Origin of the sequence: Anaeromyxobacter sp. SG17 (assembly GCF_022690695.1) — a bacterium.
GTDB lineage: Bacteria > Myxococcota > Myxococcia > Myxococcales > Anaeromyxobacteraceae > Anaeromyxobacter > Anaeromyxobacter soli.
Genome location: NZ_JALCYX010000006.1, coordinates 56,237 through 113,321, shown reverse-complemented (window position 1 = coordinate 113,321; position 57,085 = coordinate 56,237). Strand labels below are relative to the sequence as shown.

The following is a 57,085-nucleotide window of genomic DNA, read 5'->3' as shown; positions in this document are numbered from 1 at the left end:
CCTGTCCCCGCGCGACCAGCACGCGGTCCGGGACCCAGGTGCGCTTCAGCCCCGCCGGCGAGTCGAGCGCCACCAGGCGTCCGTCCACCATCAGCCCGATGCGCCGGCAGTACTCCGCCTCGTCGAGGTAGTGGGTGGTGACGAACACCGTGGTCCCGCCCGAGGACAGCTGGCGGATGAGCCGCCAGAACGCGCGGCGCGCCACCGGGTCCACGCCGGCGGTGGGCTCGTCGAGGAACACCACCTCGGGCCGGTGGAGGATGGCGCCGGCGAGCGCCAGCCGCTGGCGCATGCCCCCGGGCAGCGAGCCGGTGATCGCCGCGTCCTGCCCGGCGAGCCCGGTGAGCTCGAGCAGCTCTCCGGCGCGCACGCGGAGCGCCTTGCCGGAGAGGCCGTAGGCGCCGCCGAAGAAGAGCAGGTTCTCCATCACCGGAAGGTCCAGGTAGAGGGAGAACTTCTGCGACATGTAGCCGATGGACGCCTTCACGGAGTCCGGATCGGCGGCCACGTCGTGCCCGGCGACCCGCGCCGTGCCGCTCGTCGGGGCGAGCAGGCCGTTCAGCATGCGGATGGTGGTGGACTTCCCGGCGCCGTTCGCGCCCAGGTAGCCGAAGATCTCGCCGCGCTCCACCTCGAAGCTCACCGCGTCCACCGCGGTGAAGGCCCCGAAGCGGCGGGTGAGCCCTCGCGCCTCGATGACGGGCGCGCCGGGACCGGGCGCGCTCATGCCTCCTCCTCCCGGATCCGCGACAGGAACAGGTCCTCGAAGTCCGGCGTCACGGGCGCCAGCGTGGCGCCGAGCGGCGCGAGCGCCCGCGCGAGCTCGGCGGAGGCGCCGCGGGCCACCACGATGCGGAGCCGCTCGCCGGCCGGCGAGGCCGCGCGCACGGCCGGCGTCCGGGCCAGCTCCGCCTCCACCCGGTCGCGCTCCCCTCCGCGCACCTCGTACGCCTCGTCGCGGAAGCCGGCGATGAGCGCGGGCGGCGCGCCCTCGAGCAGGAGCCGCCCGCGGTTCATGAGCCCCACCCGCCCGCAGCGCTCGGCCTCGTCCATGTACGGCGTCGAGACGAGCACCGTCATGCCGCCGTGCACGAACTCGTGCAGGAGCGCCCACAGCTCCCGGCGCGAGACCGGGTCCACGCCGTTCGTCGGCTCGTCGAGGAGCAGCACCTCCGGCTCGTGGAGCAGGGCGCACGCGAGGGCGAGCTTCTTGTACATGCCGCCGGAGAGCGCGTCGGCGCGTCGGTCGAGGAACGGCGCGAGGCGCGTGATCTCCAGGAGCCGCTCGGCGCGGCGGCGGTACACCTCGCGCGGCAGCACGAAGACGCGCGAGAAGAAGCGGAGGTTCTCGCCCACCGAGAGATCGCGGTACAGGCTGAACTGCTGCGGCATGAGCCCGACCCGCTCCCGCACCGCGTGGTCGTCCGCCGCGAGCCCGAGCACCCGCGCCTCGCCGCCGTCGAGGCGGATGAGCCCGGCGAGCGCACGGATGGCGGTGGTCTTGCCGGCGCCGTCGGGCCCGACGAGGCCGTAGAGCTCCCCGCGGCCGACCTCGAAGGAGAGCCCGTCGAGCGCCGTCACCTCGCCGAAGCGGCGCGAGAGGCCGCGCGCCGAGAGCGCCGGTCCCGCGCCCGCCTCCGGGGCGGCCTCGCCGCGCGCGGCGTGGAGCTCCTGCACCTAGCGCCTCCCCTCGCCGATCGTGACCTGCACGGGCATCCCCGCGCGCAGCTTGCCGTCGCGGTTCTTCACCGTCACCTCCACCGGGTAGACGAGCCGGTCGCGGTCGGTGCGGGTCTGGATGTTGCGCGGCGTGAACTCGGCCTCGAGCGCCACCGTGCGGACCGTGCCCTCGAACCGCTCGTCCGGGAACGCGTCCGCGACGACCGTGGCCTTCGCGCCGGGCTTCACGGCCCCCACCTCCGCGTTGGGCAGGTAGAAGGTCGCCTTCACCTCGGTCAGATCCACGAGCCGGACCAGGGTCGCGCCGGGCGAGACGAGCTCCCCTGCCTCGTGCGGGAGCGTCGCCACCTCCGCGTCGCGCGGCGCGCGCACCTCGCACTCGCCGACGAGCAGCCTCGCGCGCTCCACCGACGCCTCGGCCGCGCGCATCTGCGCCACCGCGGAATCGGCCTGCGCGCTCGCCGAGCGGATCCCGACCTCGGCGGCGCGGACCTGGGCGGCGCTCGCGATCGCCTGCGCCCTCGCCGCCGTGGTCTGGTGCTCGAGCCCGGCCGCGGAGGCCTGCGTCTGGTCGATGCTCGAGGCGGGCACGTCCTGCGGGAGCGCCTCGAGCCGCTTCGCCTGCCGGGCCGCCGCGTCGCGCTGCGCCGCGAGCGCGGACGCCTGCGCCCGCGCCGCCTCCTCGGAGGCGCCCGCCGCCGTGCGCGCGCGCTGCGATGCCTGGATCTGCGCGCCCGCCGCGACCGCCTGCGCCTTCGCCGCCGCGAGCCGCGCCTCCGCCTCGGCGAGCTGCGCGGCCGGGTCGGCGCAGTCGAGCCGGACGAGCAGGTCACCGGCCTTCACGCGATCGCCCTCCCGGATGCGGAGCTCGAGGATGCGCGCCCCGACGCGCGAGGAGAGGTCGACGTCCGTCCCCTCGATCTCCCCCGACCCGCCGGAGGGCGCGGCGAGCGCCCGCGCCTGCGTCCAGAGGCGCAGCGCGATGAGGCTCGCGAGGACGACCGTGAGCACGACGAGGATGACGACGACTCGACGCATCGGTGGGCTCTCCTGTCCCGCCGCCGGGCGGGGCGCTGTCCAGAGCGCAAGGCGCGTGCCGCGCGGGTCCCCGTCCCCCGCCGCCCCGGAAGCCCCTGTTTCCGCGAGGAGACCTCGCTCTATCGTAAGGAAATCCGACAGGCCCGTTCGGATTGGTTCACAGCTCGTTCGGGGCTGCACGCACGCAAGTGCGCGCTGGCGCAGCGCGCGCCGATGGGCACCGGGCTTGCTCTACCGCCGCTGCCCGGCGAGCGCGCCGAGGGAGGAACGGGATGATCGAGACCGTGCTGATGGTGTGGATGGTGACCGGAGCGGCAGGGGCGACGGCGGCGTCGACCGGGACGCCGACCTCGACCTCGGGGCCGGCGCCCACCTCGACCTCGACTCCGACCCCGGCCCCGACGCCGGGCTCGACCCAGCCCGCCCCCGCCACGCTGTCCCTCTCCGCCGCCCTCGCCGAGCTCGACGCGCAGAACCTCACCCTCGCCCAGGCCCGCGCCCGCGCGGACGAGGCCTCGGGCGTCGCGCGGCAGGCCGCCGCCCCGCTCCTCCCCACCCTCTCCGCGGGCGCGACCTACACGCGGAACAGCGACGACGCGATCGTCTCTCTCGGCGCGCTGCTCCCGCTGCAGCCGGGCCAGAAGCCGCCCGCGCCGATCGCGATCCAGCCGCTCGAGCAGCTCGTCGTCTCCGGCGCGGCGCGCGTGCCCATCCTCGTGCCGAACGCCTGGTTCGAGCTCTCCGCCGCGCGCAGCGGCGCGCGGGCGGCGGCGCTCTCGGCCGACGCGGCGCGGAGCGACGTGCGCGCCGGCTTCGCGCAGGCGGCGCACGCGGCCATCGCGGCGGAGGAGGCGGTCACCGCCTCCGAGCACGCGGCCGCGAGCGCGGCCGAGCTCGCGCGGAGCGCCGATCGGCGGGTCACCGCGGGCACCGCGGCGCCGCTCGACGCGCTGCGGGCTCGCACCGAGCAGGTCCGGCGGGAGAGCGATCTCGTGCGCGCGCGGGCCGAGCTCGAGCGGGCGCGCCTCGCGCTCGGGATCCTCCTCGGCCGCGAGACGCCGGTGCGGATCGAGGTCCCCGCCTCGCCGGCGGACGCGTCGACGGAGGAGCGCGACGGCCTCGTCGCGGCGGCGCTCGCCGGCCGCCCGGAGCTCGCCTCGCGGCGCGCCCGGGTGGACGCGGCCGACGCGCAGGTGCGCGGCGCCTGGGCGCGGCTCGCGCCGCAGCTCTCCGCGGGCGCCTCGATCTTCCGCTCGGACGTCGCGTACCCCACCGGCGAGAAGGACGGCTGGCGCGCCACGGTGGACCTCTCCTGGCCGCTCTACGACGGCGGCCTCCGCTACGGGAAGCGCCGCGAGGCCGAGGCGCAGCGCGCCGGCGCGGAGGCGGCGGCCGAGGCGGAGCGGCTCGGGGTGGTGCAGCAGGTGGAGGACGCGCACCGGGATCTCGGCGTCGCCGTCGAGCGGCTCCGGCTCGCGGGGACGCAGCGCGGCCTCGCCGCGGACGCGGCCGCGTCCGCGCGGCGCAGCTACGAGGCGGGCGTGGCCTCGAGCCTCGACGTCATCGACGCCAACGATCGCGAGTACGCGGCGGACATCCAGCTCGCCGACGCGCGCGCGCGCGCCGCCCAGGCGCGCATCGCCCTCGACCGGGCCGCGGGCCGGGCGCCCTGAGGAGAATCATGCGGCGGCGCACGGGCGAACGTATCCTTCCGGGCCGGAACGAGCCCATGCCCACTCCCCCCGGCCACCGCGAGATCCAGCACGAGGAGGTCTCCCGGCTGTTCGGGAAGATGGCCGGAGGCAGGCTCGCGGCGCTCCCGCCGATCGTGGTGCTGGCGCTCTGGCTCGCCTGGGTGGAGCCCGCCGCCTGGCGCCGCGTCGCGCTCCTCGTCGCGGTCGTCGGGATGTGCGTGTTCTTCGTCGCCGAGTGGGTGCGCTTCCGGCGGGTGGGGTTCCGGCCGGGCGCGATCCCGCGGAACCTCGTCGTCGCGACGTTCTGGCAGATGGCGATCACCGCCGTCACGGGCGGGCTCGCGAGCCCGTTCCTCTACATCGCCGTGCCGCTCGGGATGATCGCCGGCGTCTTCCTGCCCTGGCGCATGAGCTTCCTCCTCTCCGGCGTGCAGATCGCGGCGGTGTTCACCCTCGCCGCGCTCGGGGCGACGGGCGCGCCGGCCGAGCTGAACCTCCACGTCTTCGGCGGCGGCGCGCGGGTCGGACCGCCGGCCTACCTCTACACGCACGCCGCGATGCTCTCGCTCGTGTTCCTGTTCTCGAGCGGCGCGGGCCGCGCGCTGCGCTGGTCCTTCGACCGGATGATCCTGCGCGCGCTCTCGGCGCAGCAGGCCTCGCTCGAGGCGCACGCGCAGCGCGCCGAGGAGCTGACCGCGCTCTCGGCGGAGATCGCCCACGAGCTCAAGAACCCGCTCGCCAGCGTGAAGGGCCTCGCGGGCCTGCTGGCGCCCGGGGTGCACGAGGGGAAGGCCTCCGAGCGGCTGCAGGTGCTCCGGCGCGAGGTCGATCGCATGCAGGCGATCCTCGACGAGTTCCTGAACTTCTCTCGGCCGCTCGTCCCGCTCGCGCTCGGCGACGCGGACCTGGGCGCGCTGTGCCGCGAGGTCGCGGCGCTGCACGAGGGGATGGCGCGCGAGCGGGACGTCGCGGTCACCGTGCGCGCCGAGGGCGTCTCCGCCCGCTGCGATCCCCGCAAGGTGAAGCAGATCCTCATGAACCTCGTGCAGAACGCGCTCGACGCGAGCCCGGCGCGCGCGGCGGTCGAGCTCGACGTCGCGCGCGGCGCGGACGGCGCGGCGCGCGTGCGGGTGCTCGACCGCGGCCGCGGCGTCGATCCGGCGGTACAGGACTCGCTCTTCTCGCCAGGCGCGACGACGAAGCCGCGCGGCTCCGGGCTGGGGCTCACCATCGCGCGCGCCCTCGCCCGGCAGCACGGGGGCGACCTCGTCCTCGCCCCGCGGCCCGGGGGCGGCACGATCGCCGAGCTCGTCCTGCCGCCCGCGGCAGGGAGCGGGGGGTACGCGGCATGAGCCCGCTCGCGCGCGTCCTCGTCGTCGACGACGATCCCGGCGTCCGCTACACGCTGCGCGAGATCCTGGAGAGCGAGGGGCTCGCGGTGGACGAGGCGGCGGACGGCGCCGCCGCGCTCGCGCGGCTCGAGACCACGCCGGCCGACCTCGTCGTGACGGACCTGCGCATGCCGGGCATGGACGGCATGGAGCTCCTGCGCCGGGTCGCCGGACGGCCGGGCGCGCCGCGCGTCGTGCTCGTCACGGCGCACGGCTCGGAGCGGCAGGCCGTCGAGGCGATGAAGGCGGGGGCCTACGACTACTTCAAGAAGCCGTTCGAGACGGACGAGCTGCTCGCGGTGGTGCGGCGGGCGCTCGAGGCGGTCCGGCTCACGCACGACAACGAGCGGCTGCAGGGCGAGCTCGTGCTCTCGCGCTCCATGGTGTTCGCCTCGGAGGCGATGCGGCGGCTCGCCGTGCTCGTCGCGCGGGTGGCGCCGCGCGACGTGACCGTGCTCATCACGGGCGAGAGCGGCACGGGCAAGGAGCGGGTCGCCGAGGCGATCGTGCGCGCCTCGCGCCGCGCCGACCGGCCCTTCGTCCGCTTCAACTGCGCGGCGCTCACGCCGGAGCTCGCGGAGGCCGAGCTGTTCGGGCACGCGAAGGGCGCCTTCACCGGCGCGGTGCGCGCGCGGCCCGGCCTCTTCGGCGAGGCGGACGGCGGGACCATCCTGCTCGACGAGGTGGGCGAGCTCGCGCCCTCGGCGCAGGGGAAGCTCCTCCGGGTCCTGCAGGAGGGCGAGGTGCGCCCGGTCGGCGAGGAGCGGACGCGGAAGGTGGACGTGCGCGTGCTCGCGGCGACGCACCGCGATCTGCCGGAGCTCGTGCGGACGGGGAGGTTCCGCGAGGACCTCTACTACCGGCTCGACGTGGTCCAGCTCCGCGTCCCGCCCCTGCGCGACCGGCCCGAGGACATCCCGGTCCTCGCGCGCCACTTCCTCCAGCGCTTCGCGGAGCGCTTCGGGCTCGCCTCGCTGGCGGTGCCGGACGCGCTCGTGGACCGGCTCGCCGCCCACGCCTGGCCGGGGAACGTGCGCGAGCTCGAGAACGCGATCGAGGGGCTCGTCGCGCTCTCCCCGCCCGAGGGGCTCGACCTCTCGCTCCTGCCCGGCGGCGCGGTCCCGGCCGGCGACGTCGGCGCGGCGCCCTCGCTCAAGCAGCGCGTCGAGGCGTTCGAGCGCGGGCTCGTCGTCGAGGCCCTGCGCGCGGCGGAGGGGAACCGCAGCGAGGCGGCGCGCCGGCTCGGCATGTCGCGCGTCACGCTGCACGACAAGCTGCGCAAGTACGGGCTCGCCGGGGGAGGCGAGGAGCCGGGCGGGCGCTGAGCCCGGCGCCCCTCGGGCGCGCGGCCGCTCCCCGACGCGCATACACCCGCGGTGCATCGCCACGCGCCGCCGTCGGGGCCTCCCCGTCTTGCCTCCCCGCGCAGGCGCTCCTCGCCGGCGCGGGCGAGCCATCGTTCAGGCGATGGTCGCGTTCGCGCTCGCCCTGCAGCTCGTCGCCGCGAGCCCCTCCTTTGCCCCGCAGCCCTCGCTCGACGCCGGCGCGTTCCAGGGGCGGGAGCTCGCCGCGGCCGGCCTCGGCGTGCTCGCGGGCGACGCGCTCGTGGTGGGGCTCGGCTACGCCACGCTCCAGCTCTTCGCGAACGACACCTTCTCGCCCACCGCCGGCAACTTCCGCACCGCCGCCTTCGCGCTGGCGGGCGCCGCGCTCCTCCTGCCGCCGCTCGGCGCGACCGTGGCCGCGCGGCTGGCGCGCGTGAGCCCCGCCGCGGGCGGCTTCTGGAAGGCCTTGCTCCTCGCGAACCTGGGCCACGCCGCCGCGCTCGGCGCGGGGTACCTCGCCGCGCCGCGCTTCTGGGTGGTGATCCCGGTGCAGCTCGCCGGCGTCGCCGCCGGGAGCTCGGTGGGGCTCCACTGGGGCCCGCGGGCGCGGCCCGTCGTCCGGCAGGATCCGGGCGGCCGGGCGACGCCTCCGGGCCCCGCGCGGCCGGCGGCGGACGTGGTCGCGGAGGCGCAGCCGCTCTACCCGATGTGCCTGGATCGCTGATCGCCGGCGATGACGGTGAGGGGGGATCCGGCGCCGTGGGTGCGCCCGGCGCCCCCCGCGCGGCCGCGAGGCGGAGCTCGGGCTTCTGGGTTATCTTCCGCCCGCCCCGCACCCGGAGGAGCCCATGGCGAACGGCCTGTTCCGCATCCCCGAGCCCCGCAACGAGCCCGTCCTCTCCTATGCGCCCGGCACGCCGGAGCGCGCCGCGCTCAAGTCCCAGCTCGCCGAGCTCTCGGCGCACGAGATCGAGATCCCGCTCGTCATCGGCGGACGCGAGGTCCGCACCGGCCGGTTCGCCGAGGCCCGCGTGCCGCACCGGCACGGGCAGCGGCTCGCGCGCTGGCACCAGGCCGGTCCGGCCGAGGTCCAGGCCGCGATCGAGGCGGCGATGCAGGCGCGCAAGGCCTGGGCGGCGATGGACCCGCACGACCGCGCGGCGATCTTCCTCAAGGCGGCGGACCTCCTCGCCGGCCCGTGGCGGCAGGTGCTGAACGCCGCCACCATGCTCGGCCAGTCGAAGACGCCCTTCCAGGCCGAGATCGACTCCGCCTGCGAGATCATCGACTTCTGGCGCTGGAACCCGCACTTCATGCAGCGGATCCTCGAGGATCAGCCGCACTCGCCGCCCGGCCAGTGGAACCGGCTCGAGTACCGGCCGCTCGAGGGGTTCGTCTTCGCGGTCACCCCCTTCAACTTCACCTCGATCGCCGCGAACCTGCCGACGGCGCCCGCGATCATGGGCAACACCGTGGTGTGGAAGCCGGCGTCCTCGGCCGTCTACTCCGCCTGGCACATCCTGAAGCTCCTCGAGGCGGCCGGCCTGCCGCCGGGGGTCGTCAACTTCGTCCCGGGCAGCGGGCGCGCCGTCGGCGACCCCGCCCTCGCGAGCCCGGACTTCGCGGGCCTCCACTTCACCGGCTCGACCGGCGTCTTCCACGGCATGTGGCGCACGATCGGCGAGCACCTCGAGCGCTACCGCGGCTACCCCCGCATCGTCGGCGAGACGGGCGGCAAGGACTTCGTGTTCGTGCACCCGTCGGCGGACGTGGACGCCGCCGCCGTCGCGCTCGTGCGCGGCGCGTTCGAGTACCAGGGTCAGAAGTGCTCCGCCGCCTCCCGCGCCTACGTGCCCGAGAGCCTCTGGCCGCAGCTCCGCGAGAAGCTCCTCGGCATGACCGCCGCCATCAAGATGGGCGAGACCGAGGACTTCACCACGTTCATGGGCGCGGTCATCGACCAGCCCGCGTTCGATCGGATCAAGAAGTACATCGAGATCGCCCGCGCCTCCTCGCAGGCGAAGCTCCTCTTCGGCGGCCGCTGCGACGACTCGAAGGGCTTCTTCATCGAGCCCACCGTCATCGAGACGGTGAACCCCCGCTTCCAGCTCATGGAGGAGGAGATCTTCGGGCCGGTGCTGACGATCTTCGTCTACGCCGACATCCGGCTCGACGAGGCGCTCGAGCTGTGCGGCTCGACCTCGCCGTACGCGCTCACCGGGGCGGTCTTCGCGCGCGACCGGGAGGCGATCCTCGACATGGGCAAGCGGCTCGTCGACGCGGCGGGCAACTTCTACGTGAACGACAAGCCCACCGGCGCGGTGGTCGGCCAGCAGCCGTTCGGCGGCGCGCGCGCGTCCGGCACGAACGACAAGGCGGGCTCCATGGCGAACCTCATGCGCTGGGTCTCGCTGCGCGCCATCAAGGAGACCTTCGACCCGCCGACGCGCTTCGAGTACCCGTACATGCGCGAGAAGTGAGCCGGGCGCGGACCTTCTCGATGGAGCGCCCGATGCCCTGGAGCGTGCGCGTCGCCACGGCGGCCGTCGCGCTCGTCGTCCTCGTGCTCGTCACCGGCGCCGTGCTCGTCCTGCGAGCCCCGGAGCCCCGCCTTGCGCAGGTCGGTCAGCTCGGGCTCTACGCGGCGCTCTTCGCGGCGCTCCTCGCCGGGATCCTGACGCGCCGGCGCATCGCGTGGCTGTGGGGCCGGTTCCTCGGGTTCTTCCTGTTCGCCGTCGCGCTCGTGGGCGTCGTCGCGAACGCCTCGCGGATGCGGGCGTCCGAGGTGGCGGCGCTCGCCCTCGGCTTCGCCGGCCCGATGCTCGCGGTGAGCCTCGCGTTCGGGCGCCGGAGCGCCCAGGCCTGGTTCGGGCTCCTGTGCCCGAGCTGCGGCACGCCCTCCTCGCGCGGCGATCTCCTGCTGCGCAAGGTCCGGTGCCCGCGCTGCGGGGAGAGGTTCTAGGCGCGAGGCTTCCGCAGCGCGCACGCGGCGACGCCGCGAGGGAGAACGCTCACGCGCCGCCGCCGCCCTTCGCCCGCGCCTGGTGGCGGCGCGCCTTCGCGACGTTGCCGCAGTCCTTCATGGAGCACCACCGCCGCGTCCGCGCGCGGGTCTGGTCGAGGAAGAGCCAGCTGCACTCCTGGCTCTCGTGGAGGCCGCACACCCGCACGCGCTCGAGCTCGCCCGAGGTGAGGAGCTCGATCGCGGACTCGACGATGGGCCACAGCGGCGCCTCGAGCGCGGCGCTCGCGTCGTCCCACCCGAGCGCGTAGCCCTCGCCCTGCCGCGTGAGCCGCCGGTGCGCGAGCGCGCTCGAGAGCGCGGCGGAGAGGTGCGCGACGTCGGAGGGCGCGGGCTCCCGTCCCTCGGCGCGCGCGAGGAAGATCCGGAAGAGCGCCTCGCGCAGCGCGATCGCCTGGCGGAGCACGCCCTCCGCGTCACCGGGCCGGCGCCGCGCCTCGTCGAGGAGCCGGCTCGCGAGCCGCTCGTCCACCGCCGACGTCGCGCGCGCGAACGCGAGGAGGTCAGCGTAGCTCGCGAGCCTCTCCCGGGGCTTCACGTCGCGCGAGCTCACGGTGTTCGTGAAGTCGAGGCACAGCCGGCCGCCCGAGAGGTCGAATACCCGCGAGGGGGTCGTTTCCAGGGTCGCCACATAACCATCATAACGGCACTTGACAGGTTATGCGGGCGGCGGCAGATCTAACCTGCACACCGCATCATGCCGGTTAGACGGAGGACGTCATGGCTGCTCGCTCGATGAAGCTGTTCCTCTCCCCGCCCGCGACCCCGCGGGACACCTGGCGCGACCGCTGGCGCCTCGTGCGCGACCTGCTCGGCGGCGCGCTGGTGCTCGCGGTCTGGCTGTCGCTCTGGAGCTGGGTGGCGGTGGGCGTGGTGGGCCCGCTCTCGCGAGCCAACACCGCGCTCGAGCGCGACCGCGCGGCCGAGGTGCTGTGACGCCCGGTCAGGCGGCGGCCGCGTCGGGCGCCGCCGGGAGCCGCACCCGCATCGTCGTGCCCACGCCCGGCGAGCTCTCGGGGACGATCGTCCCCCCGTGGGCCTCGGCGATGCGCCGCGCGAGCGCCAGCCCCATCCCGACGCCGCCGGTGCCGCGGGCGCGGCTCCGGTCGGTGCGGAAGAACGGGGTGAACACCCGCGGGAGGTCCTCGGCGTCGATGCCGATGCCGCGGTCGCGGACCTCGATCTCGACCCCGCCGCCGCGGGCGGCGGCGGCGAGGGTGACGGGCGCCGGCGGCTCCGAGTACTTGGCGGCGTTGTCGAGCAGGTTCGCCACGAGCCTGCGCAGCAGCGCGGCGTCGCCGTCCACCTCCGGGAGCGACTCGGGCAGGACGAGCTCGAGCGTCCGGTCGGGGTTCGCCTCGCGGAAGCGCGCGGCGGCCTCGGCGAGGACCCCGTCGAGCTCCACGCGCGCCCGGGTGAGCGGCCAGGCCGGGCCGCCGCCGGCGGCGAGATCGAGTCGCGCCGCGGCGAGGACGTCCTCCACCAGCCGGTCGAGCTCGTCGAGATCCGTCCCGATCTCGCGGAGGAAGCGCCGCGCCCGCTCGACGTCCCCCTCGGCCGCGAGCTCGAGCGCGACACGGATGCGCGCGAGCGGCGTGCGGAGCTCGTGCGACACGTTCGCGAGCAGCTCCTGCTCGCCGCGCACGAGCCGCTCGAGCCGCTCCGCCATCTCGTCGAACGCACGCCCCAGCTCGCCCACCTCGGCGCGGCCCTTCACCCGGGCGCGCGCCGAGAGATCGCCCGAGCCGAGCGCGCGGGCGGCCAGCGTGAGCCGCTCGATGGGCGCGGCGATCGAGCGGGCGAGCGGGAACGAGCCGAGCGCGAGCGCGGCGAGGACGGCGCCGATGAAGGCGAGGCCGCGCAGCGGATCGGGGCTGGGCGGGCCCCCGGAGACGAGGAGCAGGCCGCCGTCCGCGAGCGGCACCGCCCGGCCGAACCCGTGCCGGTGGAGCCGGACGGGGTGATCGCGCGGCGGCGGGAGGCCCGCGAGGGCGGGGTCGAGCGGCGGCTCGACGCTCGTGGCGCGCAGGGCGCCGTCCGGCCCGTACACGGACGCGTCGAGCCCGAACGCCTCGCGCCAGCGCGCGAGCTCGTCGCGGAGCCGGGCCGGATCCGCCGAGAGCTCGGCCACCCGGGACGCCGCGTAGGCCGTCGCGCCGCGGCCACGCTCCGAGACGTCCGAGTGGCGCAGCGCCCAGCCGACCGCGGCGGTGGCGAGCGCGACGAGGAAGAGCAGGAGCAGCCCGTGCAGGTAGATCCGCCAGAAGAGGCGCCCGTGGCGGCGCGGCCGCGCGGGGGTCACTCGCCCTCCGCCGCGAGCAGGTAGCCGGCGCCGCGCACCGTCTTGATGAGCCGGGGGCGCTTGGGATCGTCGCCGAGCTTCTGCCGCAGCCGCGAGACGTGGACGTCGATGGAGCGGTCGAACGCCTCCTCGGCGCTGCCGCCCGCGAGCTCCATGAGCTGCTCCCGCGAGAGGATCCGCCCCGCCCGCCGTGCGAGCGCGTCGAGCAGCGCGAACTCGTAGCCGGTGAGCGCGATCTCGCGTCCCTCGAGCGTCACCCGCCGCGCGCCCGGATCGACGACGAGGGCCCCCACGCGGACGGTCGAGGCCGCCGGGCCGGCGCGTCCCCGGGCGCGGCGCAGGACCGCGCGGATGCGCGCGAGCAGCTCGCGCGGGGAGAAGGGCTTCGAGAGGTAGTCGTCCGCGCCGAGCTCGAGCCCCATGACGCGGTCCGCCTCCTCGCCGCGCGCGGTGAGGACGATGACCGGCACGTCGGAGCGGGCGCGCAGCTCGCGGCAGACCTCGAGGCCGTCCTTGCCGGGCAGCATGAGATCGAGCAGCACCGCCTCGTACCGGCCCGACAGCGCCTCCTCGAGGCCGCGCTTCCCGTCGGCGACGTGCACCACCGCGAGGCCGTGGCCCTCGAGGTACTCGCGGGTCAGCGCGGCGAGGCGGCGGTCGTCCTCGACGAGGAGGACGAGATCGGGAGTGGTGGCGGTCACGATGGGCATCTTAACCGTGCGGCTGCGGCCGGGGCGGCTCCTCCCCGGCCGCGCCGCGGTCGGCTACCGGTGCATCCGCCGCTCGAGCTTCTCCGCGAGCTTCGCGCGCTGGTCGGGCGTCAGGATCCCGTGCACCTCGAGCCCCGCGTCCACCGCCTCGTGCGCGAGGGCGCGCATCGCGTCCGCGCGCTGGTCGACGAGGGCGTGGAGCGCCGCCGCGTCGGGCGCGTCGGCCTTCCACGCCGCGAGGAAGGCGGCGCGGTCCTCGCCGCGCGTCCCGTGCAGCTCCTGTGCGCGGGCGAGGATCCGGTCCTTCACCGCGTGGATCCGGTCCCGCTGCTCCGGCGTCGCGTTCACCTCGTCGAGCGCCTCGTCGACGCGGGCGGTCACGAACTCGGCCATCCGGGCGGGGTCGTGCCGGTGGTGCCAGCCCCGGGCGAACCCCGCGAGGGCGACGACGCCCGCGGCGAGGACGAGGCCGAGGAAGATGGTCTTGCGCATGTGCTGTTCTCCTCTCGTCCGGCGCGGCTAGAGCGCCGGTCGCGGCCGCCCTGAGAGGCGTGCCGACGGTACGGAGGATGGGCGCCCCGCGTTGAGCGGGCTTGTTCGCGGCTTGAAGAAACGTTAACTCCTCGCGCCTCATGAGCCTCGTCGCCGGAAACGCGCTCTCCCTCGCCTACGGGCCGAAGGTCCTCCTCGACGAGGAGAGCTTCGCCATCGGCCCGCAGGACCGGATCGGCCTCGTCGGCGCGAACGGCACCGGCAAGTCGTCGCTCATGCGCATCCTCGCCGGGCAGCTCTCCCCGGACTCGGGCGACCTCGTCCTTCGCCGCGGCGCCCGCGTGGGCTACCTCCCGCAGGACGTCGCGGCGCTCCCCGACCTGCCGCTCGTCGACGCCGTCCTCGCCACCGTCCCCGGCCGCGCCGACCTCGAGCGCCGGCTCCGCGCCGCGGAGGACGCGCTCGCCGCGGCGGGCACGCCGGAGGAGCAGCTCGAGCTCTCCGCCGCGCTCGCCGAGCTGCACCAGGCGCTCGATCACTTCGAGGAGCGCTTCGGGCGGCACCGCGCCGAGCGCATCCTCGGCGGGCTCGCGTTCACGGCGGACGATCTCGGGCGGCCCGCCCGGACGTTCTCGGGCGGCTGGAAGATGCGCGCCGCCCTCGCCGGGCTGCTGCTCCAGGATCCCGACCTGCTGCTCCTCGACGAGCCCACGAACCACCTCGACGTCCCCACCCTCGAGTGGTTCGACGCGTTCCTGCGCGGCTCGCGGCGGGCGCTCCTGCTCGTGTCGCACGACCGCGAGTTCCTGAACCGGCAGATCGACCGCGTGCTCGCGCTCGAGCCGGAGGGGCTGCGCGCGTACACCGGCGACTACGAGGACTACAAGCGCCAGCGCGCGCAGGAGGAGGAGCGGCTCCTCGCGGAGGCCAAGCGGCAGGGCGCGAAGCGCGCGCAGCTCGAGGAGTTCATCGAGCGGTTCGGCGCCAAGGCGACCAAGGCGCGCCAGGCGAAGTCGAAGGAGAAGCTGCTCGAGAAGATGGACGAGGTGCAGGTGCTCGAGCACCGCGCCACGGTCCGCTTCCGCTTCGCCGAGGCGCCGCGCTCCGGCCGGGAGGTGCTCAGGCTCGAGGGCGTCCGGAAGGCGTTCGGGCCGCGCGTCGTCTACCGCTCGCTCGACGCCGCCATCCAGCGCGGCGAGCGCGTCGGCGTCATCGGCGCGAACGGCGCGGGCAAGTCCACGCTCCTCAAGCTCGTGGCGGGCGAGCTCGCCTCCGACGCGGGCGAGGTGAAGCTCGGCCACGGCGTCCTCGCCGGCTACTTCGCCCAGCATCATTTCGAGCGCGCGGAGCACGACGGCGACGCCGAGGGCGCGATGCGCACCTTCGGCGCGCTCGATCCCGAGCGCACCGTCCTCGACACGCTCTGGGATCTCGTCCCGGAACAGGGCGAGGCGTACGTGCGCGGCGTCGCCGGCTCGTTCCTCTTCTCCGGCGACGACGTCGAGAAGAAGCTCGGCGTGCTGTCCGGCGGCGAGCGGGCGCGCGTCGCGCTCGCGAAGCTCCTGCTCGTGCCGGCGAACCTGCTCGTGCTCGACGAGCCGACGAACCACCTCGACCTCGACTCGTCGGAGGCGCTCATCCAGGCGCTGAAGGGCTACGGCGGGACGCTCCTCTTCGTCTCGCACAACCGGAGCTTCCTGAACCAGCTCGCGACGGTGATCTGGGAGGTGAAGGACGGCGGGATCCTGCCGTTCCCCGGGAACCTCGACGACTGGCTCTACCACCAGAAGGAGCTCGAGGCCGCCGCGGCGGCCGCGGGCGCGAGCGGCGACCCCGCTCGGACGGGTCCCGGGGCGGCGGCGGCGCCCGCGAGCGACAGGGAGCGCCGCCGGCTCGAGGCCGAGGCGCGCAACGCCCGCTACCGGCTGGAGAAGCCGCTCCGCGATCGCATCGCCGCGCTGGAGGCCCGCATCGAGGGGCTGGAGCAGGAGGAGCGCGAGGCGACCGAGGCGCTCGCCGACCCGGCGCTGTACCAGGACTTCGCGCGCGCGAAGCCGCTCATCGAGCGGCAGCACGCGGCGAAGGAGGAGCTCGCGAGGCTTTACGGAGAGTGGGAGGCGGCGCAGGAGGAGCTCGCCGCGCTCCAGCCCGGCGGCTGACGCGCGCCGCTCACGGCGGCCCGAGCCGCAGCCCCGCCGCGAAGCCCAGCCAGGCCCGCCGGCCGCCGTCCGCGCCGAGGTCGTGCTCGAGCAGGCCGCCCAGGCCCGGGCGGAAGCCCTCCTCCGCCCAGAACAGGCTCGCGCTCGGCCCCGCCACCACCGCCACGCTCCGCGTGACCTGCCACCCGGCGAGCACCCGCGCCGTGGCGAGCACGTTCGCGCCCGCGTCCACCGCCTGCTGGCTCAGGAGATCCACGTCCAGCAGGAACCGGCCGCGGGCCTGGTGCGCGCCGAGCCCGAAGCCGGACCAGAGACGCCCGCCGCTGTCGGCGCGCTGCGCGCCGGCGGAGAGGATCGTGTGGAACGCGCGGCTCCCGAGCAGGAGCCCGGCGGAGAGGATCCCGTTCTCGTCGCCCAGGACGAGGAGCTTGTGCTCGCCGCCGCGGACGATGGGGAGGAGCCCGAGCGACACGCCGTCCAGGCCGTCGGCGACGTTCACGAGCCCGAGCTGCGCCCCGCGGACGTGGCCGCCCACGTTCACGAGCCCGACCTGCACGCCGCGCACGCCGCTCCCCACGTTCACGAGCCCGATCTGCGCGCCGTGCACCTCGCCCGACACCGAGGCGAGCGCGAGCTGCGCCCCCGAGACGGACCCGGCGTAGCCCACGAGCGCGGACTGGAGCCCGGTCACCGCTCCCGCCGCCCAGCTCACGCTGGAGTGCTGCCAGCCGACGACGTCGCCCCGCACCAGGTTCAGGCCCTGGGTGAGCTGCACGCCCCGGAGCGAGCCGGCCACGTTCGCGACCATCCCCACCTGCACGCCGGTGACGCGGCCGCGCGCGGAGCTCCCGATGTACGAGAAGAAGCCGCCCACCACGTCCTCGTCCGCCCAGAGCACCGGCGCGAGCCCGATCCCGCGCAGCCGGGTCGTGCGCGAGGCGATGAGGCCGAGCTGGAGGCGGTTCACGACGTAGCGATCGCCGTTGAACGACACGGGCGGGAAGATCGAGAGGTCCACCGGCACGCGCGCGAGCTCCTCCACCCCGTCGCCGCGGAGCGCCGTCAGCTCCCGCGGCACCGCGGCGAAGCCCGCGCCGGCGAGCTCGGTCCGGCCGCCCTGGGTGAGCGCGACGCGCGCCTCCACGAGGCGCCCGTCCTCCTCGCGGGAGACGCGGTAACCGCCCGGGTCGAGGGCCAGCTCCAGCGGGCGGCCGGGGTGCTTGCGCAGCTCCGCGACGAGCCGCTCGCCGGAGTCGCGCACGAAGAACCGGCCCGCCGCCGCGGCCGGCAGGACGAGCGTCGCGCCCGAGCCGCGCAGATCCGTGAGCACCACCTCGCCCGCGCCGACGAGCTGGATGTCCCAGACCGCGTGCTGCGGGCCGCCGCGGGTCCGCTCCGTCCGCGCGAGCGTCTCGTCGAACGCGAACTGGTAGACCTCCGAGAGCGTGACCTTGCCGTCCTGGCTCGCGTCGGCCGCGCCGCGCAGGCCGGTGACGAGGGCGTGGGTGAAGAACGACGCGCCGACCCGGTCCGACTCCTGGGAGGCCTCGTCGGCCGAGCTGGACGTCAGGATCACCTGACCGCTCACCCGCGACGAGGCGTCCACCAGGAACGGCGCGGCGCGGGCGCCTCCCTTCCCGCGGGTGAAGGAGCCCGACGAGCACGAGTCGAGGATCGCGATGCGGATGTCGGCGCCGAGCTCCGTGAGCCACCGCCTGAGCTCTCCATACGGGACGCGCGCGCCGCGCAGGAGCAGCCCCTCCTCGTCGGAGTGGCCGGAGTAGTAGAAGAGCACCTCCGTGCGCCCGCCGGCGCGCGCGCGCCTCACGCGCGAGCGGAGCTCCTCGAGGGCCGCGCGCAGGCTGGCCTCGCCCGGGTCGAGGAGCACGATCGTGTCCTCGCCGGCGACGCCGCCCATCTGCTGCAGCACCCGCGCGACCCGCTCCGCGTCGGAGATCGCGTAGCGGAGCCGCGGGCGCGCGGGGCCGCCGTCGTTGGCGCCCGCCACGAGGGCGAGCCGGCGCACCGCGCCGGGCGGCTCGGCGCGGGACGGCCCCTGTGCGGCGGCGGCGCCGGCGAGGAGGACGGCGGCGAGCGCGAGGACGGGTCGAATCATGTCGGGGCTCTCACTTCACGAGGAGGAGGGCGTGCTGCTCGAGGCCCGCGGGGAGGACGAGGGGATCCTCGCGGGCGCGGCCGGAGGCGGCCAGCCGTCGCGCGGCCTCCACCGCCGTCGCGGAGTCGAAGGCGGCGGCGCCCGTCACGAGGAAGAACCGCTCGAACCCGGGCGCGTCGTCGAGGAGGTAGGCGTGGGGGAGCGGCACCGCGCCCGTCCCCGCGAGCGGGGCGGCGGGGCCGCCCTCCTCGGGCCAGTGGAGCGTCACGATCCCGCGGCCGTCCACCGAGACCACCGCCCCGAACGGCCTGCCCGCCGCCACGTACGAGAGCTGCAGGAGGTCTCCCGCCCGCGCCGCCGCGCCGTCGCGGAGCTCCTCGGGCCCGGCGTCCGGCCGGCTGCGGTGCACCTCGAGGCGCGGCGCGAGGCCCTTGAGGCGGGTGTCCTCGATGGCGGAGCGCGGCGTGAGAAGGCCGGACGGGATGACGTGCAGCACGAGCGCTGACGCCACCGCCACCGCTGCCGCGATGGGGACGAGCAGCAGCGGCCGCCGCCGGGAGGGCCGCGGCGCGCTCGCGGCGAGCGCCGCGCGGCGGCGGATCTCCCCGAGCGCGGGGCCAGGCGGGTGAGCCTCGCGGAACGCCGCGGCGTCGCGCGCGAGCGCCTCGAGCCGGCGCACGCCCTTCTCCGCCTCGAGGCGGCCCCGTACGCGGGCGGCCTCGTCGGGCGGGAGGTCGCCGGCGTGGAGCCGCTCGACCAGGTAGTCGGGAACGCGATCCGGGCTCATCGCTGCACCTCCTGGGTGGGCGCCTCGGCGGCCTGCTCCACGGCGCGCCGCCGGAGCCCGCCGAGCCGCTTGCGGACCGCGGCGGCCGTGAGCCCCACCTCGCGACCGACCTCCTCGAGCGTCAGGCCGTCCACGTAGTGGAGCACCGCCATCACCCGGGTGGACTCCTGCTCGCGCCCGAGCAGCCGTCCGACGACGAGGCGCGACAGCGAGCGCGCCTCGGGCTCGTCCGCCGCCGCGATGGCGAGGAGCGCGGCCTCGTCCCGGTCCTCCGGCCGGCGCCGCTCCGTGCGGAGCAGGTTCAGGCAGACGCGGGTGGCGATGCGGAGGAGGAGCGACGCGGGGGCCTCGTCGCGGAGCCGCTCCTCCGCCCGGAGCAGGTTCACGAACGTGTCGTGCATGGCGTCCACGGCCCTCTCCTCGTCACGGAGGAGGCGGCGGCAGCGGCGCAGGACCATCGGCGCGAGGTCCCGGTAGTACGCGTCGACGTCGACCGCCACCCGCTCCCCTCTCTCCGGCCCCTGGGCCGGACGAGCTTCTACCTCGAACCCCGGTCCGGCCGTGAGCAGCGCCGGAAACCGCCGTCAGATCCGCACTCCCGCGACGAAGCCCACCCACACGCGCGCGTGGCGGCCGCCGAGCTTCCAGCCGAGGTGCAGGTCGGGCTGGTCCTCGTCCGAGACGAGCACGTTCGCCGTCGGGCCGGCGAGGACCCCCATCCACTCGGTGAGCCGGTAGGCTGCCACCGCGCGGAGGACCCCGAGCACCGCCTCGGGGGTGCCGTCGAGCGAGACCGCCTGCGCGACGAGATCCAGGTCGAGCGCGAGGCGCTGCGCCGGCTCGAACCCGACGCCGGCGCCGCCGCCCAGGGCGGAGAGCGTCTTGCCCGAGCGCTCCTGCGGGTCGGGCTGGACGCCCGCCCCGAGGACGCCGTAGGCGCGCCGCCCGCCGAGCCGCACGCCAGCGGCGAGCGGCGTGAGCTCGGTCGCGTAGAGCTCCACCTCGTGGCGGCCGTTCCGCACGAGCGCGAGGACGCCCACCGAGCCCTCCGCCTCCTCGGCGAGGTTCACGAGCCCGACCTGCGCGCCGCGCACGCGGCGGGCCACGTTCACGAGCCCGAGCTGCGTCCCGCTCACCTCGCCGCCCACGTTCACCACGGCGAGCTGCACCCCGCGCACCCCGCCGGCGACGTTGACCGCCGCCGCCTGGAGGCCGTCGAGGCGTCGCGCGACGTTGGCCGCGCCGCCGAGCTGGACGCCCTCCCCGCCGCCGCGGACCACGTTCACGATCTGCGACGCCTGGAGGCCGCGGAGATCTCGCGCCACCGTGGTGACGGTCGCGAGCTGCACGCCGCGCACGACCCCGCCCGCGCTGGCCGCGGCCCAGGTCACCTGCGCGCCCGAGACGTCCTCGTCGGCGAGGTGCACCGGCGCGAGCGCCAGGCCGCGCAGGACGGTGGAGCGGGCCACCACGCCGATCGAGAGGTGGTTCTCCACCCGCCCCTCACCGTTCAGGCTGAGCGGCGGGACGAGAGACAGGTCCACGGGGACCACGCGGAGCGCGGTCGGGGCGGCCGCGGGGGGCTCCGGGACCGCCGCGCCGGCGAGCGCCAGGGCGGGCACGGCCGCCGCGAGCGCGGCGAGGGTGGTGCGAAGCGGGTTCCGCATGGGCGTCGTCCTTCTTCCGTGGCCGAGGGGCGGTCGGCGGGGTCGGAAGGAGGAACACCGCTGCCTGCCGCGCGCGCTACCGCGGCGCGGACGATTCACATTTCTTCACGCTCCGACCAGATCGGGGCAACCTGCCGCCGCCATGCTCCGCGCCGCCTCGGCGAGGGGGCGGTAGCGCGATCTCCGCGCCGCGGTGTTCCCTCGCACAACACGAGCGCCGCACTCTCGCGGTCAACGGAGCGTCACCCATGACGAAGTCCCTCTTCGAGCTCTTCACGCGCGCCGGCGCCGAGTGGGTGATGCTGCTCCTCGTCGCCCTCTCCGCCGCCTCGGTCACGGTCATCCTCGAGCGGGCCCTGTACTTCGCCCTCCGCCGCCGCACCTCTCCGGACCTCCTCACCCTCCTCATGAACGGGCGGCTCGAGGAGGCGCGGGCCCGCATCGAGGGCCGCCGCGGCCTCGAGGCGGAGGTGGCGCGGGCGGCGCTCGACGCCGCCGGCGGCGGCCCCGCCGCGGTGCAGGAGGCGGTGGCCTGCACCATCGCGGACCGCCGCCTCGGCTACGAGCGGGGGCTCTCCTTTCTCGGCACGCTCGGCAACAACGCCCCCTTCCTCGGCCTCTTCGGCACGGTGGTCGGGATCATCCGGGCCTTCTCCGACCTCGCCGTCGGCGGCCCGAAGGGCGCCGGCGCGGCGGCGGTGATGTCCGGCATCTCGGAGGCGCTCGTCGCGACCGCGGTCGGCATCTTCGTGGCCATCCCGGCGGTCGTCGCGTTCAACGGCTTCCAGCGCTGGCTGCGCACGCTCATCACGCGCGCCGAGGCGATCGGCCACGCCCTCGCGTCGCACCTCGAGCACGACGACGTCCGCGCCGCGGCCCGAGCCCGGCTCGACCACGGAAGGTCCGCGCGGCGCCCCGAGCCCCACGAGTCGAAGGGCGCCGCCTAGCGGCGGCCGCGAGCGCACCGGAGCCCACCATGGCCGCCCACTCGAACGGCAGCGACGAGGCGATCACCGGCATCAACGTGACGCCCCTCGTCGACATCACCCTCGTCCTCCTCATCATCTTCATGGTCACCGCCTCCTACATCGTGAAGGAGAGCATCGAGGTCGACCTGCCCCGCGCCGCCAGCGGCGGCGAGACCGTCGGCCCGACCCTCGCGTTCACGCTCGATCGGGACGGGAAGCTCTTCCTCGACGGAAGGCCCGTCGGCCGCGCCGAGGCCCGCGCCGCCGTGCGCGCGGCGCTCGCGCGGAGCGCCGACGCGCGGGCGCTCATCGGCGCGGACCGGGCCGTGCCTCACGGCGAGGTGGTGTCCGTGATCGATCTCGTGAAGAGCGAGGGGCTCACCCGCTTCGCGATCCAGATCGAGCACGACGCGTCGGGGGAAGGCGCGCCGTGACCCCGGCGCCTTCCGACGGTCCGCCGCGGGGCCGCACGCTCGCCGCGATGGCGCTGGCCTCGCTGGCGCTCCACGCCGGCGGGTTCGCCTGGGCCGGTCGCCTCGAGCCGCGTCAGGCCGCAAGGGCCGCGCCCGTGGTGGTCGAGTTCGAGGCCGCCCCTCCGCCGCCCGCCCCCGCCCCGACGCCTCCTCCACCGTCGGAGCGGCCTGCGCCGCGCCGGGTCGCGATCGCGAGGCTGCCGCCACCTCCGGCCGAGCCGCCTCCACCGCCGCCCCCGAACGAAGCGCCGCCGCCCGCCGCGCCGGCGCGCGCGGTCCCCCGCGTCGGAGTGTCGCTCTCCTCGACCGCGACCGGCGGCGGCTTCGCGGTGGGCGTCGGGAACACGCTCCACGGCAGGGCCTCGGAGACCGCCGCCGATCCCGCCTCGGTGAAGCCGTACGCCGCCCCGCGCTCCGCGCCCGCCCGGCTCTCCGCGCAGCCCCGCCTCCTCGAGCGGCCGGAGATCCCGTATCCCCCGGAGGCCCGGCGGGAGGGGCTCGAGGGGCAGGTCGTGCTGCTCCTGCGGATCGACGCCGAGGGCCGGGTCGCGGCGGCGCGCCTCCTCTCCGCGCCGGGCGCCGCCCTCGGCGAGGCCGCCCGGGCCGCCGCGCTCCGCTTCCGCTTCACGCCTCCCCTGCTCGAGGGCGAGGCCGTCGAGACCGAGATCCGCTTCACCTACACCTTCGTCCTGGAGTGAACCTCATGCGCCGCTCGCTCGCCACCGCGCTCGCCCTGCTCGGCCTCCTCCTCGGGAGCGCCCGCCCCGCTCGCGCCGAGACGCCACCGGCGGAGACCGGCGTCCTCACGCGCGCTCCGGCGGTGGTCGAGCCCGCCGAGCCCGAGTACCCGGAGGCCGCCCGCGCGGCGGGGCTGACCGGCGTCGTGACCCTCGAGCTCGAGATCTCGGAGACCGGCGAGGTCACCGACGCGGTGGTGACCGGCCCCGCCGGGCAGGGGTTCGACGAGGCCGCGGTCGCCGCCGCGCGGAAGCTCCGCTTCTCCCCCGCGGAGATCGACGGGGCGCCCGCGCCGGTGCGGATCGAGTATCGCTTCACCTTCGCGCTGGCCGCGCCGCCCGCGGCCCCCGCGCCGCCGCCGCTGAACCTCCTCGGCCGGGTGCTCGAGCGCGGCACCCGGCTGCCCGTCGCGGGCGCGATGGTGGAGGCGGGCGGCCAGCTCACCCACACCGACGGCGAGGGCCGGTTCGCGCTCGCCGGGGTGGCGGACGGGGCGGTGCAGGTGGTCGTGACGGACGTCGACCACGCCCGCCTCGAGTCGGAGGAGACCGTCGAGCCCGGCAAGGCGACCCAGGTGACCTACTGGCTCCAGCGGACCGCCGCGGAGGGCGAGTACGAGGCGGTCGTGGTGGGCGAGCGGGAGGAGAAGGAGGTCTCGCACGTCGCCATCGCGGCCGGGGAGATCCGGCGCGTCGCGGGCGCCTCCGGCGACGCGGTGAAGGTCATCCAGAACCTCCCCGGCATGGCCCGCACCTTCCTGAGCGGCGAGATGATCGTCCGCGGCGGCAACGCCCGCGACACCCGCGTGTACGTGGACGGCGAGGAGGTGCCCGCGGTGTTCCACTTCGGCGGGCTCACCAGCGTCTACTCGTCCGAGCTCCTGAAGGACGTGGAGTTCGAGGCGGGCAACTTCGGCGTCCGCTCGGGGCGGGCGATCGGCGGCCGCGTGAACCTCGTCACGCGCGATCCCGGCGAGCGGACCCACACGCTCGCGGACGTGAACCTGTACCACGCGACCGCGCTCTACGAGGGCCGGCCGCGCGAGGATCTCGGGATCGCCATCGCGGCCCGGCGCTCCTACGCGGACGCGGTGGTGACCCGCGCGCTCGAGTCGATGGACGACGCGCCGGGCGTGAGCACCGCGCCCCGCTACTACGACCTGCAGGCGAAGGCCGCGTGGAAGGCGACCGCCGACGACACCGTCCGTCTCGACGTGTTCGGCTCGGACGACCGGATGGTCCTCACGGGCGTCGAGGACGATCAGTCGCTCGAGGACCTCGACTTCCTCGAGTACGGCACCCGCTTCTACCGGGCCGGGCTCCGCTGGGATCACCGCGCGAGCGAGGCGACCCGGCTCAGGCTCGCGCTCGGCGGTGGCTGGCAGGACATGGACATCGACGCCGACGAGCTGTTCCGGATGCGCCAGGAGCTCTGGAGCACGCACTTTCGCGCCGAGGTGAACCACGAGCTCACGCCGCGGGTGAAGCTCGTCACGGGCGTGGACGGGCAGTGGTATCCGCGGGTCAGGATCGAGGTGGACGCGCCGCCGATCCTCCCGCCCGGTCAGGTCCCGAACCCGAACGCCGAGACCCGCCGCTACGCCGCCACCATCGACGGGCTCGAGGCGGGCGCGTTCGTCGAGGCGACCCTCGAGCCGGTCGACGGGCTCTTCGTCGTCCCGGGCGTGCGCGCGGACGTGCACCGCGCGCTCGCGAACCTCTCCTGGGTGGACCCGCGCCTCGCGGTCCGCTGGCAGCTCAGGCCCGGGACCGCGCTCAAGGGCGCGGTCGGCCTCTATCACCAGGCGCCGCCGTTCCCGTACGTCACGGAGGAGTTCGGCAACCCCGACCTCCGCGAGGAGGGCGCCTGGCAGTACTCGCTCGGCGCGGAGCAGCGGCTCCTGCCGCGGCTGCTCCTCGACGCGCAGCTCTACTACAAGCGCCTGTTCGACCTCGCCCTCCCCTCCGACGCCGTGATCACCCGGGATGGCCAGCTCGTCTCCGAGCGCTACCGGAGCGCGGGGACGGGGCGGTCCTACGGCGCGGAGCTGCTCCTGCGCTGGGATCCCGACGGCCGGTTCTTCGGCTGGATCTCCTACTCGCTCTCGCGCGCGGAGCGGGGCGAGTCCGTCGCGGGCGGCCGGCTCGACAGCGAGGGAGACGCCTACGACCAGCCGCACAACGTGGTCGCGGTGGGCACCGTCGAGCTGCCCGAGGTCTGGCGGGGCCTCTCCGCCGGGTTCCGCGCCCGCTACACGAGCGGAAACCCCTACGAGCCGGTCCGCGCCGCCGTGTACGACGCCGACGCCGACCGCTACCAGCCGATCCAGACCGGCGCGCTCACCGGGCGCATGCCCCCGTTCTTCCAGCTCGACCTCCGCGTCGACAAGAAGTGGACGGCCCGCACCTGGACGTTCGCGGCCTACCTGGAGGTCCAGAACGTCACCAACCGTGAGAACCCCGAGGCCGCCGCGTACAGCTTCGACTACTCGCGGCGCGGCTGGTACTCCGGCCTCCCGCTCTTCCCCTCCTTCGGCCTGCGCGCCGAGTACTAGGACCGCCCATGAACCGCACGCTCGCCGCCCTCGTCCCCGTCCTCGCGCTCACGGCCGCCTGCGGGCCGGACTTCGATCCCGCCTCCGAGGTGCAGGGGTTCCGCGTGCTCGCGGTCCGCGCCGAGCCGCCCGAGATCGCCCCGCCCTCCGACGGCTCGGCCCCCGCCCGCGCGGACTTCGGGACGCTCGTCGTGGATCCGGCCCTCGTCGCGGACCCGGCCCGGCGCGCGGTGGTGCTCCACGTCGCCTGCACCCCGGCGCCGGGAGACCCGGGCCCCTCCCCCTGCACCCTGTTCTCCGAGCTGGCGGATCCCTCGACGCTGCTCGCGGGCGCCGATCTCGCGGCGGCCTGCGCCGCCCCGGGCGTCGGCGTCGCGGGAGGGATCTCCTTCGCCGGCCTCGAGGCGTGCGGACGCGACGGCTGCGGCCCGCTGGCGGTGAGGCGGGATCCCGCCGACCCGGGCTCCGCGGTGGCGCTGCCCGGGGCTGCCTACGAGCTCCCCGCGGACTACACGCTGTCGGCGCTGCCCGCGTCGTCTCCCGAGCGCGTCCTCGGCCTGGAGGTCACCGACCTCGCCCTCGCGCTCGACGCGACGCCGGACGAGCTCGCGCCTGCGAGCGCGGTGGGGAGCGACTGCGAGCTCCTCGGCGCCGTCGCCGCCCGCTTCGAGGCGGAGTGGTCGCGCCGCCCCCACGTCGCGGCGCTGAAGCGGATCCGGGTCCGCGGTCCGGCGGCGCCCTCCGCGCCCAACCACAACCCCGTCCTGTCAGGCGTGGCGCTCGAGGGCGCGGCGCTCCCGGCGCCCGGTGAGACGCCCGCGGCCGTGCCGCCGAGCGCGAAGGTGCCGCTCCTGCCGCTCCTGCCGGCGGGCTTCGAGGAGCTGCGCGAGACCTACGTCGAGAGCGACGCGGCGGGCCAGCCCATCGCGACGCGGAAGGAGGACTGGACCTTCTCCTGGTTCACGAGCGCGGGCGAGCTCGAGAAGCTGCACACGAACCACCCCGACGAGGCGGCGGAGCTCACCACGCCGGCAGCCGGGGCTCCCACGGTGTGGGTGGTCGCGCGCGATCTCGTCGGTGGCGTGACGTGGCGCGCGGGCTCGCTCGCCGTGACGCCGTGAGGGGGTCGGCCCGCCGGGCGTCTCGAGGTTGACAGGCAAGTCGTAGCTTGCCTATGTTCCGCCGGGTGGCCGACGTGTTCGAAGCGCTCGCCGCCCCGACGAGGCGGGCGATCCTCGACGAGCTCACCGATCGGGACGGTCAGTCGCTGTTCGAGCTGTGCACGCGGCTGACGATGAAGCACGGGCTCGCGATGTCGAGGCAGGCGATCTCGCAGCACCTCGAGGTGCTCGAGGCGGCCGGCCTCGTGACCACGCGGCGTGAAGGCAGGTGCAAGCTCCATCACCTCGACACCGCACCGCTGCGGAGTATCTTCGAGCGGTGGCCGGTCGAGGGGCTGAAAGGGACCCGGCGATGAAAATCAACCTGACGAGCGTCCTGGTCGATGACCAGGAGAAGGCCCTGAGGTTCTACACGGAGGTCCTCGGGTTCGTGAAGAAGACCGAGATCCCGCTGGGCGAGGTGCGCTGGCTCACCGTCGTGTCGCCCGAAGCCCCGGATGGCCCCGAGCTCGTGCTGGAGCCGGACGGGCACCCCGCGGCGCGCCCGTTCAAGCGGGCCCTGGTGGAGGACGGCATCCCGTTCACCTCGTTCGCCGTAGAGGACGTGCGTGCCGAGTACGAGCGGCTCCGCTCGGCAGGCGTTCGTTTCGTCCAGCCGCCCACCGAGATGGGCCCGGTGACGATCGCGGTGCTCGACGACACCTGCGGGAACCTCATCCAGATCGCCAGCCAGAAGTAGTCGGCCCGGGAGGTCCGCCTCCCACCGTTCCGCGGCATCACCGACGCGCTCGATCCACCGGCGGTCCGTCACGCGTGGCGACGTAGACGTTCTCGAACGTGCCGCCGCGCCGGGAGCCCGCCTCGACTGCGCCGCGCACGGTCACGCGCGCGCGGCGGTGCCGCCGGAGCGTCTCGAGGAAGCGCTCCCACTCGGCCGCGGGAGGGAGCGTGGAGGTGGCGAAGAAGTCGCCAGCGACGGGCTCGTCGAAGCTCACCTCGCTCCGCTGGATGACCACCCCAGCCTCGACGCCGCGCTCGCGCAGGTTGAGGTGCACGAGCGTCCAGCCCGAGAGGATCGCGATCGCGGAGAGGCTGCCGCCGAAGGCCGTGGACCGGTGATTGAGGCTGGGGGCGAGCGGCGCGGCCAGGCGCAGCGAGGCTCCGTCGTACCGCTCGATGACGGCGCCGAGGTGGACTGCGAGCGGGATGTGCTCGCGGACGTAGCGGGTGATCTCGTCCCGCGTCACGCGATCGAGCTCCGTGTCAGGAGTTGCCTCGAGCTTTGGTCACGCGTGTCCGATCTAGGCGGTGGGGCGAGGCGTGTCTCGAGGTTCATGCCGCGAGCCGGAGCGCAGCGGTCAGGGCGGAGCCGGCGGGGAACGGGATCACGGGGTCGGGGTCGAGGTCGAGGTCGTCGAGGTCGATCTGGCCGACGTCGCCGCTTCCGAGGTCGCCGTGGCGCGCCGCCTGGACGGGACCTCGCGTCCTCGGCGGGCCACGATGGACGGAGACAAGGTACGGGGGCCGGTGCCGTCCGCCAGACGCCGCTGGCAACGCGGGGCCGCATGGGCGGGGTTGACCATGGGCGAAGGTGCCTTGGCGGCCAACCGCGTTGCATGCGGTCCGTGGTTCGGGGAGGTGCCTACCGCGTCCAGTGGCCCGCCTCCGGGCGCGAGGTCCCGCCACGTGGGGGCGGCGCGCTGGAGCCGGGGTGGGTGGAAGGCTCGGCGTCGGTCGTCGTGGTCGGGGTCGCGGTCGGGGTCGCGGTCACGTCTGATATTCACCCACCGTCGCGCTGGAGTCCGCCCGACCGTCAGACACAGATGGTATGGGTTCACTCGATGGACGTCGTGCCCCTGAGCCCTCCCGCTCCTCTCGCGATCGCCTCGGCGGCCGCGCTGGACGCGCTCGCGGCGGAGGCGTGGCTGCTCGAGCCGCCGCCGCCGCACGAGCGGAAGGGCATCCTGCGGGACGAGGCGGCGCTCCTCATCGACCGGCTCCTCAGCCGCGTCGCGCGTGGGCACGGCGCGCTCGAGATCGCCATCGGCCGCGGGCTCGCGGCGCTCGCCGACCGGGACGGTGCGATGCGGTTCGGGTACGCGAGCGTCGGTGACTACGCGCGCGAGCGGCTGGGCATCGCGGCCAGCACGGCGCAGAAGCTCGTGAGGCTCGCGCGGGCGCTCCGCGACCGCCCGCTCCTCGCCGACGCGGTCCGGCGCGGCGAGGTGAGCGCGCGCAAGGCCGAGACGGTCCTCCCCGTTGCCCGCGGTGAGGCGGAGGCGCGCTGGGTCTCGATCGCCCGCACCGAGACGGTGCGCGCGCTCGCGGCGGCGGTGCGGGCCGAAGCAGCCGCCGAGGCGAAGGCGGACGAGGAGCCGCGGGAGCGCGTGTCCCTCCAGCTCACGCCCGCGGGTCGCGCGAAGCTCGACGAGGCGATGGCGCTCGCGGGCAAGGTTCTCGGAGCGACCGCGCCGAGGTGGCAGCGGCTCGAGGCGATCTGCGAGGAGTTCCTCGGCGCCCATCCCGTGGAAGCGCTCTCGGACGGCGGGGACGAGGTCACGGACGAAGGCGTCCTGCGCGGGCCGGCCGCAGAATGGTTCGAGGCGGCGAGGGCGGGGCTCGAGGAGGAGTATGGCCGCTGGGCGTTCCTCGGAGCGGTCGCTCCGGTCGAGGCGGAGGTGAGCGCCGAGCTCGACGGCGGCGCGGACGTGCGCGTCGACGAGGAGCTGAGGCGGCTCGCGGCGATGCGCGATCGCTGGGACGCGCTCGTCGGGCACCTCGGCCTGCTGCTCCGGACGCTGCGACTGTGGCGCGACATGGGTTTCGCCTCGTTCGGCCACTACTGCGAGGAGCGGCTCGGAATGGCTACGCGCACGGTGCAGCAGCGGGTCCAGCTGGAGCGTAGGCTCTACGCGCTCCCCGCGCTCGAGCAGGCGATGCGCGACGGGCGCGTGTCCTACGAGCAGGCGCGGCTCGTGGCGGAGGTCGCGGACGATCTCACCACCGAGGACTGGATCCGCCGGGCGGAGGGTACGACCTGCATCGCGCTGCGCCGGGAGATCGAGGCGGAGCAGGAGGCGCAGATGTGCGCGCGGGCCGAGCTCGACCTGCGCGTGCCTCGGCGGGTCGGGCGCCTCCTCGACGAAGCGTTCCGGGCGGCCCGCGCAGCGGCCGACCGCTGGCTCACGCCCGCGGAGTGCCTCGAGCGGATGGCGGAGCACTTCATCTCGACCTGGAAACCCGCGCTCGCGGAGCGGAGCACGCCGCAGCGGCGGGCCCTCGCGCGCGACGGCGGACTCTGCCAGGTGCCGGGTTGCAGCCGGGCGGCCGTGCACGCGCACCACGTCGTCTATCGCTCGCGCGGCGGCGGTGACGACCCGGCGAACCTCGCATCGCTCTGCGCCGCCCACCACCTGCGGGGAGTACACGGTGGGCTCGTCGAGGTTCGCGGCGTAGCGCCGGACCGGCTCACGTGGCGGCTCGGCGCGCGGGATCCGACGCGGTCCCTGGACTGAGCTCCGTCGAGTGAGCGTCCATCGAGCGGCGGTGGGTGGGTCGGAGCAGCTCGATGTCGGGACCCACCGCCATGCCGCCGTGCACCCGCTTCGTCCCCTGGCGTCGCAGCCGTGCCGCGCTACGCTGCGGTCATGTCCGATGCATCCCTTCCCCGCACTCTCGTCCGCGCCAGCGAGCGCGGACAGGCCGAGTCGAGCGGCCACCCGTACAACCCGCGCTCGGAGATCCACGGCTGGATGATCTCCCGCGCCGCCGGCCTCGGCCGGATCGCGGTGAACCTCGCGTGGCTCCCTCCCGGCAAGGAGTCCGCCATCTTCCACGTCCACCACCGCGAGGAGGAATGGGTCTTCGTCCTCGAGGGGCGGGGCGTGATCGAGCTCGACGACGCCGAGCACGAGGTCGGCCCGGGCGACTTCGTGGCCCTCCCGCCGGGCGTGGCGCACCACGTCCGCAACGCCTCCGCCGATGAGCGGCTCCTCCTGCTCGAGGGCGGGGAGATCATCCCGGACGTCGAGGTGGCGGACTTCCCGCGCCTGCGACGCCGGATGGTCCGCCTCGGCAATCGTTTCGCGGTCTACTCCATGGACGCGGAGATCGAGTTCTTCCCGGGAGTGAAGGAGCTGCCGCGCGAGCTGGTCGGCCTCCCGCCGCCGGGAGAGCGGCCGCGCCTGCTCGTCCGCGCCGGCGAGCGCGGCGAGGCGCGCGTCTACCACCACCCGCAGAACCCGCGCTCGGAGGTCGGGCTCACCTGGCTCTCCCGCCCCGCGCTGAAGCGCATCTCGGCAGGCGTCGCCGCGGTGCCCGCCGGCAGGGAGTCCTTCGTGAAGCACGTGCACCGGCACGACGAGGAGTGGATGTACGTCCTCTCCGGGAGCGGCGTCGCGGTGATCGGCGACCGCGAGGAGCCCATCGGCCCCGGCGACTTCCTCGGCTTCCCCGCCGGCGACCCGGCACACAACGTTCGCGCCTCGCCGGAGGGCGAGCTCGTCTACCTGCTCGGCGGAGACGCCTGGTCGCGGAGCACGATCGAGATCGTCGACTTCCCGGAGCTCGGCTTGCGGAAGACGTTCGTGGGGACGCGCAGCTCCCTGACCTTCCCGCTGGACGCGGCGGTCGAGAGCAAGGGCACTTAGGACGGGCCACGGCGGACAAGGCGGGGGTCGGGTCGGGGTCGGGAAGTCACCTCCGGTATTCACCGCCAGTCGCTCCATCACCGCCGAGGACTGGAGCCGCCGGGCGCCACGAGGCCAGCGGGTCGCCCCGCTGGCCTCATGCCCGCTGCCTCGACGACGACGCCGTCTAGCCCTGCGCGGCCTTCAGGGCCGGCTCGTATTCGGGCTCCTGCCCGATCTCCGGCACGAGCTGGCGGTAGATCACCTTGTCGTCCGCGTCGAGCACCACGACCGCGCGGCCGCAGAGGCCCGCGAGCGGGCCGTCCGTGAGGAGGATGCCGTAGTCCTGTCCGAACTTCTTGTCGCGCATGAGCGAGAGCGTGACGACGTTCTGCAGCCCCTCGGTCGTGCAGAACCGCTTCGCCGCGAACGGAAGGTCCGCGGAGACGACGAGCACCACCGTGTTCGGGAGCTGACCCGCCTTCTCGTTGAACTTGCGGGTCGAGGTGGCGCAGACGGCCGTGTCGAGGCTCGGGACGATGTTCAGGATCTTGCGCTTGCCCTTGAAGTCGGCGAGCGAGACGTCCTTCAGATCGCCCCCCGTGAGCTTGAAGTCGGGCGCCTTGGCGCCGACGGCCGGCAGCTCGCCGCTGGTGTGGATCGGGTTCCCCTTGAGCGTCACCTGGGCCATGAATCCTCCGTTCGAGTTCGCGCGGTTTTAACCCACGCCCACCCGGAGCGCCGGGATTGTGGCCGCTCGTCCCCAGCGGGGACACACTCACCGTCGCGCCACCCGGCCGCACCCGGCGAGGCGGCTGGCCGCTCCCCGACTCAGGCCGCATCCATCTCCGGACCGGAGGAGGAGATGGGAGCACCCGAGGCACGGGAGGCCAGCACGCGCGGGGTGCGCGGCGGCGTCCGGGTCCGCGACGGGCTGTGCGGCATCTGCCCCGCGGGCTGCTGGGTGCGCGCCCACGTGGAGGGGGACCGGCTCGTCGGGGTGGAGCCGCTCCCGGATCACCCGCTCGGCATGCTCTGCACGATCGGGCGCCACTCGCCCGAGATCGTCCACTCGCCCGACCGGGTGAACCGCCCCCTCCGCCGCACCGGCCCCAAGGGCAGGTACGCGTTCGAGCCCATCTCCTGGGACGCCGCGTACGCGCTCCTGGCAGGCCGGCTCGCCAGCATCAAGCGGGAGCACGGCGCCGAGGCGACCGCGGTCTACACCGGCCGGGGCGCGTTCGAGCTCTCGCTCTGCGACGTGTTCCAGCCGGCCGGCGTGGCCGTCTCGTCCGCCTCGAGCGTCCTCTTCCCGTTCGGCTCGCCCAACACGCTCGGGGTGGGGGCGCTCTGCTACGTCGCGTTCGCGATGATCGCGCCGCACGTCACCATGGGCGCGATGCTGCTCGGGCTCGACGCCGACCTCGACCAGGCCGAGCTCGTCGTGCTGTGGGGAGCGAACCCGGCCACCGACTCGCCGCCGACGGCGCACCACCAGGTCGTGCGCGCCCGCCAGCGCGGCGCCCAGGTCATCGCCATCGACCCGCGCCGGAACGACACCGCGCGGGCCGTCGACGCGGAGTGGATCCCGATCCGCCCCGGCACCGACGGCGCGCTCGCGCTCGCCCTCATCGAGGTGCTCCTCGAGGAGGAGCTCCACGACGAGGAGTTCGCGCGCGACTGGACCGTGGGGTTCGAGGACCTCGCGCGGCTCGCCCAGCACTACCGGCCCGAGCGCGTCGAGGGGATCACCGGTGTGCCCGCCGCCACCATCCGCAGCCTCGCGCGCCGCATCGCGGCCGCCCGCGGCGCGTGCCCCGTCACCTACACCGGCCTCGAGTACTCCGGGAACGGCGTGCAGGCGATCCGCGCGCTCCTCACGCTGTGGGGCCTCGCGGGACAGCTCGACGTCCCGGGCGGCCTCGTCTTCCGCATGCGGGACGGCGCGTTCCCGCAGAACCGCCGCCACCTCCAGCCGAACCCCGCCGTGGGGAAGGCGCTCGGGCGCGAGCGCTTCCCCCTGTACACGCGCTACCGCGGCGAGTCCCACGCGATCGCCCTGCCCCGCTCGGTGCTCGAGGGCGATCCCTACCGGATCCGGGCGCTCGTCGTGCACGGTGCGTCGATCCTCACCGCGTGGCCGGACCCGGAGCTGTGGCGCCGGACCCTCGCCGGCCTCGACTTCCTCGTGTGCGTCGATCGCTTCCTCACCGCGGACGCGGCGTTCGCGGACCTCGTCCTTCCGGCGGCGACGGGGTACGAGATCACCTCGTACATGCGGTACGGCCCGCTCTTCAAGATCCGCGAGCCGCTCGTGCCGCCGGTCGGCGAGGCGCGCAACGACTTCCTCATCATGGCCGGGCTCGCCGACCGGCTCGGCTACGGGCACCTCTACCCGCAGACGGAGGAGGCGCTCCTGCGCCACGCGCTCGAGGGGACGGGCTTCACGCTCGAGGCGGTGCGGGCCGCGGGGGGAGAGGCGCGGGTGCCCGCCCCGTTCCTCCAGTATCGCAAGTGGGAGAAGGGCCTCCTCCGGCCCGACGGCGAGCCCGGGTTCGACACGCCCTCCGGCAGGTTCGAGATCGCCTCGTCGATCCTGGCCGAGCACGGCTACGAGCCGCTGCCGGTCTACGTCGAGCCGCCGGAGAGCCCGGCGAGCCGGCCCGATCTCGCGGGCAGCCACCCGCTCGTCTTCAACTCCGGCGCGCGCGGCTTCCACGACTTCCGCAGCCAGCACCACGGCGTGCCCGGCCTCGCGGCGCGCGCGCCCGAGCCGCTCGCGACGCTCAGCGCGGAGGACGCCGCCGCGCGCGGGATCGCGAGCGGGGATCCGGTCTGGGTCGAGACGCCGCGCGGGCGCGCCCCCTTCCGCGCGCACGTGACCGCGGACCTCGTCCCGGGCGCCATCGACGCGAGCATGGGGGGCGGCGGGCCGCTGGGGAGCGCGTCCTGGCGCGCCTGCAACGTGAACGCCCTCACGGACCTCGCCCAGTGCGATCCGATCTCGGGCTTCCCCGTCTACAAGGCGCTCCTCTGCGAGGTGCGCCGCGCCGACGGGGCGGCGGCCGCGGAGCCGGCGGAGGGGGCGCCCGAGCGCGACGCGCCGAGGGGACCGCGGATCGAGGCGGCCCCGCTCCGCCCCATCTACCTCGACCACGCGGCGACCACCCCCGTCGCGCCGGCGGTCGCCGAGGCGATGGCGCCGTTCCTCGCGGGCGCGTTCGGGAACCCCTCGAGCGTCCACCCCCGCGGCGCCGAGGCGCGCGCCGCCGTCGAGGACGCGCGCCGCAAGGTGGCCCGCGCGCTCGAGTGCACGGCGCGGCGCGTGGTGTTCACGGGATCGGGCTCCGAGTCGGACAACCTCGCGGTGAAGGGCGCCGCGTGGGCGTGCCGCGCGCGCGGCCGCCACGTCGTCACCTCCGCCATCGAGCACCCCGCCGTGCTGGAGGCCTGCCGCGCCCTCGTGCCTCATGGGTTCGAGCTCACCGTGGTGCCGGTCGAGCGCGACGGGCACGTCTCGCCGGAGCGGGTCCTCGGCGCCCTCCGCGACGACACCGTGCTCGTCTCGCTCATGCTCGTGAACAACGAGGTGGGCACGATCCAGCCGGTCGCGGCGCTCGCGCCGGCGGTGCGGGCGCGCGGCGCGCTCCTCCACGCGGACGCGGTCCAGGCGCTCGGCAAGGTCGCCCTCGACGTGGAGGCGCTGGGGGTGGACCTCCTCACGGTCTCGGCGCACAAGATCCACGGCCCGAAGGGCGTCGGCGCGCTCTACGTCCGCGCCGGCGTCTCGCTCGAGCCGCTCGTGCACGGCGGCGGGCAGGAGCACGGGCTGCGGGCGGGCACCGAGAACGTCGCGGGCGTCGTCGGGTTCGGGCGCGCCTGCGAGCTCGCGATGCAGCGGCTCGGCGGCGGCGAGATGGACCGGCTCGCGGCGCTCCGCGACCGCCTCGAGGCGGGCCTCCTGAGGCTCCTGCCGGAGGCGCGGCGGAACGGGGACGGGGCGCGCATCGCGACCACCCTCGACGTCACGCTGCCCGGGATCCGGGGCGAGTCGCTCGTGCTCGCGCTGGGCCGCCGCGCCGTGCACCTCTCCTCCGGCTCGGCCTGCCACTCCGGCGATCCAGAGCCGTCGCGCACCCTCCTCGCCATGGGCCTCACGCCCGAGGAGGCGCACTGCTCGGTGCGCTTCTCGCTCGGGGCGGGGCAGACCGAGGCGGACGTGGACGAGGCGCTGGCGCGGATCGCCGAGACGCTCGCCGCCTCGCGCGCGGCGGTGCGGTTCCTCGCGTGCCGGTGAGGCCCGGGCCGCGCAGGCGCTTCAGGCCGGTGGGAGGGCGCGCAGGAGCGGCGACGGCGTGCCCGGCGCGGCGATCCAGAGCTGGTGCGCCGCGCGCGTGACGGCGACGTGCAGCCGGCGGCGCGCCTCGTCCGCGTCGGGGTAGGCGCGGACCGAGGCGTCGGGCACGACCACGTAGTCGAACTCGAGCCCCTTCACGCTCGCCACGTCGGTGACGTCCACGCCCGGCCGGAACGAGAACCGGCCGTCGATCGCCAGGCGGGCCTCGGGCATGTCGGAGAGGAGGCGGTGGAACGCGCGCGCGACCTCGGCCGAGTGTGCGACGACCGCCACGGACGCGTCCGGCTCGCGCTCGACGAGATCACGGATCGCCCCCACCAGGAACAGCTGCGCGTGGGCCTCCGTCGGGAAGTCGAACCGCGACACGGGCGCGCCGTCGCGGCCCGCGCGCGGCGGAGAGGGCGGCGCGAGCGGGCCGAGGATGGCGTGGGCGGCCTCCGCGATGGGGCGCGGGCAGCGGTAGGTGGTCTCGAGCTTGACCGTCGCGGCGCGCTCCGCGCCGATCGCCGCGAGCGCCTGCGGCCAGCCGGCGTAGGAGGAGAACGTCTGCTGCGCGTCGTCGCCGGCGAGGGTCACGCTGCGGCCGTCGAGGTGGCGGCCGAGCACGGAGAGCTCGAACAGCGAGACGTCCTCCGCCTCGTCCACCACGAGGTGCGCGAGCGACCTGCCGCCCCCGGCGCCGGCGAGGGTGGCGAGGAACAGGAGGATGGGGAGATCCTCCGGGTCGAGCGTCCCGGCGATCGCCTCGGGCGTGTCCTCGGAGAGGCCCAGGCCGTCGAGCGTCTCGCGCCGGTCGGGATCGACGCCCGCGACGAGCTCGTCGGTCGGCGGCGCGAGCTGTAGCCGCGTGTGCCGGACCGTCTCCTCGATGGCCGTGGTGGGGAGATCCCCCTGCGCCGCCCGGATTACGCCGGCGAGGAACGCCGGGTCCACGCACAGATCGCCGAGCTCCTGGCGCAGCTTCGCGAGCGAGGGCCGCGCGCCGGCGAGCCGCGGGCGGCGGCGGAGCGTCTCGTACAGCGCGGGGTGGCGCTTGAGCCGCGAGACGAGCGACGGCGTGTCGGCGCACAGGCGCGGCGGCGGGGCGCGGAAGACGCTCTGGAACGCGCCGCGCGACCAGGAGTCCAGCGTCCGGACCGCCGCCCGATCGAGGCCGAGCGGCTCGAGGAGCCGCGCCGCGAGCTGCGCGAGGCCGAGCTCCGGCACCACCACCTGCATCCGCGAGGGCGGGAAGCGCCGCGGGTCCTCGAAGGCGATGCGCGCGAGCCGGTGCAGGGCGACGGTGGTCTTGCCGCTCCCGGCGCTGCCGATGACGAGCAGCGGCCGGTCCGGGGGCGCGGAGACCGCCTCGAACTGATCGGGGTCGAGCAGGGCGGTGATGTCCGGGGCGGAGACCCTCCCGCGCGCGCCCGCGCCGGTCCCGAGGGCTCCGGCGCGCGCCGCCTTGCCCGCGCCGCCCCCGAGCGCGGCGCCCTGCACGGCGAGCCGCCGCCACACGCCGTCGGCGCCGCGCGCGACGGTCAGCTCTCCCGCGGAGACGCGGGTGAGCACGCCGCGCTCCACCACCACCACGCGGCGCGCCTCCACCACCCCCGCCGCGACGCGGCCGGGGAACGCCTCCTCGAACTCCTCGCCTTCGCGGTAGCGGTAGAAGATCGCGGCGACCGGCGCGTAGCGCCAGTCCACCACGCGCACCCCCGCCCCGCGATCCACGAACGTGTGCCGGCCGAGGCAGTAGTCCCTGACCTCGCCCCCCTCGCGCACCCGCAGGTGCGCGAAGTACGGCGCGCTCGGATCGGGGAACCCGTCCGGCCGCTGGCGCTCGAGCACGGCGCGAACGAGTCCCATCTCCTGGAACACGGTCGGCAGGTCCTTGGAGGTGGACTCGAGCGCCTCGTCGCGGAGCTCCCGGAGGCGTCCGGCGAGGTCGCTCTCCGCCCGGACGGACGCGCGCGCGCCGAGCGCCCCGTGCACCGCCGCGAGGAGGGATTCCTCCTCGGCCACGATGTCCTGTGCGCGGGCGTCGAGGGCGTCGGACGCCGGGGGGATCGCCTGTGGAGTCCGGATCGGCAAGGGGCGGTCCTTCTAACGCGGCGCCAGGGCGATCGCACGCTGGTTCGGCGGCGGCGCATCCTACCCTCGACCCTGACGCCGGCGCGCGCAAGGCGCGGTGCGACGAGGTCGCGGGCGCGCGCTGGCGTCGCGCCCCGAGCGTGTCCACCGTCTCCACTCGGGGGAATACCCGATGCCCAAGCTACCCGTGCTCTCCGAGTGGCCCGTCGCTCGCCAGCTCGTCTCCGGGGACACCTCTGGCCTCGGCGCGAGCGCCATGAGCGAGCGGACGCGCGAGCTCGTGCCTCGCACCGCCTCGGCGGATCGCGTGGTCCGCTCCATCTGCCCTTACTGCGCGGTCGGCTGCGGCCAGCTCGTCTACGTGAAGGACGAGCGGATCGTCGACATCGAGGGCGATCCCGACTCGCCCATGTCCCAGGGCTGCCTGTGCCCCAAGGGCGCCGCGACCTTCCAGCTCGTCACCGGCTCGCACCGCGAGCAGCACGTCCTCTACCGCCGCCCCGGCGGCAGGGAGTGGGAGCGCATCCCGCTCGCGCGGGCGATGGACATGGTGGCCGAGCGAGTGAAGCGCTCGCGCGACGAGACGTTCGAGGAGCGCATCGAGGATCCCGGCGCGAAGCACCACGGCGCGCGGGTGCGGCGCACGCTGGGCGTCGCGCACCTCGGCGGCGCGACCCTCGACAACGAGGAGAACTACCTCCTCAAGAAGCTCTACACCGCGCTCGGCGTCGTGCAGGTGGAGAACCAGGCCCGGATCTGACACAGCTCCACGGTCCCCGGTCTGGGGATCTCCTTCGGACGCGGCGGCGCGACGACCTTCCCCGGCGACCTGCAGAACGCCGACTGGGTGGTCGTGCAGGGCTCGAACATGGCGGAGTGCCACCCCGTCGCCTTCCGCTGGGTGATGGAGGCGAAGAACCGCGGCGCGACGATCATCCACGTGGACCCGCGCTTCACGCGCACGAGCGCGGTCGCCGACCTGCACGTCCCCATCCGCCCGGGCTCGGACATCGCCTTCCTCGGGGGCCTGGTGCGCCACGTCATCGAGAACGAGCGCTGGTTCAAGGAGTACGTCCTCCACTACACGAACGCCTCGACGCTCGTGGACGAGCGCTTCCGGGACACCGAGGACCTGGAGGGGCTCTTCAGCGGGTTCGACTCGAAGTCGAACTCGTACGACCCGGAGACCTGGTCGTACGACGGCGTCGACGGGGTGGTGCCCGCCGCCGGCCACAAGGAGGTCTACGCCGAGAAGGGCGCGGGGAAGGAGTCGCTGCACGGCGCGAACATCCTCGAGCGGAAGACCGACCCGACGCTGCAGGACCCGCGCTGCGTGTTCCAGATCCTGAAGCGTCACTTCTCCCGCTACACGCCCGAGGTCGTCGCCGAGACGTGCGGCATCCCCGAGCCGCTCTTCCTCGAGGTGGCGGAGACGCTGTGCCGGAACTCGGGGCGCGAGCGCACCGGCGCGTTCTGCTACGCGGTCGGCTGGACGCAGCACTCCGTGGGCGTCCAGTACATCCGCACCGCGTCGATCCTCCAGCTCCTCCTCGGCAACATCGGGCGCCCCGGCGGCGGCATCATGGCGCTCCGCGGGCACGCCTCCATCCAGGGATCGACCGACATCCCGACGCTGTTCGACCTGCTCCCCGGCTACCTGCCGATGCCCCACTCGCTCCTGCCCGACCGCGGGCTCGAGCAGTACGTGAAGAACAACCGCTCGCCCTCGGGCTGGTGGAGCGAGATGCCGAAGTACGTCGTCTCGCTCCTCAAGGCGTGGTTCGGCGACGCGGCCACGCGGGAGAACGACTGGGGGTTCGATCTCCTGCCCCGCCTCTCCGGCAACCACTCGCACATGACGACCGTCTCCGAGATGGCGGACGGCAAGGTGAAGGGGTACCTCGTCGTGGGCGAGAACCCGACGGTCGGCTCCATGCATGGGAGCCTGCACCGCAAGGGCCTGCGCAAGCTGGACTGGCTCGTCGTGCGCGACTTCGCCCTCACCGAGACCGCCGAGTTCTGGCGGACGGCGCCGGAGATCGCGCGCGGGGAGGTCCGGACCGAGGACATCCAGACGGAGGTGTTCTTCTTCCCCGCCGCCGCGCACACCGAGAAGGACGGCTCGTTCACCAACACGCAGCGCTGCCTGCAGTGGCACCACCGGGCCATCGAGCCGCCCGGCGATTGCCGCAGCGATCTCTGGTTCGTGTACCACCTCGGCAAGCGCCTTAAGCGCCTCTACGCGGACGCGCCGGGGCCGAACGCCGAGGCCATCCGGGCGCTCACCTGGGACTACCCGACGAAGGGGAAGGACGAGGATCCCGACGCCGAGGCCGTCCTGCGCGAGGTGAACGGCTTCACGATCAGGGACGGGAGGCCGGTGGCGGGCTTCAAGGAGCTCACCGACGACGGCGCGACCGCGTGCGGCTGCTGGATCTACTCCGGGTGCTACAAGGACGGCGTGAACCAGCCCGCCCGGCGGCGGCCCCAGTCCGAGCAGCACTGGGTCGCGCCGGAGTGGGGCTGGTCCTGGCCCGCGAACCGCCGCATCCTCTACAACCGCGCCTCGGCCGATCCCGAGGGGCGCCCCTGGTCCGAGCGGAAGCGCTACGTCTGGTGGGACGCCGAGAAGGGCGCGTGGTCCGGCTACGACGTCCCGGACTTCATCCCCGACCGGCCGCCCTCGTACCGGCCGCCGCCGGGGGCCGAGGGGCTCGCCACGCTCTCGGGCGACGATCCCTTCATCATGCAGGCCGACGGCAAGGGCTGGCTCTTCGCGCCCTCCGGCCTGCTCGACGGCCCGCTCCCGACCCACTACGAGCCGGAGGAGTCGGTCCTCGAGAACCCGCTCTACCCGCAGCAGTGCAACCCGGCGCGGATGGAGTGGCACCGGGCCGACAACCCCTACCACCGCGCGTTCGGCGACCCGCGCTTCCCGTACGTCGTCACGACCTACCGCCTCACCGAGCACCACACCGCCGGCGGGATGAGCCGCTGGCTCTCGTGGCTCTCCGAGCTGCAGCCCGAGATGTTCTGCGAGATCTCGCGGGAGCTCGCGGCGGAGAAGGGGCTCGCGAACGGGCGCTGGGCCACGATCACGACGGCGCGGGGGGAGATCGAGTGCCGCGTGCTCGTGACGGAGCGCATGAAGCCGCTCCGGGTGAAGGGGCGGACGCTCCACACGATCGGCCTCCCCTACCACTGGAGCTACGTCGGGCGCGTGCGCGGCGACCCGGCGAACGAGCTCATCCCGTTCGTGGCCGACCCGAACGTCTCCATCCAGGAGTCCAAGGCGCTCACCGCGAACATCCGCGCGGGCCGCCACTCCCTCGGGCGCCGCTCCGCAACTGACGGGCTCGAGCTCCGGCAACCGGAGCCCCCGCGCGCCCCGCCGCCCCGCGATCTGCCGGGGATCCGGACCGCGCACCGCCACCCTCCGACCGAGCCGAGGAAGTAGCCATGCAGCGGATGGGCTTCTTCACCGACACCACGCTCTGCATCGGGTGCAAGGCCTGCGAGGTCGCGTGCAAGCAGTGGAACCAGCTCCCCGACGACGGCTTCCACTTCACCGGCATGAGCTACGACAACACCGGCATGCTCGGCGCCTCCACCTGGCGCCACGTCGCGTTCGTGGAGCGCGCGGCGGAGCTGCCGGGCCAGGGGAGCCCGCGCGACGGCGTCGAGGGCGGCGCGCGCGCGTTCGGCGAGCTGTTCCCGGCGGGCCAGCCGGGGCCGACGAGCCTGCTCGGGCACGACATCCAGCCGACGCACCTCGAGACGCCGGTCGCGCTCGGGCCCACCGAGCGCGCGCTCGGGAAGTTCTCCTGGCTGATGATCTCCGACGTCTGCAAGCACTGCGAGCGCGCCGGCTGCCTCGAGGCCTGCCCCACCGGCGCGATCGTGCGCACCGAGTTCGGCTCGGTCTACGTCCAGCCGGACGTCTGCAACGGGTGCGGGTACTGCGTCTCCGCCTGCCCGTTCGGCGTCGTCGACCGGCGCGAGGAGGACGGTCGCGCGTGGAAGTGCACGCTCTGCTACGACCGGCTGAAGGGCGGGATGGTCCCGGCGTGCGCGAAGGCCTGCCCGACCGCCTCCATCCAGTTCGGCGAGCTCGAGGACCTGCGCGCGCGGGCCCACCGGCGCGTGGAGCAGCTGCACGCGCGCGGCGTGGCCGAGGCCCACCTCTACGGCGAGGACGCCGCGAGCCAGCCCGGGACCGAGGGGCTGCACGCGTTCTTCCTGCTGTGCGATCGCCCCGAGGTCTACAACCTGCCGCCCGACCCGGTGGTGCCCACCGCGAAGGTGGTGCGGTCGTGGCGGTCGATGGCCGCGGGCGTGCTCTCGCTCGCGGCGCTCGCCATGGGCGCGGTGTTCTCGGCGCGGAGGGCGTGATGGACGCGATGGATCCGCTGAGGCAGGCCTCGACGCCAAGGGACGGACGCAACGTGGATCCGCAGGTGGGGCGCCTCACCGGCGAGGCCTCCGGGCAGCGCGCCTCGCCGCAGCGCGCGGCGGCCGCGCTCGCGCGCGCGGACCGCGCGGCGGAGCGGACCGCCTCCCTCCCGGAGGAGGAGGTGGAGGGGCCGAGCTACCACGGGCTGCCCGTGCTGAAGGAGCCGGTGTGGAGGTGGATGATCCCCGCGTACTTCTACACGGGCGGCCTCGCGGGGGCGTGCGGGGTGCTCGGCGCGGCGGCGCAGCTCGCCGGCGGGCGCGGCACCTTTCCCCTCGTGCGGCGCTGCCGGACGCTCGCGGTGGGCGGGGCGGTCGCGAGCGCGGGGCTCCTCATCGCCGACCTGGGCCGGCCGGCGCGGTTCATCGCCATGATGCGCGTGTTCCGTCCGACCTCGCCGATGAACATGGGCACCTGGGTGCTCGCCTCGTTCGGCGCGCTCAGCGGCGCGGCGGCGCTGCCGGCGTTCCTCCCGTCGTCCCGCGCGCTCCGGCGCGCCGGCGACGCCGCGGGGCTCGCGGCCGGGGCGCTGGGCCTGCCGCTCGTCGGCTACACCGGCGTCCTGCTCGCGAACACCGCGGTGCCGGTGTGGCAGGAGACGCGCAACACGCTGCCGATGCTGTTCGCCTTCTCCGGCGCGGTGAGCGCCGGCGCGGCGCTGGACCTCTGGCCGCCCGCGGGGCCGGGGGCGGAGATGGCGCGGCGGTTCGGGCTCGTCGCGAAGGGCGCCGAGATCGCGCTCTCGCGGGCGCTGCACAGGGAGGCCGGCTTCGAGCGGGTGGAGCGGCCGCTCCGGCGCGGCGCGGCAGGCGCCCTCCTTCGCGGCGCGCGCATCCTGCTCGGCGCCTCGGCGGTCGTGGACCTCGTGCGCCGCCGCTCGCCCGCGCTGCGGATCGCCTCGGGCGCCCTCGGCACGCTGGGGACGCTCGCGCTCCGCTTCGGGGTGCTGGCCGCGGGACGTGCCTCCGCCCGGGATCCCCACGCGACGTTCGAGCTGCAGCGCGCCGGGCGCGGCGCCGCGGAGCTGACTAGGAAGGGGGAGGCGCCCGGACGGATGCCCGCACCGAGCGGGATCGACGCGACGGGTGAGGAATCGGTGGAACATGGAGCGATTCCCTGAGCCCGTCGTCCCGGCCACCGCCGCGCGCCCGGCCCCTGCGGAGCGCGTGAACGCCGCCGCCTGCCGTCCGCGGGGCTCGCTCGTCGACGCGCAGGGCCGGACCATCCGCTACCTGCGCGTGGCGCTCACCGACCGCTGCAACTTCCGCTGCACCTACTGCTCGCCGGCGGCGTACGAGCCGCCGGACGCCCTCCTCTCCCGCGCGGAGCTCGCCCGGCTGTTCCGGCTCTTCGCCGCGCTCGGCGTGCGCCGCATCCGGCTCACCGGCGGCGAGCCGACGCTGCGCAGGGACGTCGTCGAGATCGTCGCGGACGCCGCCGCGACGCCGGGGATCGAGGACGTCGCGATCACCACGAACGGCCACCGGCTCGCAGAGCTCGTCGAGCCGCTCCACGCGGCGGGGCTCGGCGCGCTCAACGTGTCCCTCGACACGCTCGCGCCGGAGCGGCTCCGCGGCGTCTCGGGCCAGGCGGCGCGGCTGGACCGCATCCTCGCCGGCATCGACGCGGCGGCGGGCCGGTTCCGCTCGCTGAAGCTCAACACCGTGGTGATGCCGGGCGTGAACGAGGACGAGCTCGGGTCGCTCGTGCGCTACGCCTGGGACCGCGGCGCCCTCCCCCGGTTCATCGAGCAGATGCCGTTCGGCGGGGGCGCGCCCGTGCCGCTCGCGGAGGTTCGCCGGCGGCTCGAGGAGGCGGGCTTCTCGCTCGCCCCCGACCTCTTCCGCGGCTGGGGTCCGGCCCGCCACATGCGCGCCCGCGACCGCGACGGGCGCGAGGGGCTCGTCGGCTTCATCGGCGCGATGACCGAGAACTTCTGCGAGGACTGCAACCGGGCGAGGATCGCGGCCTACGGCGGGTTCCAGGCCTGCCTGGGGGGCGAGGATCGGGTACAGCTCAAGGATCGGATGCGGGCGGGCGACGGGGACGAGGCGCTCGCCGACGCCGTGGCGGGCGCGCTGGGGAGGAAGGCGCCGCGTCATCACATGGAGGAGGCAGGCGCCGGGCTCGTGCTGCTGGCAATGCGCGGCATCGGGGGCTAGGCGCTCCGCCGGAGGGAGACGTCATGACGTCGAATCGGTGGCTCATCGCCGCAGCGGGCACGGTCGCGATGGCGTGCCTCGGCACGGTTTACTCCTGGAGCCTGTTCACCCAGCCGCTCATCGCGGCCTTCCGCTGGTCCAACACGACCACCACCTGGACGTTCGCGCTCGCCATCCTGTTCCTCGGGATCGGGGCGGTGATCGGCGGGCGCTGGCAGGACGCGAAGGGACCGCGCCCGGTGGCGGTGACCGGCCTCGTCCTGTGGGGGCTCGGCAACGTGCTCGCAGGGCTCGGCACGACCGCGCTCGGCGCGCCCTGGATCTACTTCACCTACGGCGTCATCGGCGGGCTCGGCCTCGGCCTCGGCTACGTGACGCCGGTCGCCGCGGTGACGAAGTGGTTCCCGGACCGCCGCGGGCTCGGCAGCGGCATGGTGGTGATGGGCTTCGGCCTGGGCGCGTTCTTCTACAACAACGTCCTCAAGGCGATCCCGGCGTTCGCCGGCGCGTCGCGCGAGGCGGGGCGCGTGCTCGCCGCCCGGGCCGCAGGGGAGAGCGACGCGGTGCTCTCCGCCGGGGCGACCGGCACGCTCATGCGGACGTTCATCGTGTCGGGCGTCGTCTTCGCGATCCTCGGCGGGCTCTGCGCGCTCGTGATCCGGAACCCGCCGCCCGCCGCGGTCCCCGCGGCCGCGGCCTCGCCCGCCGTGGCCTCCCGCGCCACGCGCGACTACCCGCCCTCGGAGGCGCTCCGGACCCCGCAGTTCTGGGCGCTCTGGATGATGCTCTTCCTGAACGTCACCGCCGGCATCCTCTTCATCTCGAACGCGGTGCCGATCATGCGCGAGCTCACGGGGACCTCGCCCGAGACGGCGCTCGCGGTCTACGGCTTCATCGCGCTCTTCAACGGGCTCGGCCGGTTCTTCTGGGGCGCCGTCTCCGACCGCATCGGGCGGAACGCCGCCTACCTCCTCATCTACGGCTCGCAGGTCGTCATCTTCTTCGTGGTGGGCGGCATCCACGCCCTGCCGGTGGTGGCGATCCTGTTCGCGGTGGTGCTGCTCGACTACGGCGGCGGGTTCGGGACGATGCCGTCGTTCACGGCCGACTACTTCGGCACGAAGTACATGGGCGTGAACTACGGGTGGATCCTGCTGGCGTGGGGCGTCGGGGGCGTCGTCGGCCCGATCTTCGTCGCGCTCGTGAAGGACGCGACCGGATCGTTCTCCGGCGCGCTGCCCGTCATCGCGGTGGTGCTGTTCGTCGCGGCGATCCTGCCCATCGTGACCCGGCGCCCCGGCGCGGAGCGCGAGGGCGCGGGCCGCTGGGCGCACCTGTTCCCGAACCGGCGCGTCCACGCCTGAGCGCCGCTCGCGCCTCGCTCGACCGCCGCTGCCCCCGGCGCGGGGGGAGGAGGAGCCTCGACCTGGCGGGCGCCGCCCGCCCGCTGCCCCCGCCGTCCGGCCCGGCTCGCACGGCACCGTCGCGGTCACCACCTTTACGCGACGGAGGGAGACGAATGGCATCTTCTTGGACTCGAAGTGCGTATCTCGCCGCTGGCGCGGCGGCCCTGCTCGCCGCGGCTTGCCAGCGGGGCGACGACCGGAGGAAGGCGAGCAGCCGCGGCGACACCGGCGGCGCGGTCGCCTCGCAGGAGCAGGCCGAGAAGGCGACCGAGTCGTCCGCGAAGACGCAGAAGAAGGCGGCCGACGAGCAGAAGCAGGTGGCCGACGCGCAGAAGGACGTGAGGGAGAAGGAGCAGGAGCTCCAGAAGGCGCGGGCGAAGGAGCAGAAGGAGCTCGGTGAGGCGCAGGGCGCGCAGCAGCAGGCCCGGCAGTCGAACCAGCAGGCCGCGCAGGCGACCGCGAACGCCCAGCAGCAGGCGGCGCAGGAGCACGAGCAGCTCGCGAAGAGCGAGCAGGAGCGCGCGCAGCAGTCGGCCCAGCAGCCCACCGGCGCCCAGCCGCAGCCTCCGCCGGCGAGCCCCGCGGGCGGGGCGGCCGCCGAGCGCACCGCGAGCGGCACCGTCGTGAGCGCGAGCGCGCAGGAGGTCGTCGTGCGCCAGGGCGGCGCCGAGCCGGACATCAAGCTCCGCGTCGGCCCGGATACACCGGTCCTCATCGACGGCCAGCAGCGCACCGTGAGCGACCTGAAGGAAGGGACGCAGGTCCGGGCCGCGTTCACCGAGCAGGGCGGCGCGCCGCAGGCGCTCCGGATCGAGGTGCAGGGAGGCGCGGGCGGACAGCAGGGCAGCTCGCAGCAGGGCGTCCCCCAGCAGTAGCGCTGAGCCGGTGCGGGGACGACGGCGGGGGCCGCGCCTTTCGTGCGCGGCCCCCGCTGCGTTTTTGGGGGCACGCTCGAGACCCGACCTTCGACGACCGCGACCCCGACCGCGACGATCCCGCCCGCTGAAACCTCCTTCCGCCCCCCGCATCCAATCCCTCGACTGCCACCCGCTGCCGCGCCCCGCGGCTCGGGCGGCTTTGGGCGCTGAGCCGCGCCTGGAGGAGAGATCCATGAGACGTGCCCTCGCCGCAGCCGTCCCGCTCGCAGCCCTCGCCCTGTACCTCTCCTTCCCGAAGGCAGCCGGACCGCAGCCCGCCCGCAGCAGCCATCACCCCGCGCGCCCCGCGGCGGAGGACCCGATCCTCGATCACGCCGACCGGCTGCTCGACGAGGGCCGGCGCGTCTTCCGCGACGAGACGTTCGGCGACGAGGACTTCTGGGGTGGGCAGCTCCGGCTGCACGAGGCCATCGCGGGGCAGGCGAACGGGGGCGTGGGGCCGGGCCTCTCCCCGCGCGCAGCGCTCTCGCTCGGGCTCAAGGTGGACGCCGGCGCCGTGCCGCCGGCGACGGCGGAGGCCGTGCGCAGGGGCGAGGTGAACCTCGACGATCCCGCCGTGACCGTGGCGCTGCTCCGCGCGGACGCGGTCCTCGGCGTGAAGGGCCAGTTCGACGACGCGGGCACGCTCCGCTCGGTGGGGATCACCTGCGCGCTGTGCCACTCGACCGTCGACGACTCCTTCGCGACGGGCATCGGCCGGCGGCTCGACGGCTGGCCCAACCGCGACCTCGACGTGGGCGCGATCGTCGCGAGCGCGCCCACGCTGGCGCCGTTCGCGGCGCTCCTCGGCACGGACGAGGACACGGTCCGCACGGTGCTGCGGAGCTGGGGGCCGGGCCGCTACGACGCGGAGCTCGCCCTCGACGGCAAGGCGTTCCGCCCGGACGGCAAGACCGGCGCGACGCTCCTGCCCGCCGCGTTCGGGCTCGCCGGGGTGAACCTGCACACGTACACGGGCTTCGGCTCGGTGACGTACTGGAACGCGTTCGTCGCGAACACGCAGATGCACGGCAAGGGCACGTTCTTCGACCCGCGCCTCGCCGACGCGACGCGCTTCCCGATCGCCGCGAAGGCGGGCTTCGCGGACGTGCGCTCGACGGACGATCGCATCACGCCGAGGCTCGCGGCGCTGCACTTCTACCAGCTCGCGATCCCGGCCCCGAAGCCGCCGGAGGGCTCGTTCGACGCCGACGCCGCCGCGCGGGGGAAGGCGGTCTTCGAGGGCAAGGGGAAGTGCGCCACCTGCCACGTCCCGCCGCTCTACACCGAGCCCGGCTTCGCGATGCACACCGCGGCGGAGCTCGGGATCGACGACTTCCAGGCGAGCCGCTCGCCGGAGCAGCGCTTCTACCGCACGACGCCTCTCGCCGGCCTCTTCACCCGCGCCAAGGGCGGCTACTACCACGACGGCCGGTTCCCGACGCTCGAGTCGGTCGTGGCGCACTACGCGGACACGCTCGGCCTCGAGCTCACGCCCGACGAGCGCGCCGACCTCGTGCAGTTCCTGCGATCGCTGTGAGGCGCGCCGGATCGCCGCGGCTCGGCCGCGCCGCGCCGAGCGGGGCCATTGCGCGTCGCGGGCCTCCGATGGTTAAAAGGCGCCATGGTAGCCCCTTCTCCCACCCCCGCCCGGCGGCGGCGGCTCCTCCGAGCCGCCGTCGTCGTCGCCGCGATCTTCGTCGCCTACACCGCCCTCGGCTTTCTCGCCGCACCCGCCCTCCTCCGGCGCGTCCTCGTGAAGGAGGGCTCGGCCGCGCTGCACCGCCAGGTCACCGTCGCGAAGGTGGGCGTGAACCCGCTCGCCCTCTCGATCACGATCGAGGGGCTCGCGGTCGCGCATCCGGACGGAACGCCGTTCGCCGGCTGGGAGTCGCTCTACGTGCGGCTCGCGCCGCAGCGGCTCGTGCTCGGTGAGGTGGGCCTCGCGGAGATCCGCCTCGTGAAGCCGTCCCTGAACGTCGGCCTCGATCGCAAGGGTGCGCTGACGTTCCAGGACCTGCTCGAGCCGGAGGCCCCGCCGGCGGCACCCGCCGCGCCCGCGAAGTCCGGGGGTGGACCTCGCGTCTCCATCGGCCGGCTCGCGGTGGAGGAGGCGCGCGTGGTGTTCCGCGACGCGACCCGCAGCCCCGCGTTCGACACCATCCTCGGCCCCGTCACGATCCGGCTCGACTCGTTCCGGACGCGGGGCGGGGGAGACAGCCCCTACGCCTTCACCGGCACGACGGAGTCCGGCGAGACGTTCAGCTGGACGGGCACGGTGCGGACGGAGCCGCTTCGTTCGGCGGGGACGCTGGCGTTCGAGGGGATCCACCTCCCCAAGTACGCGCCGTACATCCAGGACGAGCTCCCGGCGGATCTGCACGACGGGCGCCTCGCCTTCGAGACGCGCTACGAGCTCGAGTGGGGCACCGCCCGGCGCGTCCTCGCGCTCGCCGGCGGCAAGCTGACGGTGGACCGGCTCGCCATGGGGCCGCGCGGGGTGGCCGAACCTGCCGTGAAGCTGTCGCGCATCGAGGTGTCCGGGATCGAGGTGGACGCGCTGGCACAGCGAGCGAAGATCGACGAGGTCTCGCTCCGCGGCGGCAAGGTGCGCGTGCTGCGCGAGGCCGACGGGAGCCTGGAGCTCTCGCGGATGGCCCCGCCCCCGTCTCCGCCGTCCCCGTGGAAGTGGTCGATCGGCGCGCTGGCGGTCTCCGGGCTCGCCCTGGACCTCCAGGACCGCACCCCGTCGCGGCCGGTCGCCCTGCCCCTCACCGACGTGGCGCTCCGGATCGAGCGGCTCCGGCCCGAAGCGGACGCGACCTGGCCCGTCTCGCTGTCGCTCGTCTGGAACGGGCGCGGCCGGCTCGCCGTGAAGGGGCCGGTCCAGCCGTTCGGGAGCAAGGGGAAGCTCGAGGTGGACGCGGCCGAGCTCGACCTCGTGCCGCTCCAGCCCTACCTCGAGCCCGACGTCACTGCGCGGCTCACCGGCGGGCGCGCCGGCGCCCGGGCGACCGTGGACTTCGACGCGTCCGGGAAGGCGCCGCGCTGGACCTTCGCCGGCGACGTCCGGCTCGACGGGCTCGCGGTGGCCGAGAGGGGCAACGAGGACCTCCTGCGCTGGCGATCCCTCGAGGTCACCGGGATCGACGCCGCGTCCACGCCGCCGCGCGCCTCCGTGCGGCTCGTCCGCCTCGTGGAGCCGCGGGTGAAGGCGTACGTCTGGGAGGACGGCGCGACGAGCTTCGCGCGCGCCCTCCGCGCGGCGCCAGCGCCCGCGCCGGGGAAGCCGCCTCCCCCGCCCGGCCCGGAGTGGCGGACGGCGATCGGAGCGGTCCAGGTGGTGCGCGGGCGCGCCGCCTTCGTCGATCGCTCCGTGAGCCCGCCCGCGATCGTGAACGTCACCGGCGCCGACGCGGCGGTGGCGAAGCTCTCCTCGGATCCGCGGGTGCGGTCCACCGTGGACGTGAAGCTGCAGGTGGAGGGCGCGTCCCCCGTGCGCATCTCGGGCACGCTCAACCCGCTGCAGAAGGAGGCGTTCACCGAGCTCGTCGTCGCCTCGCAAGGCGTGGACCTGTCGCCCTTCGCGACCTACTCGGGCAAGTTCCTCGGCTACGGCATCCAGAAGGGCAAGCTCGACCTCGACCTCCGCTACAAGATCGAGAACCGGAACCTCGCCTCCACGAACGTCGTCAGGGTGAACCAGTTCACGCTCGGCGACCCCACGAACAGCCCCGACGCGACGAAGATCCCGGTGCGGCTCGCGCTCGCGCTCCTCCAGGATCGCGACGGGGTCATCCTCCTCGACGTCCCGATCGAGGGGAACCTCGACGACCCGAACTTCCACCTCGGCAAGGTGATCTGGCGGACGGTCCTGAACGTGCTCGTGAAGGTCGCGACCTCGCCCTTCAGCGCGCTCGCCGCCCTCGCCGGAGGCGATCACGCGGACCTCTCGCTGGTGGAGTTCGCCCCCGGCGCCGCCGAGGCCTTGCCGAGCGCCCAGGAGCGGTTCGGGCTCCTCGCGAGGTCGCTCGCGCAGCGGCCGGCCCTCGGGCTCGAGCTGGAGGGCTCCGCCGATCCCGACCAGGACGGCCCCGCGCTGCGGCGCGCCGCCCTGGAGCGGTCGCTCCGGCGCGCGAAGGCTGCGTCCATGCGGCCGCCTCCGCCGTCCGCGGACGAGGTGACGCTCTCGCCCGAGGAGCGGGCCCGGCTGGTGCGCGCCGCGTACGACGCCGCCTTCCCCGCCGCGCCGCGGAAGTCCGGCGAGGCTGCGGCCGCGCCGCCCTCGCCGCAGGAGATGGAGGAGCGCCTCGCCGCCGCGGTCGAGGTGCCGGCCGAGGCGTACCGCTCGCTCTCGGCGGAGCGGGCGCAGCGCGCGCGGGAGGCGCTGCTCGCGGCCGGGATCGACCAGGGCCGCCTCTTCCTGACGCAGGGCGGAGAGCGCGCGGAGAAGGAGAAGGGCGCGCGCGTGTACTTCACCGTGAGGTGAGGGACGCCGCCCCGCGGCGCCGCCCGGGAGCTCGCTCCTCCGTTGGCGAGCTCACGCCCGAGGAGCGCGGCGGGCTCGCACGGGGCCGGGGGTCGCCGTGACCGGGTTGCAGGCGTACGGCTCGCAATGCCCGCGGCCGACGGCCCGGCAGCAGTAGAGGCTCCGGCGATCCCGCCCGACGAGCCTCATCTCCCAGCCGGCGGCGTTCACCTCGAGCACCCCGAAGCCCCACCGCTGCGACCAGTACAGCGACCGGCCGCCCGCGAAGGGCCCGGCGAACGGCTTGGGGTGCGTCGAGGAGGTCGAGGCGGCGATGAACTCGTCGTGACCGCGCGCCGTGCGGAGGTGCTGCAGGTCGTGGGCGTGACCGGCGAGCCACCCCGAGATGCGGTCCCCCATCGCGTCCTCGAGCTGCCGCACCCTGCGCACATACTCCGGCTGGCGGACCATGGCGGCGCGGTTCCGCGGGTCGCCCGCGACGTCGGCGTAGTAGTGCCCCACCACGAAGCAGTGACGCTCGCCTCCGCAGCCCGCGGACGCGCGGCGGACGAAGTCGAGCTCGTCCTCCCACCGGAACCCGCCGTAGTCGCCCGCGAGGAGCAGCGTGTCGATCACGATGAGCCGCGCCGGCCCGCGCTCGACGACGTAGTGCCTCCCGGGCATCCTCCAGTGCGGACCCTGGTGCTGCACCTCGAGGCACGCCTTCACGCGCTGCTCGGTGGCGGGCGGCCCGCGGAGCTCGCGGCGGCACGGCCCGTCCACCCTCACGTCGTGGTTCCCGATCGCGAGGTACACCGGGACGGGCTCGCCGCCGCGCGAGAGCCCCTCGAGGCGGCGCTCGAACGACCGCGCGAAGCGCCCGTCCGCGCCGATGTCCTGCCCGGGGCGCACCGTGTTCCCGTCCGCCTCGAAGGCGCAGCTCGCGGCGTTGCGGACGCGCGGGTCGGGGCCGCAGGCGTAGAGGTTGTCGCCGACGTGGATCGCGAGGTCGAACGGAGCGGCGGCGTTCTCCGCCAGCATCGCGCGCGCGACGGCGCCCTGCTGGGGGGTGACCGCCCCGAAGTCCCCGAAGAAGAGGATGCGGATCGCCGGGGGCTCGAGCGGCGCGGCCGCCGGGAGCACCTTCACCGCGCGCCGCTCGACCCTGTCCTCACGCGAGGAGACGCACGCGACGGAGGCGAGGACCGCGACGACCACGAGGGCGACTCGCGCACGCATGGAGAACAGTGACGTAGCGGAACGGCGCGCCGCGCGCACGCCCGGCGGGCGCCGCTTCCGGGGCGGAGGCGAACGCAGCGGCGCACGCGCGCGTCCGGGCGGCGCGTTATGGTCGCCCGGCCGTCCCTCTTCCTGGAGGCCAGAGTTGCAGGAACCCAGCGATCCGGCCGATCGGGCCCGCATGAGGGCGCCCGCCGCGCCTGGCGCGGCTCGACCGCCGCCTGCCGCGGTCGCCCTGCTCACCGCGGCCGCGCTGGGCTGCTTCGCTGCGAACTCGCTCCTCGCCCGCGCGGCGCTGCGGGGGTCGCTCGCGGACCCGGCGAGCTTCACGGGCCTCCGGATCGTCTCCGGCGCGGCCTTCCTCGTCGCCCTCGCCGCGGCGCGTGGCGGGCGGCGGGGCAGCGGAAGCTGGGCCTCGGCCGCCATCCTGGTCGTCTACGCGGCGCCGTTCTCGTTCGCGTACGTCCGCCTCCCGACCGGCGCGGGGGCGCTGCTCCTGTTCGCGGCCGTGCAGGTGACGATGATCGGCCTCGCCGTCGCCCAGGGAGCTCGCCCCGCGCCGCGGCAGTGGGCGGGGGTGACGATCGCGCTCGGCGGGCTCGCCGCGCTGACGCGACCGGGCGCGCACGGCGTCGAGACGGCGGGCGCGGCCCTGATGATCGTCGCGGGCGCGGCGTGGGGCGTCTACAGCCTGCGCGGCCGATCGGCCCGCGATCCGCTCGCCACGACGGCCGACAACTTCGCCCGGGCGGCGGCGCTCGCGCTGCCGCTCGCGGCGGCGGCCCTCGGGGCGTGGGGCTCGCGGCTCACGGCGGCCGGCGCGGCGCTCGCCGTCGCCTCCGGCGCGCTCGCGTCCGGCGGCGGCTACACGCTCTGGTACGCGGTCGTGCCGGCGCTCGGCGCGACGCGTGCGGCCGCCCTCCAGCTCGGCGTGCCGGTGCTCGCGGCGGTGGGCGGCGTGGCGCTGCTCGGCGAGCGCCTCACGCCGCGGCTCGTCCTCTCCGCGGCCGCGATCCTGGCCGGGATCGCGCTCACCCTCGTGCCGCGGCGTCGCCGCTAGCGCAGCCTCCATGAACCCTCCAGCCAGGGGCAGGGCGCCCGCCAGAGGCCGCCCGCCCGACGGGCGGCGCGGCCCCCAGGCATTCCCACGCGCCGCTAGTACGTGCCGGAGAACCTCGTGCAGACGTTGTGCTCCTCGTCGCACACCTTGACGTTGGTGAACACCACCGACATCGGAGGCGAGCAGTCCGGCTGGAACGTGGGGGTGAGCTCGAGGAAGAAGACCGCCTTCCCGTTCTGGACCGGGAAGTCGCCCTCCGCCGAGAAGGCTTCCTTGTTGTCCGCCTTGGGGTGGTGATCGCCAGGATTGATGCACGCGGCATCGGCGCTCAGCACGATGTGAACCTGGGTCTCGCTCCCGAGACCGGCCTCTTTCCCGTCTGCGATCAGCGTGTCCCCGTCTCGCTCGACGGTCACGCTCACGAAGTGCGGGCTCCCGGCCCGGGCGATCCCTGGCCCGAGGACAGCCAGCGCGACGACCGCAAACCCGAGCCACTGCCCGACCATTCCCTTCACGCGCATACGACCTCCTCCCGCGCGCTGAAACGTCGCGCGCGAACCTTCCTGCGTTGCCGGCGCGGGGTCGCTCCGACGCGCGCGGCGCAGGAATGGCGATTGGCAATAGCTGGTGGTCGATGAGACTGTGCGTCGAGGCGCACGCATTGAGAAGGAGTCTCGGCGTGCGTTCGCCCATTTCTGATGGGTCGGCCCGCATCGTGGAATCTGAGACGTGTGCCTTCGACGGGGCAGGCACGCCCGGCGCTCGAGCCGCGTCGACGCCGCGGCCCTGCGGCCGAGCGCGTCGCGTGCGCCCGCGGCACTGCGAGCTCGGCGTGGCAGCGCGCGGGACCTCGGCGCGGGAGCCGCTCGGCTCGGATGACCGGCTCGCGCCGAGTTCATCTTACGGTGAACGCCGTACGATCCCCGCGGGACGGCCCGAGCTCGAGCAGAAGCTCGAAGCCTCCCTCACCGCGGAGGAGCGGCGCACGCGGTCGCCGCCGCGCCGCGGCGGCGCGTGGGCGCGCCCTCACTGCGCGCGCGAGCGAGCCGCGCGTCGTCGGGCCACGGCCGCGCCCGGCGAACGCGCGCCGCGACGGCTACGGAAGCACCGTCTCCCCGTACGACAGGTAGCGGTCGACGCCCTGCGCCGCCTCCCGCCCCTCGCGGATCGCCCAGACCACGAGCGACTGGCCGCGCGACATGTCGCCCGCCGCGAACACGCCGGGGACGCTCGTCATCTTGCTCTCGTCCGTCCAGACGTTGCCGCGGTCGTCGAGCTTCACGCCCAGCTGCTGCAGCATGGGCTTCTCCGGCCCCACGAACCCGAGGGCGAGGAGCACGAGGTCGGCCGGGACGACGCGCTCCGAGCCGGCGACCTCCCGAGGGCCGAACCGGCCGTCCGGTCCCTTCGTCCACTCGACGTCCACGACGTGCAGCTCCTTCACCCTGCCCTGCGCGTCGCCGACGAAGCGCTTCGTCAGCGCCTGGAAGCGGCGCGGGTCGGCACCCCAGAGCTCCTTCGCCTCCTCCTGGCCGTAGTCGAGCTTGAGGACCTTGGGCCACTGCGGCCACGGGTTGTCGGCCGCGCGCTCGAGCGGGGGCTGCGGGAGGATCTCGAGCTGCACGACGCTCCGCGCCCCGTGGCGGATCGACGTGCCGACGCAGTCCGTGCCGGTGTCGCCGCCGCCGATGACGACGACGTCCCGGCCCTTCGCCGAGATGAACCGCCCGTCCGCGTGGCGCGAGTCGAGCAGCGACTTCGTGTTGGCGTGGAGGAACTCCATCGCGAGGTGGATGCCCTCGAGGTTCCGCCCCTCGACCGGGAGATCGCGCGCCTGCGTCGCGCCGCCCGCGAGGACCACCGCGTCGAAGTCCTTGAGGAGCCGCTGCGCGGGGATGTGCTTGCCGATCTCGGTCTCGGTGACGAAGCGGACGCCCTCGTCCGCGATGAGCTGCACCCGCCGCTCCACCACCGCCTTGTCGAGCTTCATGTTCGGGATGCCGTACATGAGGAGCCCGCCGGCGCGGTCGGCGCGCTCGAACACCGTGACGGTGTGCCCCGCCTTGTTGAGCTGCTGGGCGGCCGCGAGGCCCGCCGGGCCGGAGCCGATGACGGCGACGCGCTTCCCGGTGCGCGCGGCCGGCGGCTGCGGCTTCACCCAGCCCTCGGCGAAGGCGCGCTCGACGATCTCGTGCTCGATGAGCTTGATCGTGACGGGCGGCTCGTTGATGCCGAGCGTGCAGCTCCCCTCGCAGGGCGCCGGGCAGACGCGCCCGGTGAACTCGGGGAAGTTGTTCGTCTTGGCGAGCCGGATGTAAGCCTCCTGCCACTGCCCGCGGTAGACGAGGTCGTTCCACTCCGGGATGAGGTTGTTCACCGGGCACCCGGCCGCCATCCCGGCGATGAGCGTGCCGGTGTGGCAGAAGGGGATCCCGCAGTCCATGCAGCGCGCGCCCTGTTGCCGGAGGGTCTCCTCCGCGTACGGCGGGTGCGCCTCGCTCCAGTCCCCGATCCGCTCGCGCGGCGGCCGCTCGTGCTTCGGCTCCCGCGGGTACTCCATGAATCCAGTCGGCTTTCCCATCGCTGTCTTCCCTAGTTCCCGCCGACGCGCGCCTCGTCGTGCGCGTTCTCCTCGAAGGCCGCCATCTCCGCTTCCTCGGCCGAGAGCCCCTTCTCGCGCATCCTCGCCTGGGCCTCGACGACGCGCCGGTAGTCGTTCGGCAGCACGCGCACGAGCCGCTTCGCCGTGTCCGTCCACCGCTCGAGCAGGCGCCGCGCGTGCGCGCTGCCGGTCCACTCGGCGTGCTTCTCGACGAGCGCCCGCACCGCGGCGAGCTCCTCCTCGTCCTCGATGCGCGCGAGCCCCACCATCTGCCTGTTGCAGCGGCTCCCGAACTGACCGTCCGCGTCGAGGACGTAGGCGACGCCGCCGGACATCCCGGCCGCGAAGTTCCGGCCGGTCGGCCCGAGCACGACGACGCGGCCGCCGGTCATGTACTCGCAGCCGTGATCGCCGACGCCCTCGACCACCGCCTGCAGGCCGGAGTTGCGCACGCAGAAGCGCTCGCCGGCGAGGCCGCGCACGTACGCCTCGCCGCCCGTCGCGCCGTAGAAGGCGACGTTGCCGATGATGATGTTCTCCTCCGGGACGAACGTCGCCTCGCGCGGCGGGTGGACCACGATCTTGCCGCCCGAGATGCCCTTGCCGACGTAGTCGTTCGCGTCGCCCTCGAGGACGAGCGTCATCCCGCGCGGGATGAACGCGCCGAACGACTGGCCCGCCGACCCCTGGAAGTGGAGCTGGATCGTGTCCTCGGGGAGGCCCGCGGCCCCGTGGCGCCGGGTGACCTCGCTGCCCGTCATCGTGCCGACGACCCGCATGGTGTTGCGGATGGGCAGGGTCGCGCGGACGGGCTTCCTCTCCTCGAGCGCGGGGCGCGCGAGGTCGAGGAGCGTCGTCGCGTCGAGCGTCTGCTCGATGCCGTGATCCTGCGGGATCTGGCAGGTGCGCCCGTAGCTGCGGGGCACCGTGGGCTTGAAGAGGATGCGGCTGAAGTCGAGGTTGCGGGCCTTCCAGTGGTCCACCGCGCGGCGCAGCTCGATCCGCTCGGACCGGCCGACCATCTCGTCGATGGTGCGGTAGCCGAGCTCGGCCATGAGCTCGCGCACCTCCTGCGCCACGAAGCGCATGAAGGTGACCACGTGGTCCGGGTCGCCGGTGAACTTGGCGCGCAGCTTCGGGTCCTGCGTCGCGACGCCCACCGGGCAGGTGTTGAGGTGGCAGGCGCGCATCATGATGCAGCCGAGGACGACGAGCGGCGCGGTCGCGAAGCCGAACTCCTCGGCGCCTAGGAGCGCGCCGACGACCACGTCGCGCCCCGTCTTGAGCTGCCCGTCCACCTCCACCACGATGCGGGAGCGGAGGTCGTTCATCACGAGGACCTGGTGCGTCTCGGCGAGGCCGAGCTCCCAGGGGATGCCCGCGTGCTTGATCGAGGTGAGCGGCGAGGCGCCCGTGCCGCCGTCGTGGCCGGAGACGAGCACCACGTCGGCGTGCGCCTTGGCGACGCCCGCGGCGATGGTGC

45 protein-coding genes (2 of these 45 cut by a window edge) are annotated in these 57,085 nt (G+C 74.9%); 27 read left to right on the top strand and 18 right to left on the bottom strand.

What is annotated here, in order from left to right:
- The 3 genes in view from MNY60_RS04830 to MNY60_RS04820 are tightly spaced (each overlapping or abutting the next) and all read right to left on the bottom strand, a layout consistent with a single transcriptional unit that may run on beyond the window.
- Nucleotides 1–727, bottom strand: the 5' portion of a protein-coding gene (locus MNY60_RS04830; protein WP_242334448.1) for an ABC transporter ATP-binding protein. Its footprint begins 236 nt before the window's first position; 727 of the gene's 963 nt are visible here — the first part of the coding sequence; its start codon is at nt 725–727; its stop codon lies off the left edge, out of view.
- Entirely contained in the window at nt 724–1,677 is a 954-nt protein-coding gene (locus tag MNY60_RS04825) for an ABC transporter ATP-binding protein (RefSeq protein ID WP_242355984.1), read from the bottom strand. Before MNY60_RS04825 ends, MNY60_RS04830 begins: the two co-directional genes overlap by 4 nt.
- Nucleotides 1,678–2,718, bottom strand: a complete 1,041-nt coding sequence (locus MNY60_RS04820) for an HlyD family secretion protein (protein WP_242355982.1) — start codon at nt 2,716–2,718, stop codon at nt 1,678–1,680.
- A gap of 272 nt (nt 2,719–2,990) precedes the next feature.
- On the opposite strand from MNY60_RS04820, the gene MNY60_RS04815 reads away from it, so the two are divergent.
- The 6 genes from MNY60_RS04815 to MNY60_RS04790 all read left to right on the top strand — a co-directional run bounded on the left by MNY60_RS04815 (nt 2,991) and on the right by MNY60_RS04790 (nt 10,090).
- Complete coding sequence (locus MNY60_RS04815; protein ID WP_242360111.1) at nt 2,991–4,391, top strand: TolC family protein; 1,401 nt, start codon at nt 2,991–2,993, stop codon at nt 4,389–4,391.
- Between the two features lie 56 nt (nt 4,392–4,447).
- Nucleotides 4,448–5,764, top strand: a complete 1,317-nt coding sequence (locus MNY60_RS04810; protein WP_242334437.1) for a HAMP domain-containing sensor histidine kinase — start codon at nt 4,448–4,450, stop codon at nt 5,762–5,764.
- The gene (locus MNY60_RS04805; RefSeq protein ID WP_242334434.1) at nt 5,761–7,128 is read left to right on the top strand and encodes a sigma-54 dependent transcriptional regulator; all 1,368 of its coding nucleotides are present in this window, start codon (nt 5,761–5,763) and stop codon (nt 7,126–7,128) included. The genes MNY60_RS04810 and MNY60_RS04805 overlap by 4 nt, the downstream gene beginning before the upstream one ends.
- A gap of 142 nt (nt 7,129–7,270) precedes the next feature.
- Nucleotides 7,271–7,852, top strand: coding sequence for a hypothetical protein (locus tag MNY60_RS04800; protein ID WP_242334431.1), 582 nt, complete (start codon nt 7,271–7,273; stop codon nt 7,850–7,852).
- Nucleotides 7,853–7,976: 124 nt separating this feature from the next.
- Nucleotides 7,977–9,608 (top strand): L-glutamate gamma-semialdehyde dehydrogenase, encoded by a 1,632-nt coding sequence (pruA, locus tag MNY60_RS04795; protein ID WP_242334428.1) that lies wholly within the window; start codon nt 7,977–7,979, stop codon nt 9,606–9,608.
- Nucleotides 9,605–10,090: a zinc-ribbon domain-containing protein gene (locus MNY60_RS04790; RefSeq protein ID WP_242352544.1), complete on the top strand. Its 486-nt coding sequence runs from the start codon at nt 9,605–9,607 to the stop codon at nt 10,088–10,090. Before pruA ends, MNY60_RS04790 begins: the two co-directional genes overlap by 4 nt.
- A gap of 49 nt (nt 10,091–10,139) precedes the next feature.
- Here MNY60_RS04790 and MNY60_RS04785 read toward each other — a convergent pair whose 3' ends face one another.
- Nucleotides 10,140–10,781, bottom strand: coding sequence for an ABATE domain-containing protein (locus MNY60_RS04785; protein WP_242352546.1), 642 nt, complete (start codon nt 10,779–10,781; stop codon nt 10,140–10,142).
- An 89-nt stretch (nt 10,782–10,870) separates the two neighbouring features.
- On the opposite strand from MNY60_RS04785, the gene MNY60_RS04780 reads away from it, so the two are divergent.
- Nucleotides 10,871–11,086, top strand: a complete 216-nt coding sequence (locus MNY60_RS04780) for a hypothetical protein (RefSeq protein WP_242334419.1) — start codon at nt 10,871–10,873, stop codon at nt 11,084–11,086.
- A 7-nt stretch (nt 11,087–11,093) separates the two neighbouring features.
- Here MNY60_RS04780 and MNY60_RS04775 read toward each other — a convergent pair whose 3' ends face one another.
- From MNY60_RS04775 to MNY60_RS04765, 3 genes are all read right to left on the bottom strand, one after another.
- A complete protein-coding gene (locus MNY60_RS04775) occupies nt 11,094–12,452 on the bottom strand; it encodes a cell wall metabolism sensor histidine kinase WalK (RefSeq protein WP_242360110.1) in 1,359 nt (452 codons plus the stop codon).
- Nucleotides 12,449–13,153 carry a response regulator transcription factor gene (locus tag MNY60_RS04770; protein WP_242352548.1) on the bottom strand — a complete coding sequence of 235 codons (705 nt, stop codon included), beginning with the start codon at nt 13,151–13,153 and terminating at the stop codon, nt 12,449–12,451. Before MNY60_RS04770 ends, MNY60_RS04775 begins: the two co-directional genes overlap by 4 nt.
- Before the next feature lie 63 nt (nt 13,154–13,216).
- Nucleotides 13,217–13,654 (bottom strand): Spy/CpxP family protein refolding chaperone, encoded by a 438-nt coding sequence (locus tag MNY60_RS04765; protein WP_242334410.1) that lies wholly within the window; start codon nt 13,652–13,654, stop codon nt 13,217–13,219.
- A gap of 140 nt (nt 13,655–13,794) precedes the next feature.
- Between MNY60_RS04765 and MNY60_RS04760 the strand changes: the two genes are divergently transcribed.
- The gene (locus MNY60_RS04760) at nt 13,795–15,813 is read left to right on the top strand and encodes an ABC-F family ATP-binding cassette domain-containing protein (protein WP_242334407.1); all 2,019 of its coding nucleotides are present in this window, start codon (nt 13,795–13,797) and stop codon (nt 15,811–15,813) included.
- A 10-nt stretch (nt 15,814–15,823) separates the two neighbouring features.
- Here MNY60_RS04760 and MNY60_RS04755 read toward each other — a convergent pair whose 3' ends face one another.
- From MNY60_RS04755 to MNY60_RS04740, 4 genes are all read right to left on the bottom strand, one after another.
- Entirely contained in the window at nt 15,824–17,929 is a 2,106-nt protein-coding gene (locus MNY60_RS04755) for a caspase family protein (protein WP_242334404.1), read from the bottom strand.
- 10 nt (nt 17,930–17,939) lie between these two features.
- Entirely contained in the window at nt 17,940–18,716 is a 777-nt protein-coding gene (locus tag MNY60_RS04750) for a hypothetical protein (protein WP_242334401.1), read from the bottom strand.
- On the bottom strand, nt 18,713–19,216 hold the full coding sequence (locus MNY60_RS04745; protein ID WP_242334398.1) for an RNA polymerase sigma factor: 504 nt from the start codon (nt 19,214–19,216) through the stop codon (nt 18,713–18,715). The genes MNY60_RS04750 and MNY60_RS04745 overlap by 4 nt, the downstream gene beginning before the upstream one ends.
- Nucleotides 19,217–19,300: 84 nt before the next feature.
- Entirely contained in the window at nt 19,301–20,383 is a 1,083-nt protein-coding gene (locus MNY60_RS04740) for an LA_2272 family surface repeat-containing protein (protein ID WP_242334396.1), read from the bottom strand.
- A 248-nt stretch (nt 20,384–20,631) separates the two neighbouring features.
- Here MNY60_RS04740 and MNY60_RS04735 point away from each other — a divergent pair, with 248 nt between their 5' ends.
- Genes MNY60_RS04735 through MNY60_RS04705 form a run of 7 tightly spaced genes read left to right on the top strand, consistent with a single transcriptional unit; the run spans nt 20,632 to nt 26,976 of the window.
- The gene (locus MNY60_RS04735) at nt 20,632–21,330 is read left to right on the top strand and encodes a MotA/TolQ/ExbB proton channel family protein (RefSeq protein WP_242334393.1); all 699 of its coding nucleotides are present in this window, start codon (nt 20,632–20,634) and stop codon (nt 21,328–21,330) included.
- A 29-nt stretch (nt 21,331–21,359) separates the two neighbouring features.
- Nucleotides 21,360–21,785: a biopolymer transporter ExbD gene (locus MNY60_RS04730; protein ID WP_242334390.1), complete on the top strand. Its 426-nt coding sequence runs from the start codon at nt 21,360–21,362 to the stop codon at nt 21,783–21,785.
- Nucleotides 21,782–22,522, top strand: a complete 741-nt coding sequence (locus tag MNY60_RS04725; RefSeq protein WP_242334387.1) for an energy transducer TonB — start codon at nt 21,782–21,784, stop codon at nt 22,520–22,522. The genes MNY60_RS04730 and MNY60_RS04725 overlap by 4 nt, the downstream gene beginning before the upstream one ends.
- A 5-nt stretch (nt 22,523–22,527) precedes the next feature.
- The gene (locus MNY60_RS04720; protein WP_242334384.1) at nt 22,528–25,116 is read left to right on the top strand and encodes a TonB-dependent receptor domain-containing protein; all 2,589 of its coding nucleotides are present in this window, start codon (nt 22,528–22,530) and stop codon (nt 25,114–25,116) included.
- A gap of 8 nt (nt 25,117–25,124) precedes the next feature.
- Nucleotides 25,125–26,237 carry a hypothetical protein gene (locus tag MNY60_RS04715; RefSeq protein WP_242334380.1) on the top strand — a complete coding sequence of 371 codons (1,113 nt, stop codon included), beginning with the start codon at nt 25,125–25,127 and terminating at the stop codon, nt 26,235–26,237.
- A 53-nt stretch (nt 26,238–26,290) separates the two neighbouring features.
- Nucleotides 26,291–26,593, top strand: a complete 303-nt coding sequence (locus MNY60_RS04710; RefSeq protein ID WP_242360109.1) for a helix-turn-helix transcriptional regulator — start codon at nt 26,291–26,293, stop codon at nt 26,591–26,593.
- Nucleotides 26,590–26,976, top strand: coding sequence for a VOC family protein (locus MNY60_RS04705; protein ID WP_242334374.1), 387 nt, complete (start codon nt 26,590–26,592; stop codon nt 26,974–26,976). The genes MNY60_RS04710 and MNY60_RS04705 overlap by 4 nt, the downstream gene beginning before the upstream one ends.
- 37 nt (nt 26,977–27,013) lie before the next feature.
- On the opposite strand, the gene MNY60_RS04700 is transcribed toward MNY60_RS04705, so the two are convergent.
- Nucleotides 27,014–27,484: a YiiD C-terminal domain-containing protein gene (locus tag MNY60_RS04700; RefSeq protein WP_242334371.1), complete on the bottom strand. Its 471-nt coding sequence runs from the start codon at nt 27,482–27,484 to the stop codon at nt 27,014–27,016.
- A 594-nt stretch (nt 27,485–28,078) separates the two neighbouring features.
- On the opposite strand from MNY60_RS04700, the gene MNY60_RS04695 reads away from it, so the two are divergent.
- Nucleotides 28,079–29,752 (top strand): HNH endonuclease, encoded by a 1,674-nt coding sequence (locus tag MNY60_RS04695; RefSeq protein WP_242334368.1) that lies wholly within the window; start codon nt 28,079–28,081, stop codon nt 29,750–29,752.
- 132 nt (nt 29,753–29,884) lie between these two features.
- Complete coding sequence (locus MNY60_RS04690) at nt 29,885–30,886, top strand: cupin domain-containing protein (RefSeq protein WP_242360108.1); 1,002 nt, start codon at nt 29,885–29,887, stop codon at nt 30,884–30,886.
- A gap of 166 nt (nt 30,887–31,052) precedes the next feature.
- Here the strand turns inward: MNY60_RS04690 and tpx are convergent, their stop codons facing one another.
- Nucleotides 31,053–31,556 carry a thiol peroxidase gene (gene tpx / locus MNY60_RS04685; RefSeq protein ID WP_242334362.1) on the bottom strand — a complete coding sequence of 168 codons (504 nt, stop codon included), beginning with the start codon at nt 31,554–31,556 and terminating at the stop codon, nt 31,053–31,055.
- 174 nt (nt 31,557–31,730) lie between these two features.
- Between tpx and MNY60_RS04680 the strand changes: the two genes are divergently transcribed.
- On the top strand, nt 31,731–35,162 hold the full coding sequence (locus MNY60_RS04680; RefSeq protein ID WP_242360107.1) for an aminotransferase class V-fold PLP-dependent enzyme: 3,432 nt from the start codon (nt 31,731–31,733) through the stop codon (nt 35,160–35,162).
- A gap of 21 nt (nt 35,163–35,183) precedes the next feature.
- On the opposite strand, the gene MNY60_RS04675 is transcribed toward MNY60_RS04680, so the two are convergent.
- Nucleotides 35,184–37,295: an ATP-binding domain-containing protein gene (locus tag MNY60_RS04675; RefSeq protein WP_242352569.1), complete on the bottom strand. Its 2,112-nt coding sequence runs from the start codon at nt 37,293–37,295 to the stop codon at nt 35,184–35,186.
- Between the two features lie 172 nt (nt 37,296–37,467).
- Between MNY60_RS04675 and fdh the strand changes: the two genes are divergently transcribed.
- The 8 genes from fdh to MNY60_RS04635 all read left to right on the top strand — a co-directional run bounded on the left by fdh (nt 37,468) and on the right by MNY60_RS04635 (nt 50,722).
- Complete coding sequence (gene fdh / locus MNY60_RS04670) at nt 37,468–40,752, top strand: formate dehydrogenase (protein WP_242352571.1); 3,285 nt, start codon at nt 37,468–37,470, stop codon at nt 40,750–40,752.
- A 2-nt stretch (nt 40,753–40,754) separates the two neighbouring features.
- Nucleotides 40,755–41,687: a 4Fe-4S dicluster domain-containing protein gene (locus MNY60_RS04665; RefSeq protein ID WP_242352573.1), complete on the top strand. Its 933-nt coding sequence runs from the start codon at nt 40,755–40,757 to the stop codon at nt 41,685–41,687.
- A gap of 8 nt (nt 41,688–41,695) precedes the next feature.
- A complete protein-coding gene (gene nrfD / locus MNY60_RS04660) occupies nt 41,696–42,868 on the top strand; it encodes an NrfD/PsrC family molybdoenzyme membrane anchor subunit (RefSeq protein WP_242352575.1) in 1,173 nt (390 codons plus the stop codon).
- Nucleotides 42,852–43,910 carry a GTP 3',8-cyclase MoaA gene (gene moaA / locus MNY60_RS04655; RefSeq protein WP_242352577.1) on the top strand — a complete coding sequence of 353 codons (1,059 nt, stop codon included), beginning with the start codon at nt 42,852–42,854 and terminating at the stop codon, nt 43,908–43,910. Before nrfD ends, moaA begins: the two co-directional genes overlap by 17 nt.
- A 23-nt stretch (nt 43,911–43,933) precedes the next feature.
- A complete protein-coding gene (locus MNY60_RS04650; RefSeq protein WP_242352579.1) occupies nt 43,934–45,274 on the top strand; it encodes an OFA family MFS transporter in 1,341 nt (446 codons plus the stop codon).
- A 155-nt stretch (nt 45,275–45,429) separates the two neighbouring features.
- A complete protein-coding gene (locus MNY60_RS04645) occupies nt 45,430–46,191 on the top strand; it encodes a hypothetical protein (RefSeq protein ID WP_242352581.1) in 762 nt (253 codons plus the stop codon).
- Between the two features lie 235 nt (nt 46,192–46,426).
- Entirely contained in the window at nt 46,427–47,773 is a 1,347-nt protein-coding gene (locus tag MNY60_RS04640; RefSeq protein WP_242334335.1) for a hypothetical protein, read from the top strand.
- An 84-nt stretch (nt 47,774–47,857) separates the two neighbouring features.
- Nucleotides 47,858–50,722 (top strand): DUF748 domain-containing protein, encoded by a 2,865-nt coding sequence (locus tag MNY60_RS04635; RefSeq protein ID WP_242360106.1) that lies wholly within the window; start codon nt 47,858–47,860, stop codon nt 50,720–50,722.
- A 51-nt stretch (nt 50,723–50,773) separates the two neighbouring features.
- Here the strand turns inward: MNY60_RS04635 and MNY60_RS04630 are convergent, their stop codons facing one another.
- Nucleotides 50,774–51,940 carry a metallophosphoesterase gene (locus MNY60_RS04630; RefSeq protein WP_242334329.1) on the bottom strand — a complete coding sequence of 389 codons (1,167 nt, stop codon included), beginning with the start codon at nt 51,938–51,940 and terminating at the stop codon, nt 50,774–50,776.
- Between the two features lie 181 nt (nt 51,941–52,121).
- Between MNY60_RS04630 and MNY60_RS04625 the strand changes: the two genes are divergently transcribed.
- Entirely contained in the window at nt 52,122–53,000 is an 879-nt protein-coding gene (locus MNY60_RS04625) for a DMT family transporter (RefSeq protein ID WP_242334326.1), read from the top strand.
- A 95-nt stretch (nt 53,001–53,095) separates the two neighbouring features.
- Here MNY60_RS04625 and MNY60_RS04620 read toward each other — a convergent pair whose 3' ends face one another.
- The 3 genes from MNY60_RS04620 to gltB all read right to left on the bottom strand — a co-directional run.
- Nucleotides 53,096–53,521 (bottom strand): hypothetical protein, encoded by a 426-nt coding sequence (locus tag MNY60_RS04620; protein ID WP_242334323.1) that lies wholly within the window; start codon nt 53,519–53,521, stop codon nt 53,096–53,098.
- Nucleotides 53,522–54,096: 575 nt separating this feature from the next.
- Nucleotides 54,097–55,581 (bottom strand): glutamate synthase subunit beta, encoded by a 1,485-nt coding sequence (locus tag MNY60_RS04615; protein ID WP_242334320.1) that lies wholly within the window; start codon nt 55,579–55,581, stop codon nt 54,097–54,099.
- An 11-nt stretch (nt 55,582–55,592) separates the two neighbouring features.
- Nucleotides 55,593–57,085, bottom strand: the 3' portion of a protein-coding gene (gene gltB, locus MNY60_RS04610) for a glutamate synthase large subunit (protein WP_242334318.1). Its footprint extends 3,118 nt past the window's final position; only the last 1,493 of its 4,611 coding nucleotides appear in the window; the start codon falls outside the window, past its right edge — the gene reads right to left on this strand; the stop codon is at nt 55,593–55,595.

Bases quoted from the DNA above. Each gene is read 5' to 3' on its own strand.
- MNY60_RS04640 (WP_242334335.1), top strand. From the start codon at position 46,427: ATGAGACGTGCCCTCGCCGCAGCCGTCCCGCTCGCAGCCCTCGCCCTG.
- MNY60_RS04820 (WP_242355982.1), bottom strand. From the start codon at position 2,718: ATGCGTCGAGTCGTCGTCATCCTCGTCGTGCTCACGGTCGTCCTCGCG.
- tpx (WP_242334362.1), bottom strand. From the start codon at position 31,556: ATGGCCCAGGTGACGCTCAAGGGGAACCCGATCCACACCAGCGGCGAG.
- nrfD (WP_242352575.1), top strand. From the start codon at position 41,696: ATGGATCCGCTGAGGCAGGCCTCGACGCCAAGGGACGGACGCAACGTG.
- pruA (WP_242334428.1), top strand. From the start codon at position 7,977: ATGGCGAACGGCCTGTTCCGCATCCCCGAGCCCCGCAACGAGCCCGTC.
- MNY60_RS04755 (WP_242334404.1), bottom strand. From the start codon at position 17,929: ATGATTCGACCCGTCCTCGCGCTCGCCGCCGTCCTCCTCGCCGGCGCC.
- MNY60_RS04635 (WP_242360106.1), top strand. From the start codon at position 47,858: ATGGTAGCCCCTTCTCCCACCCCCGCCCGGCGGCGGCGGCTCCTCCGA.
- MNY60_RS04805 (WP_242334434.1), top strand. From the start codon at position 5,761: ATGAGCCCGCTCGCGCGCGTCCTCGTCGTCGACGACGATCCCGGCGTC.
- MNY60_RS04800 (WP_242334431.1), top strand. From the start codon at position 7,271: ATGGTCGCGTTCGCGCTCGCCCTGCAGCTCGTCGCCGCGAGCCCCTCC.
- MNY60_RS04625 (WP_242334326.1), top strand. From the start codon at position 52,122: ATGAGGGCGCCCGCCGCGCCTGGCGCGGCTCGACCGCCGCCTGCCGCG.
- MNY60_RS04765 (WP_242334410.1), bottom strand. From the start codon at position 13,654: ATGCGCAAGACCATCTTCCTCGGCCTCGTCCTCGCCGCGGGCGTCGTC.
- MNY60_RS04615 (WP_242334320.1), bottom strand. From the start codon at position 55,581: ATGGGAAAGCCGACTGGATTCATGGAGTACCCGCGGGAGCCGAAGCAC.
- MNY60_RS04810 (WP_242334437.1), top strand. From the start codon at position 4,448: ATGCCCACTCCCCCCGGCCACCGCGAGATCCAGCACGAGGAGGTCTCC.
- MNY60_RS04620 (WP_242334323.1), bottom strand. From the start codon at position 53,521: ATGCGCGTGAAGGGAATGGTCGGGCAGTGGCTCGGGTTTGCGGTCGTC.
- MNY60_RS04665 (WP_242352573.1), top strand. From the start codon at position 40,755: ATGCAGCGGATGGGCTTCTTCACCGACACCACGCTCTGCATCGGGTGC.
- MNY60_RS04720 (WP_242334384.1), top strand. From the start codon at position 22,528: ATGCGCCGCTCGCTCGCCACCGCGCTCGCCCTGCTCGGCCTCCTCCTC.
- MNY60_RS04730 (WP_242334390.1), top strand. From the start codon at position 21,360: ATGGCCGCCCACTCGAACGGCAGCGACGAGGCGATCACCGGCATCAAC.
- MNY60_RS04740 (WP_242334396.1), bottom strand. From the start codon at position 20,383: ATGCGGAACCCGCTTCGCACCACCCTCGCCGCGCTCGCGGCGGCCGTG.
- MNY60_RS04750 (WP_242334401.1), bottom strand. From the start codon at position 18,716: ATGAGCCCGGATCGCGTTCCCGACTACCTGGTCGAGCGGCTCCACGCC.
- MNY60_RS04680 (WP_242360107.1), top strand. From the start codon at position 31,731: ATGGGAGCACCCGAGGCACGGGAGGCCAGCACGCGCGGGGTGCGCGGC.
- MNY60_RS04705 (WP_242334374.1), top strand. From the start codon at position 26,590: ATGAAAATCAACCTGACGAGCGTCCTGGTCGATGACCAGGAGAAGGCC.
- MNY60_RS04630 (WP_242334329.1), bottom strand. From the start codon at position 51,940: ATGCGTGCGCGAGTCGCCCTCGTGGTCGTCGCGGTCCTCGCCTCCGTC.
- MNY60_RS04735 (WP_242334393.1), top strand. From the start codon at position 20,632: ATGACGAAGTCCCTCTTCGAGCTCTTCACGCGCGCCGGCGCCGAGTGG.
- MNY60_RS04645 (WP_242352581.1), top strand. From the start codon at position 45,430: ATGGCATCTTCTTGGACTCGAAGTGCGTATCTCGCCGCTGGCGCGGCG.
- MNY60_RS04710 (WP_242360109.1), top strand. From the start codon at position 26,291: ATGTTCCGCCGGGTGGCCGACGTGTTCGAAGCGCTCGCCGCCCCGACG.
- MNY60_RS04650 (WP_242352579.1), top strand. From the start codon at position 43,934: ATGACGTCGAATCGGTGGCTCATCGCCGCAGCGGGCACGGTCGCGATG.
- MNY60_RS04780 (WP_242334419.1), top strand. From the start codon at position 10,871: ATGGCTGCTCGCTCGATGAAGCTGTTCCTCTCCCCGCCCGCGACCCCG.
- MNY60_RS04815 (WP_242360111.1), top strand. From the start codon at position 2,991: ATGATCGAGACCGTGCTGATGGTGTGGATGGTGACCGGAGCGGCAGGG.
- moaA (WP_242352577.1), top strand. From the start codon at position 42,852: ATGGAGCGATTCCCTGAGCCCGTCGTCCCGGCCACCGCCGCGCGCCCG.
- MNY60_RS04695 (WP_242334368.1), top strand. From the start codon at position 28,079: ATGGACGTCGTGCCCCTGAGCCCTCCCGCTCCTCTCGCGATCGCCTCG.
- MNY60_RS04760 (WP_242334407.1), top strand. From the start codon at position 13,795: ATGAGCCTCGTCGCCGGAAACGCGCTCTCCCTCGCCTACGGGCCGAAG.
- MNY60_RS04690 (WP_242360108.1), top strand. From the start codon at position 29,885: ATGTCCGATGCATCCCTTCCCCGCACTCTCGTCCGCGCCAGCGAGCGC.
- MNY60_RS04715 (WP_242334380.1), top strand. From the start codon at position 25,125: ATGAACCGCACGCTCGCCGCCCTCGTCCCCGTCCTCGCGCTCACGGCC.